The organism is uncultured Methanobrevibacter sp. (genome assembly GCF_902770715.1).
Lineage (GTDB): Archaea > Methanobacteriota > Methanobacteria > Methanobacteriales > Methanobacteriaceae > Methanocatella.
The window spans coordinates 57,672-105,422 of the sequence record NZ_CACXTS010000009.1 but is presented as its reverse complement, the minus strand read 5'-3'; the positions used below and the strand labels follow the sequence as shown (position 1 = coordinate 105,422).

Below are 47,751 nucleotides of genomic sequence, written 5' to 3'. Positions count from 1 at the left end.
TTTAATTTTATTCATCGCAATAGGCGGTATTATGATTGGTGCAGGTGTGCACTTTATTCCTGTAGGAGGAGCTCCTGCAGCTATGGCAACAGCTACTGGTGTAGGTACCGGTACTGCTATGTTAGCTGCTGGTGCTGGTTTAACAGGTCTTATTACTGCTGCAACTATGACAGGTGAACCATTTTATATAGTAGGTATTGGTGGTGCAATCGGTGCTATGATCATGATGGGTATTACCATGCTCATTGCAAACTTAATCTACATCTTCGGTGTAGGTATTGTTCCTGCTGCATCAAAAGTACCTGTTGACTGGATTACCAAACGTAACCAAGAAATTTATAAAACTCCTGGTACCGAAGGTCACGGTGTACCTCTCACTTCATTTGTAAGTGGTCTTATCGGAGGACTTCTTGGTGGTTTCGGTGGTGGATTAGTCTACTACGGTATTTATGACTCAGTACAAGCTTCTTTTGAACCTGCTATTGCTATCGGTTTAGCTGCTATTTTAGGTGTAGGTGTGTTCTTTATTAACTCTGTAATTGCTTCTTATAACATTGGTGGTACCATTGAAGGTATGCACGATCCAAAATTCAAAAGAATTGGAACTGGAGCTCTTGCATGTGCAATCGCATCTATCGTTGTTGGAATCTTTTGTATTATTTTAACTGGAGGTATCTAAATGTCTGCTGGTGGAAGTGCTGACGGTGCAGCTGCAGGTGCAGTAAACTCAATGCACTTATTAATTTTAGGTATTGTCGGTGGATTACTCGGTATCTATTTATCTGCTTTCTTAGGAGACGTCATCGGACCATTATTTGCAGCTCTTGGTGCTGTTTGTGCAATCGTTTGGGGTGCTGACGCAATTCGTAGAGTAGCAAGTTACGGTTTAGGTACTGGTGTACCATCTATAGGTTATATGTCTTTATCTGTTGGTGTTATTTCAGCATTAGCAGGTCTCAGTTTAGCAGTAATGTTAAAAATGACAATATTAGGACCAATTGCAGCTTTAGTTATTGCATGTATTATTGGTGCTGTTATTGCACTCGTTGCAACTAAAATCGTAGGTATGAAAATCCCTATTATGCTTCAATGTACTGTTGAAATTGCAGGTGCAGCTGCTTTATCAATTTTAGGATTCGCTGTTGCAATTTCCGGTAGTATTGAAATGACATCTGTCTTAGAACATGTTGTTGCAACCGGTTTCATTGCTGTATTATTTATTATGTGTACTATGGCTATCCAACACCCATTCAACGCATGTTTAGGACCTAACGAAGATCAAGTAAGAACTCTCAAATGTGCAGCATCCACTGCATTCTTAGCTATGACTATTACTGGTCTTATGTCTGTCACTACTGGTGGATTAGGTTGGTTTGTTGTATTCATCGTTGGTTTAATCGGTTGGGTTATTTCATTCAGAGCATTTGTTGTAGCTTCCATGAATGACGCAGCATCAACCAAATGGGCTGGATTATGGCCTAAAGTGGAGCAATAGAATAGGAGGAATTAAATATGGCTCAAATGTTACCTATGATTCAGGTTATTCCTGAAATGAATTTCGCATTAGATCCTGCAACCGGGATTATCGGATCATCTTTAGGTTCAGGAGTTGTACTCTTATCTATGGATGAAGTGAATGAACAAGTGGCAAAAGTCGAATTGGCTGCTGATGAATTAATGGCTTCATTAGACCCATACACAAGTCCTGTTGGTTCTTACCCTGGAAGGGAAGGTTCATATGTTGCCGCAGGTATGTTAACAAACATGGTATATGGTTTCTTATTAGCATCATTCATTATATTTGCTGCATTACCAATTTTACAAGCGATGGGGGTTTTATAGATGGCTGATAAAAAAGCTCCTGCAGATGGCTGGCCGGTTATTAGTGGGGATTACATTGTAGGTGATCCTGAAAGCCCTGTTGCAGTAACAACTTTAGCTTCTCACATTGAAGCTGAACTTTCTGGAGCAGCTATTGCAGGTCCATGTAAAACAGAAAACTTAGGAATAGAAAAAGTTGTCGCAAACATTATCTCAAACCCTAATATTCGTTTCTTAATATTAGCAGGTGCTGAAGTACAAGGACACATTACCGGTCAAAGTATTCAAGCATTATACGATAATGGTGCAGACCCTGATAAAAAGAAAATTATCGGTGCTACCGGTGCTATTCCTTTCGTAGAGAATGTTCCTCTCGACGGTATTGAAAGATTCCAACAACAATTAGAAATTGTTGACTTAATTGATACTGAAGATATTGGGGCAATTCAATCAAAAATTAATGAATGTGTAGAAAAAGATCCAGGTGCTTTTGAAGAAGAAGCTATGGTTATTTCTGTTGACGACGACGACGGAGATGAAGACACTGGAGAAGCAATCAAAGTTATTTCTCCTGAAACTGGTCTCATCGAAGCAAGAATTAGGGACATAAACACTAAAATTGATATGGTCGGAGCTGTTCAAAGAAATATGGCTGGTAATTATGCTGGTAAAGTTCAAGGTATAATGATCGGATTAGCTTTCACTTTAATAGTTGGAGTTTTATTCTTGATGTTCTAAGGAGGATTAATTATGGTAGAAATTTCAAATAAACCAAATATTGGCGGAATGAGAGCTGCAGCTGATGATGCTGAATACAGTTCAAAACTCCTTGCAAGAGAAGGTAAATTATTCGCTGGTTTACTCGCAACCAGGTTTAAAGGATTCGCTATCGGTGCTTGCATAGCAACACTTTTAATCGTAATTATTCCTTTCATTGCAAAAGCAGCAGGATTATAGAGGTGTTATTATGAGTGAAGATTCAGTACCTTCAGTAATGGTTTCCCCAGATGATTTCAACGCTATTGTTGCTAAATTAGATGATGCAGAAGAAAAAGTTGATTTTACTGTTGGGGAATACTATCAACGTTTAGGCCAACAAACTGGTAGAGATGTTGGTATATTGTATGGTATTATACTTGGATTAATTATATTAGTTATAGCTATTAAATTTGGAGTAGCTACAATGTTATCTACCTTATTATAGGAGGTTTATACTTATGTTTAGATTTGATAAAGAACAAATCGTCGTAGATATGAATGGGGTAAAAATGGGAGGCCAACCTGGTGAATATCCTACCGTTTTAGCAGGAACTATCTTTTACGGCGGACACAAAATTATTAGTGATGAAAAAGCAGGGGACTTTGATAAAGACGCTGCTGATGGATTAATTAAAACAATGGAAGAAATGTCTGATGTAACCGGAAACCCTTGTGTTATACAAAACTTCGGTGCTACTGCAGAAGCTATGGTAAAATACTTAGAATTTGTAGGAGACGTCAGTGACAAACCTTTCCTTATAGACTCAACTGCAGCTGCTGCAAAAATCGCAGGTGTAGAATATGTTCAAGAAGTCGGATTAGCTGAAAGAGCTGTTTACAACTCAATCAGTATGGCTGCAGAACCTGGCGAAATTGAAGCTCTCAAAAACTCTGACATCGATGCATCTATCTTATTAGGTTTCAACCCAATGACTCCTGGTGTAGAAGGTAAAATCGAAATCTGGGAAACTGGTGGAGCTGTAATCGACCAAGGTATTCTTGAAATGGCTGACGAATGTGGAATTACCAAACCATGGATGGACGTAGCAGTTACTCCTTTAGGTCAAGGTGCAGGACCTGCTGTAAGAACCGCTTACGCAGTAAAAGCTAAATGGGGATACCCAGTAGGATCAGGTATTCACAACGTACCTTCCGCATGGGACTGGTTAAGAGCATACAAAAAAGAACACAAAGAAGCATGGCCTGTTTGTGATATCGGTTCAAACATCGTACAGCAAATGGCTGGTGGAGACTTCGTTCTTTTCGGACCTATCGAAAACTCCAGACTTGCATTCCCTGCATGTGGTATGGCTGATATCATGATTGCTGAAGCAGCAAAAGATATCGGTACCGAACCTATTGAAGAACACCCAATTAACAAATTATTATAGATATAAGGGTCCCGATTAGATGATTCTATTCATCTAATCATTTTTTTCTATTTTTTACTTTTTTTTAAATAATTTTTCAGTTCTTTTTTTCAAGATTTTTTAATAAAATTTATATTATCATAAAAAGATATTTATAATCAAGTTTTAATTGAGGTTATAAAATGTCTTTTCTAAGTAAAATTTTTAATAGAGGTCCTAAACCTATTATTGCTCATTCTAAAACAGGTAATTTAGGTACTTTAAGAGCTCAAAAGGCGGGTCCTGCAAGTCCTGGCGCTGTTCAAAAGCCAGATACTTTTTATGTAACTGCTTCTGTTGAATTAGGTAACACTACTACAAAGTCTATTGTAATGGCTACAAATTTAAACACTAGTGAGTCTTATTTATTAAATAAAACAGTTAAAATGACACGTGATATACGTCCACCTAAACCTAACGAAGAGGTATTCGGTAAAACTGTTTGGGGTATTGAGCTTTCTAAAGAATCTGTAACTGAGCTTATCAGAGATACTGTTTTAGAATCTTTAAGGAAATGTAATGTTGATAAAGATGAGGATTTGGATTTTGTTGTAAGATCTACTGGGGTAACAGCAGGTTTTGCAACTGCTGAAGAAGCAGGCCAACTCATTATTGCTTTAGCTGACGGTTGTCTTGAAGCAGATATTCCTCCAAGGAAAATGTCTCCGGCAATGACCATTTCCCAGCTTCCGGAAAGATTGCAAAAACATTCTCTTTTGGAAAATATCATGTTTGATGGGGCTGTTGTAAGTGTAGTTCCTCCTCAAGGTAAGGAAACTGTTGCAAATGAAATGGAAGGGGAGCTTGTAACTGCAGGTATTAAATTAGGTGCAAAATGGACTGATGTGGATTATAGAAACCCTTGTGTTTCCCTTGACTTTGGTTCAACATTGGCAGGACGTATTGTAAATGACAATGAACCTTATGCAAATACTGTAGGTAACTTTTTAGGTCTTGCAGGTGTTGTAAGCGATTCTATAGCTAGAGGTTCCGGTCAAATCGATAAGAAAAATGGTGCTGCTTTAGATATTTATTCAGATAAGGCAATGAAAAAGGCTGATCATAAAAAGGCTGAAGCCAATGCATTGGAAGCTCATAAATTAGTCAATATTCGTAAAGTTCCAATGGATGTTGAAAGATTTGGTACTGTTCCGGTTAATCCAGTGGCTGCTGAAAATGCAGGTACAACTTTAATTGGTTGTGATGTCGGTTTTAATGGTGATAAACTTGATGAATTAATGGAATTGGGTGCTCAGTTCTATGATGCTGATGGCCTTCCAACATTGCTTTCAACTTTGGATTATGTAAGTACAAATATCGTTAAAAGAGTTTTGGATGTGGCATTTGAAGAAAATGTTATTGTTCCGGGCTCTGCCTTAGGTATTACTGGAAGAGCAGGTATTACAGGACGTAAACCTGAGCTCATCTTAGAGGCTGTTCAAGACAAGTTTGAAAATGTTGTTTTTGTTGAAGATGGTCTTGCTTTAGGTTCTGCGATCATGGCACGTTGTATGAATTCAATGGGTACTCCTAAAGTTCCTATTGGAGGTAAACAAGGTGGAAGATGTATCCTTAAAGATCGTATGAAAATGATGGGCGGCAAATTCGCTTAAACAATTGTGGTTTATCATGATTTATGCAATTTTGATGGCAGGAGGTAAGGGAACTAGACTTAAAGTTCCCCAAGAAAAGCCTCTTTTCAAATTACGTGATAAACCTTTAATTAATTTTGTACTTGAAAATTTAAAGGCGTCTAAATTAATCGATGAAATAGTTATTACTGTTAGTCCTAATACTGTGGAAACTACTAGGTATCTGAAGGATTTCGACGGAGATTATACAATTTTAGATACTTCCGGTGAGGATTATTTAACTGATTTGTCTTTCATTTTGGATTATTTTGAGAACAAGTCTAAAGAGGATATTTTACTGTTTATTAATGCAGATTTACCTTTTATATCCACTGAAACAATTGATTATGTTTTAAATTATTACTTAGAATCGCCTAAAGATGCATTATCAGTATTGGTTCCTGTTGAAATATTTGATAAGTTGGGTTTGGATTATTCCTATGAGTTTGAGGGTAATGTCCCGTCAGGACTAAATGTCTTAAGAAGCGTTAACATTGTTCAGGATGAAGATCAGTTAGTTATTCCAAAAGTTGAATTAGCCCTTAATATCAATACTATTCCGGATAGCAAAGTTGCTGAAAGATTGTATAATGAATATTATGTTTAAATATGATGAAGTTTAATAATTATATAAGTAGATTTAATTTTTATCAGGTGATTTAATGGAAAATAAGCAAATTCCTAGAAGAGAAGAAAAATTATGGAGTGAAATCAAAAACTATCAAGTAGCTACCAATAATGCACGTATTCTTGGTGTGCTTGATGAATTAATTATCAACGAAAAAACTGGTAAAATCGTGGATATTGCTATTAGAGTTGAAAGTGACCGTAATATTCATGTTAAAGGTGCTAAAAGAAACGGTGACTTATTATTAGTTCCTTTCGCTAAAGTTGAAAAAGTCGGCGAATTCATTATTGTAACTGAATAATTTCAGTTATTCTCTTTTTTTTATTTTACTTTTTGTTAACTATTTATAGTTAGTAGTGCTATAATTAGTATAGTATATAACAAATTCATATTTATTTATAAAGGTGATTATATGTTGCTCGAAATAGAAAATTTGGCTGTTGAAGTAGCCGGAAAAAGAGTTTTAAAAAATATTAACCTTTCTATTGCTGAGGGTGAAACTCATGTTCTTTTAGGGCCAAACGGTGCTGGTAAAAGTACTTTATTCTTAACTATATTAGGTTTTCCAAATTATGATGTAGTTCAAGGTTCAATCAAATTCAAAGGTCAAGATATTACTGAGTTATCCACTGCGGAAAGAGTTAAGTTAGGTATTGGAGTAAGTTTCCAAAATCCTCCTTCAATCAGAGGAGTATCTGTTGGAGATTTATTGAAAATTGAGTCTCATCAAGATGTTAATGATGAATTAAATCCTAGAATGCAAGAATTGGCTAAAAAACTTAAATTCAGTGATGAATTCTTAAATAGGGATGTTAATCTTGGATTTTCTGGTGGGGAAGTGAAACGTTCTGAAATTTTACAGTTGCTTGCTCAAATGCCGGATTTCACCATGTTTGACGAGCCTGATTCTGGTGTGGATATTGAAAATGTGGAGTTATTGGCTTCAGAAATCGGAACTTTATTGGATAAAGATAAAAAGCATGGGGACAGAAAAAGAAGCGGTCTTTTAATTACTCATTTAGGTTATATCTTAAACTTTGTTAACGCTGATAAAGCTCATGTTTTGATGAATGGTGTTATTTCCTGTTCTGGAAACCCAAATGAAATTCTCGAAGATATTAGGAAAAATGGTTTTAATGGATGTGTTGAGTGTGCGCAATGTTTATGAGGCTGCTGAAAAGGCAATAAATAAAAAGGCTGCAATTGGTGCAGACGTTACAATTGAAAACTTTACTGATGAGACAGTTAACGCTTTAGACATGATTGATGATTTGGATGATTTAAACAAACAGACCAAAACAGATCTTTTAAAAGTTGGTGTTGATACTGAAGAAACTAACAGGTCTGGATCATTTTTACAAATGGATCAAAGTAATATTTTTACAAATAATTCCATCTCAGATTCTATTGAAGTAATGAATATGCAAATAGCATTGGAAAAATATAGCTGGTTGGATGATTATCTATGGAATGTTGTCAAACCTGATGCAGATAAATATACTGCAAAAACTGCTTTAAGAGAAAAAGAAACCGGATTTTTAAGCGGTTATTTTGTAAGGTCCCTTCCGGGAACTAAAGAGGTCATGCCTGTACAGGCTTGTATGTTTATCAGTGATGAGGATGTAATGCAAACCGCTCACAATGTTATTATTGCTGAAGAAAACTCTGAATTGCATTTGATTACCGGTTGTGCAACAGGTGATGATGTGGGCTCTGCAATGCATGTTGGTGTATCTGAAATGTATTTAAAGCCAGGCTCTAAAATCACTTTCACTATGGTTCACAATTGGGCTGAACAGGTTGAAGTGCGTCCAAGAACCGGTGTTAAATTGATGGATGATTCAACTTATATTAACAATTATATTTTAACTAGTCCTGTCAGCACTATTCAATCCTTCCCAACTGCTTATTGTGATGGTAAAAACTCAAGAGCTATTTTCCAAAGTATTCAAGGTGGTAAAAAAGATTCAATTATTGATGTTGGATCCAGAGTTTTATTGAATGCTGAAGGTGCCAGAGGTGAAGTCATTTCAAGGGCTGTTGCTCAGGATGAATCAAAAATTTATGCAAGAGGACATTTAGCAGGTACAGTGCCTTCTGTAAAAGGACACTTGGAATGCCATGGATTGGTATTGTCCGATGATAGTTTTATTTATGCTGTGCCTGAACTTGAAGCTAGTTCTTCTAACTTAGAAATGTCTCACGAAGCAGCTGTTGGTAAAATTTCTGAAGAAGAAATTAATTATCTAACATCTAGGGGTATTGAAGAAGAGGATGCGGAATCCATGATTGTTAGAGGATTTTTAAACATGGATATTACTGGTCTTCCTGATGAATTAGCTGAGCAAACTCAAAGAATGATTGATATGAGTCTTGATGGAATGTAATTCCATCTATTTTTTCCTTTTTTCCTGTTTTAGATGTAAAATTTACTTTTCAAAAATCTTGTTTTATAGTATATAAACTTTTTGGCTTTAGTTTCTAAGTAACCTTTATATTAATTATAAATAAAATATATTAATCAGTACATAATGTATTGCTGAGCTAGCTCATTACGTACAGAAATTGTGTTTTTAAGGCATACCTAAACAGTATTCCTTAAAAAAGAGATTTTAAAATTTTTTAAAAAACTTTAAAATTGAATTTAGAAGGACGCAAGTTTTTCTAAAGTCGGAAAAATATTATAGAGGAGGAGAAACTCTATGGCTGATGATGTAAAAATTGTAATGTTTTGTTGCAACTGGTGTTCCTATGGAGGAGCAGACACAGCTGGTACTGCAAGGATGCAATACCCACCGAATATTAGAGTTATTCGTGTAATGTGTTCTGGAAGAATTGACCCACAATTTATTTTAAAAGCATTTAAAGAAGGTGCTGATGGGGTATTTGTAGCTGGATGTCACATGGGCGACTGCCACTATGACGCTGGTAACTACAAATTAGATCGTAGAATGAGATTAATTTATAAATTAGTTGAAGATATGGGAATTGGAAAAGAAAGAGTTCACCACGATTGGATTTCCGCATCCGAAGGTGAAAAATTCTCTGAATCTGTTAAAATGATGGTTAACAGAATCAAAGAATTAGGTCCAGCTCCATTAAAAGCTCAATTAGATGCTGAGGAATAGATTGGAGGAATGAATATGGCAGATAAAGTAAAAATAGGAACTATGTGGTTCAGTGGATGTTCCGGTTGCCACTTATCCATTGCGGATTTCCACGAATCTTTAATTGATGTAATGGAATTTGCAGATTTTGAATTTTCCCCTGTACTCATGGATACTAAATATGATGAAGTACCTGAATTAGACATTATTATTGTCGAAGGTGGAGTAAGGAACGACGAAAACAGAGAATTAGCAGAAATGTTAAATGAAAAAGCTAATATGGTTATTGCTTACGGTACTTGTGCTTGCTACGGCGGTATTCCAGGTCTCGGAAACTTATGGACTGTTGAAGAGTTAGAAGAAGAAGGATACATTAACTCCGTATCAACCGTTAACCCTGAAGGAATTATTCCTCACGAAGATGTACCTCATCTCGAAAGCAGAGTAAGACCTATTGGCGAAGTCATGGACATTGACTTAATGATTCCAGGATGCCCACCTCGTTCAGATGTTGTAGCAGAAGCTGTTTTAGCATTATTAAGAGGAGACACTATTGAGTTACCTGCTACCAACCTTTGTGAAGTATGTCCTAGAGAAAAACCACCTGCAGGTTTAGCTATGGACTTCATTAAAAGACAATTCGAATTAGGTCTTCCTGAACCTGATTTATGTTTAATTAGCCAAGGTTTAGTATGTATGGGTCCTGCTACTGTATCATTATGTGGTGCAGAATGTCCTTCCATTGGTATCCAATGTAGAGGATGTTACGGTCCTACTGCAAAAGTATTAGACCAAGGAGCAAAAATGATCAGTGCGATTGCATCTGACTACGGTGTTCAAGAAGATAAAACCGTTGACCCTGAAACTGTAGCTGATCAATTAGATGATATTGTAGGTACTTTCTACACTTACACATTACCTGCAGCTTTAGTACCTGTAAAAATGTTACTCGTATTGAAGGACACGCTAAAATTACCGTGCATCTCGACGATGCTGGAAACGTAGAAGAAACAAGATTACACGTTATGGAATTCAGAGGTTTCGAAAAATTCTTAACTGGTCGTCCTGTAGAAGAATTACCTAGACTTGTACCTAGGATTTGTGGTATTTGTGATGTACAACACCACTTAGCAGCTGCTAAAGCTGTTGACCAAATTTTCGGATATGATGATTATGAAATCTTACCTACTGCATACAGAATGAGAGAAATTATGAACTGGGGTTCATACATGCACTCCCACGCACTTCATTTCTACTTCTTAGCAGCACCAGATTTAATCATTCCTAACGGAACTAGAAAAACAAGAAATGTTTTCCAAGTTATTAAAGACATGCCTGAAATTGCTCTTCAAGCAATTAACATCAGAAGAAACGGTTTAGAAATGGTTAGAAAAATAGGTGGTCGTCCTATTCACCCTACTTCATCCACTCCTGGTGGTATTTCAACCGAATTAGATGCTGATACTCAAAAAGACTTACTCGAAAGAGCTAAACAAAACGTAGAATTAGCACAAGCTACTCTCGATTTAGCTATTCCTGTATTTGAAGAAAACATTGATTTAATCGCATCATTAGGTAACTTCGGTGACACCAGACACTGTGGTACTGTAAAACCTGATGGAACTTGGGATGTATATAACGGTAACATCAGATTCAGAGACAAAGATGGTAGTGACATGTTCGAATACAGAAACGAAGAGTACACCGACTATGTTGCTGAACACGTAAAACCTTACTCCTGGTTAAAATTCCCATACATTAAAGAAATGGGCTACCCAGAAGGTATTTACAGAGTTGCACCATTATCTAGGATCAACGTTTGTGACCAAATGCCTAAAGAAGCACCTCTTGCTCAAGAAGCACTTAACGCTTTCCGTGACGCATTTGGATACGCTCAAGCACCATTATTATTCAACTATGCTAGACTCATCGAATTGTTAGCATCCGCTGAATGTGCTGCAGCTGCATTAGAAGAAGATTTATCCGGTAAAAAATTCCCTGATGAATTAGAAAGAACTGAAGGTGAAGGTGTCGGTATTGTAGAAGCTCCTCGTGGTACTTTAATCCACCACTACAAATCTGATGACAATGGTCAATGTAGTTATGCTAACATTGTTGTAGCTACAATCCAAAACAACCCTGCAATGGAAATGGGTATTCACCAAGTTGCTAAAGACTACATCAAACCTGGTGTAGAAGTAGATGATACAATGGATAGTCAAATGAGATTAGCTGAAGTAGATATTGTAGACAGTGAAGGAAACCTCATTAAAAAATTCTAAATTTAAGGGGGTTTTTATAAATGATTGTATTTAATGAAGATGGCTGTATTAAATGTGGTGCTTGTGAAGGTACCTGTCCTACATCAGCTATTAATGTAACACCTGAATCTATTATTCACTGTGACACTTGTGGTGAAGAACCTAAATGTGCTGACGTTTGTCCTAATGGAGCATTAAAAGTAGAAGATTACGAAATTACTGAAGGTATAACCCAAGCAAGATTAGTATTCAACTCTTTATTATGTGACTCCTGTGGTAAATGTGAAGAAGTTTGTCCACAAGAAACTATTAAAGTCACTGGTGAAAAATTAAAAGAAGTTGAAGGTTTCTGTGTAATGTGTCAAAAATGTGTTGACATTTGTCCTGTAGATGTAATCGGTATTCCAGGTGTTAAAGAACCTGCTGAATATGAATTAGATCTTAAAGGCAAAGGACCTGTTTACATTAAAGACTGTGTTGGATGTGGAACTTGTGTAGAACCTTGTCCTGTAAGTGCTATCACACTCGAAGAAGTTGGAAGCCCAGTTACTGTAAATGATGACTGTATCAGATGTGGTTTATGTTCTCAAACCTGTCCTTGGAATGCAATTTTCATTTCAGAAAAAATACCTGTCAAACGTTCTAAAGAAATTACATCATTCACTTTTGACGCAGCAAAATGTATTGGTTGTAACACTTGTGTAGAAGCATGTCCTGGTGATTTCATTTCTGCAAACAGTTCCAGTTTAACTGTTGCTATTCCTAGTGTCTGTGCTGCATGTGGTTTATGTGTAAATCTCTGTCCTGTTGATGCATTAGCAATTGATGTAGAATGGGGTGAAGGTTCACCTGTAGATGCAGAAGGTATCGGAAGAGATGTAGAAAAATGTGACTTTATCGGTGCATGTGCTAACAAATGTCCTACTGAAGCTATTCGTGTAATTACCAAAACTGGTATGTGCTGCCCTGCTTTAGTAGAAACTGATGATGAACCATCCTTTGTAAGCTGTATTAGATGTGGAGCATGTGCTTCAATGTGTTCTAACGATGCATTAAAAGTAGAACAATATGAAGTAACTATTGATGGCGAACCTGTTATCAGAGACAGAATTGCATTCAACCCATCTAAATGTGATCAATGTGGTGACTGTATCGAGGCTTGTCCTTACGACATGATTCACGAAACAGAAAATCCTAAATTACCAATTGCAGGATTCTGTACATTATGTGGTCAATGTATTGAGGCATGTCCAGAAGACGCATTATGTTACAAATAGGTGTGTAAACACACCTTTCTTTTTTCTTTTTTTTAAAAAATTAGTTATAATTTATCCATTACTATTTTTCCATTAACAATTGTCATTATGGCAGTTCCAGTATAATTCCAACCGTCAAATGGTGAGTATTCGGCTTTTGTTTCAAATTCATCAATATTAAATTTACCTTCTCGTTTTAAATCGATTACTGTAAAATCAGCGTCTTTTCCAATGGCTATTTCTCCTTTATTTTCAAGTCCATAGACTTTAGCAGCATTTTCGGAAAAGATTTTTGGGATTATGCTTAAATCAATGTTTCCTTTGTTCACTTCTGTCAACATTAATGGGACTACAGTTTCTAAATTAGGAATTCCTGGTGATGAGCTCCAGACGCCTTTTGTTTTATCTTCAAGGGTATGCGGTGCATGGTCTGTTCCAATAATTGAATTTTCATCCAAATCTTTCACGCTAACACTTTCATTTTTTGGCCTTAGTGGAGGATTTGTTTTTATAAAAGTACCATATACATTGTACGCGCTATTATCGAGCAATAAGTGATGTGGTGTAAATTCCCAGGATACAGGCATGCTTTTGCTTGCATCTTTTGCAAGGTTTAGTGATTTAGCAGAGCTTAAATGGCAAATATGTAATTTCAGATTATTTGCTCTTGCAAGTTCAATTGCTTGTTTGACAGATTCGTCCTCACTTATTGTTGGGCGACCATATGTATAATCAATTGCCTTATTTTCTTTCTTTGCTTTTAATTTGGCGGTTTCACTTTCAACGATGCTCTTTTTTTCGCAGTGTGTTGCTACAAGTCCATTATAATCAGTTGTATCTTTTAATGTGGATAAGTCTTCAAATATTCTCTCTAAATTTTCATCACTTTCCAAATCCATAAATATCTTAAATGATATTGGATTTAATGTAACCATCTTTTCCATCTCTTCAAGTGTATTATGTCCTGCTTGAAGTTCAAAATTAACAACAGACTTATTTTTGGCTATTTGAATCTTTTCCTTAAGTGCTTTATAGGTATTTGTTTTAGGTACTGTATTGGGCATGTCTATTACAGTTGTAAATCCGCCATTTGCAGCACTTAAGCTCCCTGTTTTAAAATCTTCCTTTTGAGTCAGTCCAGGATCTCTAAAATGGATGTGCGGATCGATGAAACCGGGCATTATATAGTTGTTTTTTATATCTATCACGTCATCTCCTTTGATGTGTGTTTTTGAGATGTCGGCTATTTTGCCATCCTCTACTTTAATGTTGTATTCGCCAAGTCTGTCAACCAATCTACAATTTTTTATTACCAAATCCATTGTTAATCTCCGAAGTTTATATTTTCATATTTGTTTTTTGACATTTTTAAATCATAAGTTTTTTTAAATTTAAGGATTATATTTAATCTTATGTCTCAAGTTCCTGAAATTTTAAAGAGAGATATGGAATTATTTTTCAATGATTTGGATGTCGAAAGAAATGTCTCAGATGAGACTTCAGATACAAATTTGATAGCTGATTTTACAGAGTATAATCCTTTACATAATGGTCATTTTCATTGCATGAAAACTGCACAACATATGTTTCCTGAGTCATTATTTGTAGCTGTTGTACCGGGCTTATTTGAAAGAAGTGGTAGGGGTATTCCATATATATTGCCAAGGGAACTTAGGGCAGAAATTGCAATTTCTGTTGGTGCAGACATTGTGGTTGAAGGACCTCCAATGGGAATAATGGGTTCAGGACAATATTCATTATGCCTTTGTAAAATGTTTCAGGCATTGAATACCGATCACATACCTCGAGGCTACAAGCCTATGGAAGGTTATGACGAAATCTTAAAAAGGATCAACATGGGCCATCATATTGCACCAAAACCTTATAAAATCGTTGATAAAACCACTAATGAGATTATTTTAAAGGATAAGCTTGAAGAGGATAATTATGTTATTACCTCATTTTCTAATTCTTTAAGCAAAATAGGCTTTGATTATAAGGATAAGTTTCTCTTTGTTGAGCGTATTGAGGGAGTCAGCGGAACTTTAATTCGAGACAGCATTATGAAAAATAATTTTGATGATGTTTTAGATATGATGCCGCCTATGACTATTGAAGTTTTAAAAAGGGAAATAGAAAACGACTCTATCATTTATGGAATTCGAGATATAGAATCCATATTGGATACTGCAAATAATTTTACTTTTGAAGAATTATCTAATTTAAATCTGTTTAATGATAAATTAGCCAAAAATATTGTGGATAATAGGCCTTACAATACAATTGACAATCTGGAGAAAGCTATTTTGCACGGATTTTCATCACATTTCCACCAAAGGGTGTTAAGCATCTTAGAAAATCCAATTCCTAAAAAAACAATTTCCAGATATATTGATGGGTATCCCTCAAATATTAGAATCTTAGGCTATAAAAATAAAGAGGTTCTGGAAAAATTTATAAAAAAAGTAAATAATGAAAATATTTCATTATTTAATGAGTTAAAATTGCGTTAATAACATTTTGTGGATTTTTAAGAGCAAATAATGCATCCACGAATGTTGGATAGGTTGAGTTTAGTAAGAATATATATACTAAATAGTATAAGACAATTAAAATTACAATAATCAAGATTATTGATAATAATATGTCTAAAATACCCATTGGCTCTTTTTCATCATAATTCAAGTTATGGATACTTTTATCTTCATCCTCTTTATCAGTCATCAATCCCTGTTCTTTCATTATTTCTGCTCTTATTCTAGCTTCCATTTCTTCAGGAGTTTCAATTTTAGGAACTTCTTCCTTGAGTAGTTTTTCTTTAGGAGCTTCTTTTTTAGGAGCTTTTTTCTGAACAGGTGGTTCTTGTTCCACAACTTCTTCTGGTCTAGGAGGGTATTCTCTCCTTGTCAATGAACCGTATTGAGCTTCATCTTTTGCTAATTGCTCTCCTAATGGCACATCAGTTTCATCAAAGTACAAATCATCAAGATATTTTTCATATTTGTCTTCCAATTCTAATCTTGCGCTTGTTGGCTGTGGTTCATAGTCGTGGTCAGGATATATGAAATCATCATTATCAGCTTTTGGTGTTAAAACTTGTTTTTGAAGAACATCCATTTCATTTTGAGCAATTTGCGGATCTTCTTGAGGTTTTTGATATGTCTCAACATCATCCAAATAAGATGATTCAAGACCTCCGGAATATTCTATATTATCTCTGATATTATATGGGGAGTCATCGCTGATTCCTTTTGATTCTTGAGGTGGAACTTCTTGTTGTGCATAAGGTACTTCAAAGTCAATATCCTCATCTTGTGGTTGGTAGATTGTATCTTCTGCAGTTTGCGCATCTAATTTAGCAGGTTCTGTTAATATTGGGGTTTCTTCAATAATCTCTTCTTTTTGAGGGTTATCTTCAATTCCTAAACCTACAATTTTTTCTAAACACTCTTTACAATAAATTTTTCCTGCAATTTCTAAACCACATTCTTTACAAACAGATTTTCCACAAATAGCACAGATGTCTGTACCTTCTCTTTCAGGATGATAATAACATTCCATAAATAACACGCTCTAATGATTTAATTAAACATATTATTTTAATATATCTTTCTATATTTATATAAAACTTGTTATTATTATAAAGTATTTTCAAGTATCTTTTCGACAACAATCTCTGATGCAATTAAGTCATCGGCAGTAGATAAAAAGCTACCTAATGAGTCACTGGTGATTTCATAAATTATCTTATTTTCATTCAATTGGGAGTTAAGATAATTTTTATTATCTATTTCCAGTGAATCATATACTAATTTTGCCGATTTTTGATCTTTATAATTTAAACATATGTTTCCTTTAATTTTCATTGTTTCCCTATTTTTTTATAAATTTTTTTATAAGATATTTTTTCTTAAATTATGGTAACATTTATTAATAACTTAATTAATATATTTAAGTATTCTATCTATTACGATATATAATTTTTATATAGCTATTGTGGAACTTGATTAAATTATAGCTATTTTTAATTAAAACATGTTTATCATGTTATTTTTATTTCGGAGGAATTATTATGGTTCGTGCTTATACAAGAAAAGAGTATATTAGAAAAAACCCAAATTCAAGAGTAGTACAATATGATATGGGTAACTTAAGAGATGAATTCCCAGTATCTGTAAGTTTAGCTGTTAAAAAACCAACCCAAATTAGACACAATTCTTTAGAAGCTGCAAGGATTGCTTCTAACAGATTAATGCAAAGAGCTGCAGGTAGGATGGGTTACCACTTAAAATTAAGAGTATATCCTCACCAAATTGTAAGAGAAAATCCAATGGCAACCGGTGCAGGTGCGGATAGGGTTCAAAGCGGAATGAGAAACGCATTCGGTAAACCTATCAGTGTTGAAGCTGTTGTTAAAAAGAATCAAAGAATTATCACTATCGATTGTCAAGAAAGACACTTTGAACAAGCTAAAATTGCATTGAAAAGAGCAGGCATGAAAATGCCAGTTCCATGTAAAGTTGTCGTTGACAAAGGCGCAGAATTAATTAAATAGATTTTTTAATTAATTTTTACTCTTTTTTTTATATTTTCTATTTTTTTTTATCAAATTCTTTTTTTTATAATTAAATATTTAAACTTTAAAATTCATATTAAAATATAATATTGACTGTAATTTTTCTATTATTAAGTCAATGAATTTATACTTTCAAACCAAGAGGTTATATTTCATGTATGTCGTAAAATTTGAGGATTTAAATAAATCCGATATTGGAATTGCAGGTGGAAAAGGTGCTAATTTGGGTGAATTAACTCAAGCAGGCATTCCAGTACCGCCTGGTTTTGTAGTAACTGCACAAGCTTATGAATATTTTATGGATGAAGCAGGAATTAACGATAAAGTCATGAGCATCCTTGATGCAATTGACATTAACGATACTAAAGCTCTTCAAGCTGCTGCCGAAGAGATTAAAAAAATGATTGTTGAAGCTCCTATTCCAGAAAGTTTAGTTTTATTCATCCGTGAATTTTATAATGAACTTTGTCAAAGAGTTGGCGAAGATGACACTGATGTTGCTATCAGATCATCTGCTACAGCAGAAGACTTGCCTGAAGCATCATTTGCAGGCCAACAAGATACTTTCTTACATGTATCCGGAGATGATGAAGTAATTGAATATATCAGAAAATGTTGGGCTTCCTTATTTGAAGCAAGAGCAATCTTCTACAGGGAAGAAAACAATTTCGAACATTCAAAAGTTTATATTGCAGTAGTTGTACAAAAAATGGCAAATGCTGATAAAGCTGGTGTAATGTTTACTGTAAACCCATCAACTGGTGAAGAAATTGCTTTGATTGAAGGTTCCTGGGGACTTGGTGAAGCAGTTGTATCCGGTGATGTAACTCCAGATAACTATCAAGTTGATAAAAAGAATAATGAAATCGTCAATGTAACAATTAGTGATAAAAAAGTAATGTACACTAATGATGAAAACGGTACTAGTGTAAAAGTCGATGTCCCTGAAGACAAAAGAAATGCAAGAGTATTGTCTGATGAAGAACTCATTGAATTAACTGAAATGGGTAAAAGGGTTCAAGCTCATTATGGCGAACCTATGGATACTGAATGGGCATTTGAAAAAGACATGTTATTCTTATTACAAGCAAGACCAATCACTACCTTAGGAGATGTTGTGGAAGAATCTGAAGGAGAAGCATCTGATTTAGGTGATGTTCTTGTAAGGGGACTTGGTGCAAGTCCTGGAATGGCATCCGGTAAAGTTAAAATCGTTTTAGATATTGATGAGTTAGATAAAATTGAAGATGGTGACATCATGGTTACTACCATGACCACTCCGGACATGGTGCCTGCTATGAGAAGAGCAAGCGGTATCGTGACTGATGAAGGTGGTGTAACTTGCCATGCATCAATTATTTCTCGTGAACTAGGAATTCCTTGTGTTGTAGGTACTGGTGATGCTACAACCACCTTAAAAGAAAATTCCGGTGTTACCTTAGACGGTAAAAAAGGATTGGTATTTGAAGGAATTTCCGAAACTAAAGAAGAAGCTCCTGTCGCTGTTGCAGGTGCAGCAGCTCCAATTATCACTGTTACTGAAGTTAAAGCTAATGTGAGTATGCCTGAAGCAGCAGAAAAAGCTGCAGCAACAGGCGCAGATGGTGTTGGACTTTTAAGAACTGAACATTTAATGTTAACATCTGGTGTTCACCCATACAAATTTATCATGGATGGCAGAGAAGATGAATTAATTGATACAATTGCAGACAATGTTCAAATTGTAGCAGACGCATTCTATCCAAAACCTGTATGGTACAGAACTTTAGATGCTCCAACTGATGAGTTTATTACTTTGGAAGGTGGAGAAAACGAACCTAGAGAACACAATCCAATGCTTGGTTGGAGAGGTATCAGAAGAGAACTTGACCAACCTGAAATCCTTAAATGTGAATTTAAAGCTATTAAAAAATTACATGAAAAAGGATACACTAACATTGGTATTATGATTCCATTATCACAAAGTCCAGAAGAGCTTAAACAAGCAAAAGCACTTTGTTCCGAAATCGGCTTTGAACCACATAAAGATGTCGACTTCGGTATGATGGTTGAAATTCCGGCAGCTGCAATAATGATTGATGAATATATCAAAGTTGGAATAGACTTTGTAAGTTTAGGAACCAACGACCTAACCCAATACACACTTGCAGTTGACAGAAACAATGAGTTTGTAGCAAAACACTACACAGAAGAACACCCTGCAGTAATGAAATTAATTGAAAGAACAATTAGAAAATGTGCTGAAGCTGGTGTTAAATGTAGTATTTGTGGTCAAGCAGGTAGTGTACCTCACATTGTTGAAAAACTTGTTGCATTTGGAATTTCAAGTGTTTCTTCAAATACAGATGCTATTGCTGACGTTAGAAAAACTGTCGCTAGAGCTGAACAAAAAATTATTCTTGACGCTGCCCGTAAACGTTTAGAATAATCTTTTTATTTCTTTTTTTTATTTTTATTTTAAAAATCATGTTAATTAGGTTATTTTATGGACGAAAAACCAATAGATAAAGATATTATTTTAAATGAATTGTTAGAATTTCATAAATTAGATTATGATTATGCTGATGGTAGAATTTTAGGTTCAATGTGTACCGAAGCACACCCATTTGCAAAAGAGGTTTTTTGCAGATTTTTAGACACTAATTTAGGTGATCCTGGGCTCTTTAAAGGTACAAAGCAAATTGAAAATGAAGTCATTAAATCTATTGGGGAATTGCTGTCTATTGATGAGCCTTATGGTCATATTGTAACTGGGGGTACTGAAGCTAATTTAATGGCCATCAGAGCCGCCAGAAATCATGCAAGAAAATATAAAGGAATCGTTGATGGCGAAATTATTATTCCTGCTTCCGCTCATTTTTCATTTAAAAAAGCTGCAGACATGCTGAATTTAAACATTGTCGAAGCGGGACTTGACGATAATTATAAAATTGATGTAGATTCTGTCAAAAGTTTAATTTCCGATAAGACTGTTGCTATTGTGGCTATAGCAGGAACAACTGAATTGGGTTTAATTGATCCGATTGAAGAAATTTCTAAAATAGCTTTTGAAAATAATATTTATTTCCATGTTGATGCTGCTTTTGGAGGATTTTCAATTCCTTTCTTAAGGGATTTAGGTTATGATTTGCCTGTTTTTGATTTTTCCCTGCCGGGAGTATGTTCCATAACTGTCGACCCTCATAAAATGGGTTTGGCGCCGATACCTGCAGGTGGAATTCTTTTTAGAGAGGAAGAATATTTGGAAGTCATGGCTGTGGATTCCCCCTATTTGACTGTCAAAACTCAGTCAACAATTGTTGGAACTCGTTTAGGTGCATCTTCTGCCGCTACTTATGCCGTCATGAAATATTTTGGAAAAGAAGGCTATTCTAAATTAGCAAATGAAATGATGGAAAATACTCAGTTTTTAAAAGAAGGTTTGAAAGAATTGGGATATGATGTGGTTTGTGAACCTGAATTGAATATTGTTGCATTCAATCATCCAGATGTCGAAACAAATTTGATTGCTCAAAAATTAGAAAAATTGGGATGGAAAGTTTCTGTTGCTAAGTGTCCTGTAGCAATCAGAATAGTTTTAATGAATCATATTAAAAAAAATCATTTAAAAGAATTGTTAGAAGATTTAAAAGAAATATATTAACTTTTAATCTTCTATGATATCTTCAACATACATTAAAGGATAATTGAGTTCTTCTATGAATTCAATTCTTATTATCGCTTTAACATTGTCTACTTTTGTATGAATTTTAACATCCAACATGTCTCCACTAAGGGAAGTATAGTCGAATTCAGTCATTGATTCCTCAAGTTTGTCAAATCTAATTTCGACTTCCACGTCCTCAATTGCAGGCTGTAATTTTAGGGATTCCTCCATGCTTGTCTCTAAGCTTTTTTTAGTATCCTTATTTACAGGTGTACCTACAAATTGATGGAATAAGGCACCCATACTGATAGCACCTTCAAATATGGCTCTTTCTCTAGTTGTTATGTTAGAAAAGTATTCTTTATCCACGTCCATCATAGTCCCCCATTTAAAAAGTTTATTTTGTCATATATCAATTCGGACGGAATCGGATTTATGCAGAAATAGAATAGAACAGCTGAAACGATTAACACGGTAGCGATTATGTATATCCTATCATCTTTTGGGAATAGGAAACTGGCTCCAAGTCCCAATATTAGGAATGCTGCGGATATTATTAAAGCAAATGATTCTTGAGGATTGTCTTTAATGATTTCGTTATTAATTGCGCTTTGATTTTTTATTTCACCTTGCACAATTAGCCTGTTTGCAGTTGATCCAATTGGGTCGCAAGTAACCAGATACAAAGTGTCGTCACCCTTAAAGTTTTCAGGAGAATATGTTGCCGGAACGATGCTTGAATTTGTAACAGTATAGTTTATCTCACCAATTCCAGGCCATTCTAATAATAAGAAATCTCCTTTGGATAGTTCATTTAACCTTAAGAATGGTGAACCCTGCAGTGTTCTATGGCCATATAAAACAATCGGGTCTTTGGTCGGAATATTTTCTCCAGGATCACTTAAAACACCTTGGTTTAATGATACATTGTTAATTTTTTCATTAACTCCAATGCTAGGTATGACAATTGCCGGAGATTCAATATTTCTCTCTACAACAATTTTGGATGAGAAATAATTAACCTCCCCCATTGCATATAAACCGATTATTAATATACAAATAATAATAATTATTGTTGAAATGCTTGGTTTATTCATAATATCACTTTTGTCAAACATCATATAATACTTTTCTTAATTGTTGTAAGTCGAACTTATTTCCGCCACCATCCACTCAGGAGCTTGTGAAGTGGGTATGGTCAACATTATATTGTCCATATTATTTATGACATAATTCACTTTATCCTGTGGTGTTTCAATCAAAAGCATATATTGTGCGTTTAAATCGCCTAAATTTATTTGCCTTTCATAATTTGATAATTTGATTCCATAATCTTTAAGCATTTCAAGTGTTTCTTTCTCATCATAACCCTTCACGATGGATCCTTTCAATAATTCCAAAACGTCTGATGAAAATGTTTTTGTATTTTCATGGGGATTCGTATTGTTGCCCTTAACAATCATATTTGATTTGGAATATTCTGAATCGATTTCACCGTTATCCTCATATCTCATTATTGCTAAAACGGTGCATCCGCTTATATCAGGGGTTGTCTTATTTTGAACGTAACTTTCATTTGCATAGGTGTTATTTGTATAGATGTCCACAACGCTGCCAACATTTACAAGTCCCGCGCCGGCCTGAAGCCTTGAAATTAGAATAGGCACTGATACAGTATTCGGCTCTTCAAATTTGATTTGGGATAAAACATCTGCGGAATTTTCATTAACTATTTTCATAGCGTCATACATGGGCAAAATCACATTTTTGCTTTCATTCGAATAGACGGCCATTGTTCTATTGTACTTGTCACAGTTGGCATTGATAGTTTTTTTATGGTATGATTTCCAGTCTTTTGTTGCAGGAGTCATGATATTTATCTGCTCGACCTGTTCGGGACTTCCAGCATCTTTAATCTGATTTTCTAATAAAAAAGCGTTTGGGGAAGTTGTTAGTGCGCCACAGTATAAATCATGTAATTCATTTAATTTTGTTGTCTTTGCAAGTTCCAACTCTTCTTGAGAAGGTTCATAAATTATGAAGTAGTAAGCCGAGATGATTAGTGTGGCCAATATTAGGGTTGTAATTATCATGCCGATTTTTTTCTTTTTTTCACTATCAGTTATTTCAACGGAATTCGGTGTTAAGTAAACTCCAATCTTATGATTAAGTTTTTTCAGTGGTGTTAATTCGTCATCTTTTTCATTTGGTTTTGGATAATTATTCGGGATCTGCTTTTTTAACTCCCTTGCCTCCTCAAAACCTTTAGGATATAATGGATCTCTTGGTTTTTTATTATTCATTATTATACTCCTATATTTTTATATTTTAGATGGATAATTTAATTAATAGGAGTAATAACTTCTCATTTCTTAATTAAATTAATTATTAGGTAGTATAAGCAGAATAATAGCAATAGCATTGCCGGAATGTTGATGCTGAATAATGCGATTTTTATAGGCAGCATTAATAAAATGATTAATACGCATGATATGGCAATTAATGGAATGTTGTCGAATTTCGGATATCTGATATTACTTATCATTATTAATGAAACAATGGTAGCCAATATTAATGCGATATACGGGTGGAATAATCCGCTAAGATAATATGAAGCAATAATCAATGAGATTCCAGGAATTGGAAATCCAATGAAATCTTGGGTTTTGATTTTTCCTGCAATTACATTGTATCTTGTTAATCTTAAGACTCCACATGCAACGATTAATAAGCTTACAAGTATTACTATTATTTGAAAAATGCCTGGGGTGGTGTTAATGCAACAATAAAGGAATGTTGCCGGTGCAACTCCAAATGAAACAATGTCTGATAATGAATCAATATTTTTCCCAAAACCTAATTCATCTTGCCTATTTGTTTTACGTGCTACCCAACCATCTGATGAGTCGAACATGATTGCAATCATCATAAAGATTGCAGCTATCCTAAATTCTTGGTTAATTGAGAATATGACGGATAGGAATCCTGATGCCATATTTAATAGGGATATGATATCTGATATTGCAATGAAATTTTTCATGTTTGTTTCTTCAATTTCCATATTCAAACTCCAGTAATACTTTTCATTTCATCTTTTATTAATTTTATCTTGTATTTCGCTTTATTTTTATGTATATATCTATTTAATAGTTAATAAGTGTTATTTTTATTTAATCTAATAAATTATTTTATTTTTCAAGTATTTACTTATATTGTATTTTATGTTTTTTGAATGGATAATTGTTTTGCTTTAATATTCATTTTTAATTATTTTTTTAGCATATTTTTAAAATTATGACTCTAAAAGATAAAATATATATAATAATATTTTAAATAAATATTAATTGTTAGACTCTAAATGAGGCTTTAAATTTCTTAATTTAAAAAGGTTGAACGGACTATTCATTTGGTTAAAGTCAATTTTTTTTAAAAAGAAAAATTTCCTTGTTTGAGTTAATAAGTTTAAATTAATATTGATGCGAGTAGTTAAATGATAGAGGATAATATACGTGTTCTTAGACAGGCTGCAAAGGTTTCATCAAATTCAGGTTATAAGATTGAAAAAACTTGGTGTGTTATTGCAGGAAATGCTGATTTAGTTGATGAAATGGCATATAAGGCTATTGCATCCAATCATAGCGTTAAAATCTTGTTTAGGGAACATGTAATATTGAATGATGGAAACATCGATAAGAAATTCGATTTCATTATGCTTTATGGCAATTCTATCATCATTGATGAATATAAAAGAATTGTTGGTCAATGTGGTGGAGCTTATGTTAGGATTTCACGCAAATACCTGTCAGAGGAGCCAAATTTAATGGTTTTGATAGCTCCGCAAGATACAATTAAAGACACAGTATCCATCATTGAAAAGTCAAAGATTCCATTTGCAATTTTACAGGATTCTCAGACTACTGGTTTCATCGATGTTGATTTTAGCAGTGAAGTCAAACTTCCGAATTTTATCAAGTCTGCATTAAAACCATTTTACAATGCAAATGAAGTTGTTTTATCAACTATTTTGATTTCAGTTGATGATGATGACAACGTTGAAAAAGTTCAGAGTATAGCTACATCTAACAGAATTTTCGTTATAGATTTTAAAGATATTGTAACGGAGGACTAATCATGAATATTTTTGGAAAAGAAGAGGAAGAACCACAAGTTAATGACACCAAAGTTATTAGCAATAGTTTAGGAATTGATTTAGGAACTTTAAACACTGTAATTGCAAAACCTTCAGGTGATAAATTTGATTTATACCAAATTCCATCTGTTGTTGCAGTTAAAAAAGATGACCCTTCAGAAGTTTTAGCTGTAGGTGAAGAAGCTAAAAGAATGCTTGGAAGAACTCCGGAAGATATTCTTGCAGTAAGACCTTTGAAAAAAGGGGTTATTGAAAATGTTGTTCAAGCACAAGCTCTTTTAATTAAGGCAATGCAAATTGGTATTAATGAAGGGGAAAGTGTTGGAAGAATCGTTATCGGCATTCCTGGTGATGCTTCTGAAGTAGAAAAAAATGCTGCTGAAGAGATTGGCAGGAAAGCAGGTGCTCAAAATATTTTAGTTATCAGTGAAGGACTGGCAGCTGCTATAGGTGCAGGTTTGCCTATTGCTGAACCGAATGGAACTATGGTTGTGGATATTGGTGCTGGATCAACTGATATTGTAATTATTTCTCTTGGAGGCATTAACGATATTGAAACTGTTAGATGTGGTGGAGACGATATAGATAATAAAATCGTTGAACTTGTAGCTGAGAGATATGATGTAGCTATTGGTATTCATGATGCTGAATCCGCAAAAATTGAAGTGGGTATGGTCCATTGTTCTGAACAAATTGAAAATTTAAGTGTCGAAGTAATCGGTAAATCTTTAGAAACTAATAGGCCTAAAAAAGTTGTAATTGATTCAATGCTCGTTGCAGATGCTGTTGAACCATTCATGCAACAAATCGTTGGTGGATTAAATGTAATCTTAGAAAGATTATCTCCAGAATTAATGATGGGTGTTTACAATAATTCCGTTGCTGTTGGTGGAAGTTCAAGACTTCGTGGTGTAAAAGAAAGAATATTTGACGAAATTTCTATTCCTATTGAAATTTCTGATGATCCTATGACTGTTGTTGCAAAAGGAACTGCAATTGTTGCAGCTGAACCTCTTGCATTAGAACCTGAAGTTCGTCTTAGAGCTATGAAATAAATATTTTTATTTATTTCTTTTTTTACTTTTTTTTAACTGATTTTTATGGATATATTAGGTATTGATGAAGCGGGTAGAGGGTCTGTTTTAGGACCTATGGTTATTGCAGGTGTTGTTGTTCCTGAAAAGATGGAAAAAGTTCTCGAAAGAATGGGTGTTAAGGATTCTAAAAGACTTGTTCCGAATAGACGTACTATTTTATCTAGAAAATTGAAAAAGATGTTTCCACATGAAATGGTTGTGATATCAGCTCGTGAAATTGACGATTTAAGAGCCAGTGGCGTAAATCTTAATGAAATAGAAAAAAATGCTATGGAAAGCATTCTTTTAAAATTGGAATTCGATAAAGCGATTGTTGACGCAGTGGATGTTAAAGCTGAACGTTTTCAAGAGAATTTGCGTATTGATACTGGTCTTAATGTATTTGCCGAACATAAGGCTGATGATAAGTATATTGAAGTCAGTGCAGCTTCTATAATTGCTAAAGCAGCTAGGGATGAATACATTAAGGATATTAATAAAGATTACATAAAATCTGGGGGTATTGGTTCAGGTTATCCTTCAGATCCAAAAACTAAAGATTTTTTATCAAAGTATACTTATGATGAGATGCCGGAGTTTGTTAGAAAATCTTGGGCTACAGTTGCTAAAATGAAATAATGCCTCTTTTATTTTAAATAATATTTAAGTATAGGAATTAATAAAGTATTTTTATAAATAATTTTCAATTTAATTTTTTATAGAGGATGAAAATGATTATTGAGTATATTATGCCTTTTATTGATGGGATGATGGATATTTTCACACAAGGTGGAATTATTACCTACATAATTCTTTTTGTTGGAATTTATGGTCTCATTATTGCATTGAGAAAGATTGCATATCTTAAAAAAATTAGTAAAGTAGATACAACTGAAATTTTTGGAGTTGTAACTGCCTCTATGGAAAGAGGTGGAGCTGTAGAAGCTTTAAAACAAATTAATGGTTTTAAAAATCCTATTTCCAGAATTATTTCTGAAACTTTAAAAATTGGTTATAAAAACAAAACTGAAGTTGAAGAAAGTATGGAGCAAATTTTCATTGTTGAAGTTGGAAAAATGACCAAAGGGTTAAGTACAATCAAAACACTTACAGAATTGGCTCCATTTTTGGGTTTGATAGGTACAGTTATTGGTATTTGGATGACATTCAAATCATTAGGCGTTCATCCTGATTCTGCTGCAATGGCAGAAGGTATTTATGTAGCTTTAACCACTACAATTATGGGTCTTTTGGTAGCTATTGTGCTATTGCCTCTTCATACTTATATTCAGGGGTTAATTGAAGCAGAAATGGATAAAATTGAATTAGCTACAAAAATGACAAACTGGGGATACGCCGTTGTTAAAGTCAGAGTCGATTCTAATGTTGAATGTGCACTTGAAGCTTTACAAGAAGCGGAAGGTGTTGTTAATACAAGATTGATTTCTGATCCATATGCTAATATCAAGGTTTCCTTTAAACCTAGTATGTTGGATAAGAGTATTTCCAATATCATATTGGAAAAATGTAATGTTAATGCTGAAATTACTGAAAGTAAGCTAAAACAATAGGTGAAATTATGGCTATTGATGTTGGACGACATAAAAAGAGGATTTCGGACAGTAAACCGAGTATTAATTTAGTCCCGTTCATTGATATTCTTTTCACTATTATGATATTTTTGGTTGTAACTAGTAATTTTTCAGCTACTGATGTTCAAACGGATGATGCTGATGTTGTAGAAGATGCGAGTGGAAAACCTAATGTCACTGATGTTTCTGGTGATGCCGAATATTATGTTATGCCTGTAGCTAATTTGCATAAAGTTACAGTTAATGGTCAGGACCGCTCGGATGCAATAGCGGGAAGCGCAGTTGGAGTTCAGGCAAGAGTAATTGATGAAGGTCAAGTTACAATCAAGCCTGGTGAAATCGTTATTACAACTCCTCCTGGAATTTCTGTTGATATGGCTGTTCAACGTCCGGAACTTTAAAATTTGGGGAATGAAAATGTATACTGGGAGAATTTTATCAGCAGGTATGAATGATGACGGCAAACCTTTTGTGGCATACAGAGTATCAAGCAGGTCATTTCCAAATAGGAAATGTTTGAAATATGATGACCGTGCAGCTGTTGTTCCAATCGAAGGTTTTGAAAAAGATATCTATAAGAACGCTTATATTTCCTACAATTCCATTAAAATTGTAGATGATAAAATCGTTGTTTCCAATGGTTCTCAAACAGATGTTATAGCAGATAAAATCGGTGTTGGGATGAATATGAGGGATGCACTTGCATATTCATTGCTTACTATGGATTACGAAAAGGATGATTATAATACTCCAAGAATTGCCGCTGCTGTTACATCAACAGACAAAGAGGATGAATATGAGTGTTATATAGGCATTGTTAATGATAACAAGATATTGGTCGAGAAAGTTCCATATGGTGAAGCAGCATTCATTTCAACATATGGCAGTCAAGTACCTGACAAAGTTGATTTTGAAGCTAAAACTTCTGAAGGTGCTGCAAAATATATTTTTGATGAAGGTACTTTTGCAAATTATGAAAAACCGGTCACATCATGTGCTGCGATTTTTGATGGAGAATGGACTATTGATGTCTATAATCCATAACTTTTCTTTTTTTTTAATTTTTTTAGATGATTATTATGAGTATTGAATTATTTGGTTTAGAGGATATTCCTATTGTTGATGGCAATAGTGACATTTCAAAAATTATTAAAGATGCAATTGTAAAACAAGGCTGCGGACTCAATCACGGAGATATAATATTAATTGCAGAGACTTTAATTTCAAAAGCTGAAGAAAATTTCATAAGGTTGGATGAGTTGACACCATCCGAACAGGCTATTGAATTAGCAAAGCAATCAAAAAAGGATCCTAAATTGGTTGAAGCAATCATCCAGCAATCCAATGAAATTGTTGAGGTTGGTCCGAATTTCATAATAACTGAAACAATTCACGGCTTTGTTTGTGCTAATGCAGGTATTGATGAATCAAATGTTGGTGAAGGTTTGGCCACTCCAATGCCGGAAAATGCTGATAAGTCTGCTTTTGAGGTTCGCAAGTTCTTAGAAAATGAATTTGACCAAGAAATTGCAGTAATTATAACAGATACTCAGGGCAGGGCTTTTAGATTTGGTGCTATAGGCACTGCAATTGGATGCTCTGGAATTTCACCAATCTGGAGAAGAGTTGGTGAAAAGGATTTATATGGCAGAGAACTTGAAACTACTGAAATTGCTACTTGTGATGAATTGGCTTCAGCAGCATCTCTTATAATGGGTCAGGCTGATGAAGGACTTCCTGTTGTCATCATACGCGGTTTTGACAGTTTTGACAAGTTAAGGAATGAAGATTCAAATATTAAACCTGTTCTCATGCCAAGGGAATTTGATGTATTTAGAAAATAAGTGATTTTTATGATTACCGTTTTATCTGGTGGTACTGGCACTCCAAAATTACTGCAGGGATTGAAGGAAGTTGTAGATCCAAGTGATTTGACAATTATAGTCAACACTTTGGAAAATGACTATTTTTCAGGTGTCTATGTTTCAGCGGATATTGATACTGTACTGTATACAATGTCAGACATGATTAATGATGAATTGTGGTATGGAGTTAAGAATGATACTTTCATTACTCATGAGAGGCTTGAAGAAATAGGATGTGGCGAATTACTTAGAATAGGCGACATTGACCGTGCTACTAAAATACAAAAAACTCAATTGATGGAAAAATACGGTCTGTGTAAGGCTTGCGAAATTCAAGCGAAGAATATGGGCATTTCCTCTCGCATTATTCCGATGAGTGAGGAGGATTCTGAAATAAAAATAATCACTGACATTGGCGAGTTGGAATTCCATGATTTCTTAATCAAACATCAATCCGCTCCTGAAGTTTTGGATTTAAAGTTTTCCAAAGTGAATCCTGCGGAAGGCATTATTGATTCCATTAAAAATTCTCAGGCAGTAATTATCGGCCCATCAAATCCAATAACTTCAATTTCACCAATATTATCATTAGATGGTGTTCGTGATGCTTTAAAAGATGCTTATGTGATTGCAGTATCTCCTATTATTGGTTCTGACTCTGTTTCAGGTCCGGCCAGTAAATTCATGAAAGCATTAGATATTGAAGTTTCATCTGTTGGAGTTGCATCATTATATGATGACTTTTTAGATGTGATGGTAATCGACAATAAAGATGAAGACAAAAAAATTAAGGTAAACCAAATAATTAATAAGGTAATAGTTACAAATACAATAATGAATAATTTAGATGCTAAAATAAATTTGGCTGAAATTATTATTGATAGTATTCCTTAATAAGGAAAAGGCGGTTATTCAATGATACAAATGACTTTAATACAAATTGACAATTATGGTCCTTGGACTGTTACTCCGAGGCCAAGAACTGAATCTGATTTACAAATGCTTCAAGCAAATTTATTTGCTGATTTAAATAATCATTTTGGTAATAAAAAAGGTTTAGTTTTCTTTACTAGATTTGACAATTTACTCGCAATTTCAAATGGTCTTGATGAAGAAGATCATTTACGAATTCAAAGATCAATTAGAAACAGATATCCAATTACAATAAGTATGGGTGTCGGCGCTGCTGAAACTCCACATGAAGCTCAAAAATTGGCCACTATTGCACTCCAAAAAGCAGGCAGTGCACAGTCTGGTGAAAGAAAAGAAATTTTAGCTATCGACAGTTTAGTTAGTGAAGAAGATAGCTTTGTTCAAGCAGCTCACATTGATATTAATAGTGTTACTGAAACTTTAACAGACATAGAATCAGCTTTTGATACCAGTTTTATGGTAAACAAAGCTCAACATTATTTAATGACCAAATTAATCAAGAAAGGAGCATTATTGTTCTTCATTGGAGGAGATAACTTCATGTCTCCGTGTAACGGTTTGTCTGAACAAGAAATTGAAGACATAATGGTTGAAATTGATGAAGAAATAGGCATTAAACTCAAGGCCGGTATCGGTAGAGGTAAAAATGCTGAAGATGCAGCTTACATGGCTGATATTGGTCTCGAAGAGATTCGTGCTAATAATAATGAAATGTGGACATGGGTTATTGAGAAAGAATACTGAGGCTTGTTCATGCTTAAAGTAGTTGCGCCTATGGCTGGGATAACAAATGCTGATTTTCTAAATAAAGTTATCCCTTATGGTTTTAATGTGGCTACTTTAGGAGGATACAGTTTAGATGGCTCCACAATAGAGGCAAGCAAAAGAATTATTGAAAGGGGCAGAAAAGAATTTGATTTCCCTCTGGACGTGATTTTTAACCATATTGAAAATGAAGTTGCTTCTATTAAAAATGTTCATAGCGATGTAAAAGTTTCTGCCAATGTTCGCGCAACAACTCCACAACCGATTATTGAAGCGGGAAATATAAAAGATTTAGATATTATTGAGATTAACTGTCATTGTCGTCAAAATGAGATTTTAGCTATTGGTTGTGGACAAAATATGTTAAATCGTCCAGATTTGTCTGATTTTATATCCCAAGTTGTTGATAATGTTAAAAGTGAGGTGTCAGTAAAAATAAGGGCAAACGTAGAGGGTGTTGATACTTTTGAAATTGCCGATTTAATTGAGAATGCTGGTGCTGATTATTTACATGTTGATGCAATGAAAAAAGGCGTTTTTGAAGCTGATTGGGAACTTTTGGAGAAAATTTGCAATAATGTTGATATTAAGGTTATTGGGAACAACTCTGTTAACTCACAGGAAAATCTTAAAAAAATGATTTCTACTGGCGTTGACGGATTTTCAATAGCTCGTTCAGTTATTTCTGGGAATTTGGATTTTAACATTACTAATTTTTAATATTATTTAAAACAATTGTTATTAGAAACTTATATTAATAGTTGAAAATAAAGATTATTTCAATAGGTGATTTCATGGATTTTATAATGGTGTTGATGTTCTTAAAGATATTAATTTAAAGATTAGTGAAGGAGAGACTTTAGGTATTTTGGGACGTAGTGGAAGTGGAAAATCTGTTTTAATCAACATGCTAAGAGGAACTTTAGATTATAAACCGGATGCTGGTCAAATCATTATGAATGTAGCTGTTTGTCCGGAATGTTTGGCAGTTGATTCTCCATCTCATGCTGGTGAAAAATGTAGTTGTGGAGCAACTTTTGAAGCTAAGGAAGTTGATTTCTTTAATGCTGAAAGGAAATTATTTGCAAGTATTAAAAGAAGAATTTCCATCATGTTACAACGTAACTTCGCATTATACGATGAAGAAACCGTAATTGAAAATGTAATGAGGGCAATGCCTGAAGGTAAAGATTACGAGGAAAGCATATACACTGCTTTAGAATTATTGGAAATGGTTCAAATGAACCATAGGGTTACCCACATTGCTCGTGATTTAAGTGGTGGTGAAAAACAGAGAGTTGTGCTTGCAAGACAATTGGCAAAAAGCCCAATGATGTTTTTAGCTGATGAACCAACAGGTACTTTGGATCCACAAACAGCAGTAAAACTTCACAATACCTTGAAAGAAGGTGTTAAAGATGAAGGAATCACCATGTTAATTACTTCTCACTGGCCTGAAGTAATGATTGAACTTGCTGACAATGTAATCTGGTTAGAGGATGGCCAAATCAAAGAAGAAGGAGAGCCACAAAAAGTAGTTGATGAATTTATGGCTACCGTACCGGTTCCTAAAAAACCGGAAATTCCAGAATTTGGTGAACCTGAAATAGTTCTTGAAGATGTTAAAAAACATTATTATTCCATTGAGCGTGGAGTAGTTAAAGCGGTTGACGGTGTTGATTTAACTATCAATAAAGAAGAAATTTTCGGTATTGTTGGTTTAAGTGGTTCCGGTAAGACAACCACTACCAGAATGTTAATTGGATTGACTGAACCAAGTAGCGGTAATATCCAAATCAAACTTGGTGATGAATGGATTGACATGACCAAAGTAGGTCCTCTCAACCGTGGACGTATCATGCCTTATATAGGTTTATTACATCAAGAATATTCATTATATCCTCACAGAACAATTTTAGGTAATTTGACCGATGCTATTAGTTTAAACTTGCCTGCAGAATTTGGTAAAATCAAAGCTATTCATGCATTAACAACTGTAGGATTCAGTGATGATGTTGCAACAACAATTCTTGACAAATATCCTGATCAATTAAGTGTAGGGGAAAAGCATAGGGTTGCTTTAGCACAAGTTTTAATTAAAGAACCTAATATAATTCTTTTAGATGAACCAACTGGTACTATGGATCCGGTTACTCGTGTTATCGTAACTGACTCTATATTAAAAGCCCGTACTGAATTGGAACAAACATTCATCATCGTTTCTCACGATATGGACTTTGTTTTAGATGTTTGTGATAGGGCTGCTTTAATGAGAGGAGGTAAACTCCTAGACATAGGTACTCCTGAAGAGATTGTTGAAAAATTAACTGTAGATGAAAAAGAAGACATGCTTAAAGACAGATAATTCTTCTTATTCATTTAATTCTTTTTTTATTTCTTTCCAATTTGGACAGAATTTGTCCATTAATTTTTTGAATTTTTTTCCATGATTAAATTCTATTAGATGACATAATTCATGGATTAGAACATATTCCAAGCATATTGGCCTCTTTTTTGCCAAATTCAAATTAAGTGTTATCACTCCATTCTGGTTGCAGTTTCCCCAATTTTTCATTTTCCTGACTTTAATGTCTGTCGGTGTTTTTCCAACTATTTTGCAGCATTTATCCAATGCTTCAGGCAAAGCATGTTTAAGTTCTGCCCTATAATGTTCATCCAATATGTTCTTTCTTTTTTCTATTGTGCTTCTTGGCGGAACTGGTAAATAGATTACATTTCTTTCTTCATCAACCAAAACTCTTTTTGTAGTGGTGTTTTTAATTAGTTGCAGAGCGTAGGTTTTGCCCCATATTTCATGTTTTTCTCCATTCTTGTACTTTAATGGAGCACTAATTCCATTTTTTAAAATAAGTTCCTGCTTTTTCAATATCCATTCCTTACGCGATTTAATGAAGTTGGATATGTCTTCATCAGATAAGAAAAGTGGTGCGGATACTTTCACTTCCCCATTTGGGGGCAGAACTCGAAGATACATATTTTTGATATTTTTTCGTTCTAAGGTGATTGCTATATCTTCAATAATTATTTTTTCTCTAATCATATAATCTATATAAAAATAAGTGAATAAGGTTTAAAAACCTTATTGTGCCATTGGGTCGAAACCAAAGACTTTTTTTGCAAGTCTGAATCCTATTGGATATATTGCAATATTAATCAATAAATATGCAGTAACCCATCTTAACGGCCATAGATAGAATAACAAATCTACAGGCAGCCCCATAGGCAAACCGAATATTGCAGCCATGATTAAACTCATCATCAAACTTATGAAGAATGCTGCCGGATTCCACAAACCCATTCCATCCCTGTCGGGATTGAAGTGGAATACTTTTTCTGCAAGTCCAAATCCAATGGGGTAGATTATTATATTAATCAATAGATATGCTGTCACCCACCTTAAAGGCCACATATATAAGCATAAATCCGGTTCAAGACCGGACAAACCCATAAAATGAGGAACAATCATGCCGAATATAATTGCCATAATCATACTCATCATTAAGCTTATGAAAAATGCTGCGGGGTTCCATAATTTCATTTTCACCCTCCTTTTTTTATCTTTTTAATCTTAATGAATTTGAAGTTAATAAACTTTTTTATAAAAAAGATTATATATTCAATGTTCAAATAAATTATATTAATATTTTATAATTATTTAATCATATTAGAAATGAAATTATTTTTGGAGGTTTATCATGACTTGGGAAGATGCACCATCTCATATTTGCAGAGGAGGAGATGTAAGGGGGCTTGCTTTTTGTTGTCCTCCAGTAAAACCATGTCCAGTTTTAAATGCATTACAGGAAGTTAATTTAACTCCTCAGGAGTTCATTAACATCAAGCTTCAATTTGGAAAAGAAACTAGATTAGGTGAAGGAGCAGGAACTTGTTTCGGATCACTGGTATGGTGTTGTAAACCATCTAAACCTTGTCCATTAAGAGATATGACTTTAAGAAATATGGGAATGAGCCATGAGGAATATTTGGATTTGAAAAAAGAATTATCCGAAAGGTTAGTTGGTGTAAACAAACCAAATCCTGATGAAAGAGCCGAAGCATTAGCTGAAACATTCAATGTAACAAAGCTTGAAGCAATGAATGTTTTAACAGAATGCAATAATGATTTAAGAGCTGCTGTAAAAGTTTTACATGCAAAATCTCTTGAAAATTCTGATTAAAATGGATTGGACTTCTCTTTATTTAAAGACTTCAGATTTAAATGTTTTTATTTTGGGCACTGGCGAAGTTGCAACAAGAAGGGCAAATAAATTTTTAGACCATGGAGCTAATGTGAAATTGGCGGGCACACATATATCTGAAGAGTTGGAATGTAAAGGGGCTGTATTATGTTCCACTGATGATGTTGACGATTTGGTTGAGTGGTCTGATTTGGTTGTTGTTGCCAGCGGTGATGAGAAGCTATCTAATCATGTTTGTGAAATTGCTAACGATAAACTTGTTAACAGGGCAGATATCCCACAAAAAGGCGATATAATCGTACCTACAAGCTTTAATATTGGGGAAATTGAAATATCTATTTTTACTAATGGAAAAAGTCCATTAATGGCTCGTCAACTAAGAAAGAAAATTCAATCAATTATTACAGAAGAGGATATTTTGGAAATTGAACTTCAGGATTATGCGCGTTCACTTTTAAAGGATAATGTTAAAAATCAAAAAGAAAGAAGAAAGTATCTTTATGAAATCTTTGAGGATGAAAAGATAAATGATTTGATTGAAAATCGCAAAATTGGCGAAGCAAAAGAGTATATTGACAATATTATAAGGGGATTAAATTGATATTAAATTTGAGAGTTGACCATAAGATAGCAGATATTCAATCTATGGAGGTTATATCAAAGGACATTGATGAATTATTTGCAGAATTGCAAGAAAAATATTCTATTGGTGAATATATTGAGATTTCTACATGCAATAGAAAAGAAATTTATATTCATAATGAAAATATTCCTGAAGATGAGGAATTGTTATCTCATGAAAATCAGAGTATTGTCATTGATTATGGTCAATCCGCTGTTATGCATTTGCTTAGGATGACTTCTGGTTTGGAATCCATGATTGTGGGTGAAGATCAAATTTTGGGCCAGGTCAAAGATGCAAAACATAAAGCCATGAAAAACCATCATTGTGGTAAAGTCCTTGATTTAATTTTTACTAAAGCAATTCATGTGGGTCAAGTTGTTAGAAACAAGACCAATATCAATAAAGGATCAGTATCAATTGGTTCTGCAGCTATTGATTTGGCTGAAAAGCATATTGGATGTTTGGATGACAAATCCGTATTGGTTATCGGTGCTGGAAAAATGGGCCGGTTGGTTGCAAAAGCACTCGCTGAAAAAGATTTAAATGCTATTTTTGTTGCTAACAGAACTTATTATGTTGCTGTTGATTTGGCGAAGGATTTGGGTGGAGAAGCTATTTTATTCAATGATTTGGAAGAGTATTTGGCTACTGCTGATGTTGTTATTAGTGCAACAAGTGCTCCGCACCATATTATTACAAAAGAACGTCTTTTAGGTATTGATATGGATTATGAAAACTTGATGATGGTGGATATTGCAAATCCTCGTGATATTTCTGAAGATGTTTGTGAATTGGGTGTAAAATCATTTAACATTGATGATTTGAGGGAAATTGCAGATGAAAATACTCGCCTTAGAATAAAGGAATTTGGTGAAGCAGAAAACATCATCAATGAAGAGTTCCTTTTACTTAAAGAATCCTTCAAAATAATGGAAGTTGATGAATTACTTGGTAATTTAAGAGCATCTATGGAAGAGATAAGACAACGTGAAACTCAAAAAGCAAGTGTTAAGTTAGCTGATGTAGATGGTAGTGTAAAAATATTGGATAATTTAACAAATTCCATTGTCAATAAAATATTCTATGATATTTCTAAAAAAGTTAAAAAAGCTGCAAAAGAAGATAATGAAGAAATAATTGAGGCTTGTGAGTATCTGTTTAATAAAGATTGATTGAATGTTTGACTATTCAAACATTCCTTTAACATCTGTATTTTTTATTTTACTATTTTTGATAGCATAATCTATATTTTCCATTGTGACTATTTCATAATCATTAGCTATCGCATTGTGAAGAGCTGTTTTTAGAATTTTTTCCTTCAGGTCTCTTCCAGATAATCCTTTAGTTATTTTAACAACTTTCTCTAAGTCAATATCATAATCAAGAGGCATTGTTTTCAGATTATTTTCTAAAATTGTTAATCTTTCTTCATCATCAGGCAACTCAAATTCTATTTCCTCTTCAAATCTACTTCTAACCGCAAAATCAAGGGAAGTTGGATTATTTGTTGCACCAATGGTTATAACGGATTCATTTTCACTGATTCCATCCATTTCAGTTAAAAGTGAATTTACTATTTCGGAAACATCTCCTCTTAAAGTTTGAAAAGACCTATGGAGTGCAATGGCATCCATTTCATCAATGAAAATTATTGACGGCGAATTTTCACTAGCTTTTTTGAATAAATCATGAATTTTAGATGCTCCATCTCCCACATGGTCGCCAATCAATGATGTTGCTTTAATTAAATACAATGGAACTTCAAGTTCGTTGGCGAGCGCTTTTACAAGCATGGTTTTCCCAGTACCTGGAAGTCCGTAGAACAAAATATTTTTCGGAGCCCAAGGTCCGAATTTTTCCGGATTTTCCAAATATCTTGTTATGACCTTAACTTTATTTTTAGCATTTTTTTGCCCGACAATATCTGAAAGGAGTATATTTGATTTAAATTTGGTTTCATCTCTTTTATTTTTTAAATCATCAGTAATAAGTTTGATTTTTGTTGTTTCAGAAATAATGGAGTTATTTGGTTTTGCTTTTATTATCTCAAAACCGTAATCCGGTATGATTTTCTGATCAAATAAATGTGAGTTTTCACTAACAACTAATCCAAGCCATTGTTCACGAGCATATTCTTCGAATAGCTCTTTGTTGGTAATTTCAATATCATCATCCATTAAATTAAACTCAAATGGGTAACCAACAGGCTTTAAAATGATGCATTCTGCATATTCTTTACATTCAGTTTCTTTTAGGGGTTGTTTTTGGTTAGTTGTTTTAATTTCTGCTTTTTTGTTATCACTTTTCAACTACTCACCTCCGATATTTCAGTACAAAATAACATTAGTTTTAATTATTTAAATAGTTGTTGTAATATAATTATTTTAAGAGGTTTTATCATGAGTCGTCGAACACGAAGGGTATTGTTTGTAACGCCATTTTACATGTTATTTGAATTTTTTCTGCTAAAATACATATTTTTATTATTTGGCGGATTGAATGATATTTATTTATTCGTTTTAACAGTTTTAGTGGGTTTATTGCACTGCCTTCCAATGTTTTTTGAAACAAAAAAATCAACTTTTTTTGGCAGGTTATTAACAACGATTAATGGTATTTGGATGTGGGCATCAGTAATGTTTCTAATCGACATTATTGTTATTTATTTAATTGGCAGGTTTGTAGCATTACCATTTGAAGTAGTTTTTGGTTTAATTTTAATTGTACCTATTTTAGGTGTTTATAATTATTATAAGGCTCATAAATTAATTGTAAGTGAAAAAACATTAAATTTAGATAATTTGACTAGAGATATTGACATTGCACATTTGTCAGATGTTCATTTTGGATCTGTACGTCATAAGTCAATAATCTCCATGATAGGAAATAAATTAAAAGAACTTGAAAGTTCTTGTGAATTAACCATTATTTCCGGAGATTTGGCTGATGGCTCATCAGTTGTGGAAGAAAATGACTTAATGGCATTTAAAGAAGTCAATATGCCAATAATATTCACTCCAGGAAATCATGATTTCTATCCTGGAATTGATAATGTTATAAAAGCATGTGAAAATGCAGGAATAATTGTTTTGGATAATCAAAGAAGGGAATTTGGAGAGTTAAGTGTTTTTGGCCTTACTTTCAGTTTTGAAGATAGGGAAGTTCCAAAAGTTGATGAATCATGGATAAATCCGAATATGATTAACATTATTAATTATCATGTTCCTTATCATTGGGATGAATTTTCTGAATTAGGCTTTGATATTCAATTGTCAGGCCATACTCATGGTGGCCAGTTTTATCCGGTTGTTTGGATTGCTAATTTGATGTTTGGATACAATAAGGGATTATTTAAAAATAAGTTCGGCAAGTATCTGCATGTTACAACTGGCGTAGGTTCAATGGACACTCCAATGAGGTGGGGAACTGATTCGGAGATTGTAATTTTGAAATTGAGAAAATCATAGCATTTATTAAATTTGATGTTTAAATAAGTATTATGAATATTTATGATGACCACAATCATTTTTGTATTTATTGTGGGGCCAAACTTGAACCTAATCAAAAGTTCTGCACTCAATGCGGAAAACAAGTTTTTCGCGTTCAAAAGATTAAAAAAGTTGTTCCATCAAAATATGATGAAATTATTAATGATATAGAAAAGGATTATAATTTTAAACAAAAAAGAGCTAAAGAGTTAGTTGAAAAACTATTCGATCCGAATCATATGGCTTATAATAAATTTTCTTCTTCAATAAATAAGTCTAATCAGCTATTTTCAAATCAGTTGGAAGTAACAAGAAAGATGGTGGAACTGGACACAGACAATAATGAACTTGTTGAAAAAGAGATTGATAGTAAAATTAAAACATTAGAGACATTCGTTGACAAAATGGAAGATTTGATTAATGAATTGGTAATTCATTTAAGTTCCAACGAAAAAGATAATGATGATATAAATAATCTTTTCAATGATATGGATGATTTAATTCACTCCGTTAAAGATTATTAAATTGATATTTTTCTATGGCATTTTTGGTCTTTCAACATAAATGATGTTGTCGATTTTGATTTCGTTGTTGGATTCCTTTTCTTTGAATTTGGCTGAAATCTTATATTTTCCTATGTTTAAGTTAATTGGTAGGCTTGCAATACCCTGATTATTGGTTTTGAGATCGTATTCCTTGCCTACAATGTTGATTGTTATTATTTCTCCTGCTAATGTAAGGGGGCGGTTGTCTTCGTTGATTAGCTGGACATTGTATTCTGTTCCGTCTTTGTATGTCATGTGGATGTCTTCAGCGGTAATTGACATTTTTGGTTTTTTAACATGAATTGTGTTGTTGATTTTGATTTCTTTGTCGGGTTCATTTCCTTTGAATTTGGCTGAAATTTCATATTTTCCTATGTTTAAGTTAATTGGTAGGCTTGCAATGCCTTGGGCATTGGTTTCACGATTATATTCCCTGTCTTGAAGATAAATTTTAATAATTTGATGGGATAATTCAAGAGGATTGCCATTTTCATCGGTTAGTTGGACGTTGTATTTTGTTCCGTCTTTGTATGTCATGTGGATGTCTTCAGCGGTAATTGACATTTTTGGTTTTTTAACATGAATTGTGTTGTTGATTTCAATTTCATCAGTGTAGTCTGTTTCTTCGAGTTTAGCAGAAATTGTATGTTTTCCAAGGTTTAGGTTAATTGGTAGGCTTGCAATTCCCAGTTCATCGGTTTTAATGATGTACTCTTTTTCTTCAAGAGTGATTGTTATTATTTCTCCTGCTAATGTAATTGGGCGGTTGTCTTTATCGGTTAGTTGGACATTGTATTTTGTTCCGTCTTTGTATGTCATGTGGATGTCTTCAGCGGTAATTGTCATTTTTGGTTTTTTAACATGAATTGTGTTGCTGATTTCTAATTTGTCGTCGTTGCCATCATTTTCGACTTTAGCCGAAATTTCGTAATTGCCAATATTTAGATTAATTGTTAGACTCACATTACCATTCAAATCCGTTTTAAGGTTATAGATTATATCGCTGAGTGTAATCGTTATAATTTTGTTTGCAATACCCTTGCCGTTAATATCAGTTAAAGTAACATTATAAGCAGATCCATCTTTATAAGTCATAACAACATTGCTTGCAGATAAAATAGCAACATCATTTTTGGCAGTCATCATGTCATTAAATGACTCATCATCTTCGAAATTATTTTTGTTATTCTTTCCAATGCCAGTATCTTCAATCCACATTTTATAAGCTTTTGTTGATTTGAAAAGATTATTTTGTTTATCTAACGCTTCCTTTTCTTTTTTTAGCTTTTCCAATTTATTTTGAAGAATTACTTTTTCATCATAGAATGAATTTAATTTATCTAATGAAAAGTCCTCAACCAATTCATTATTTGCATAAATAACTAAGATTTGTTCTTTTAGCATATAATTGCCTGCAGAAAAGAACATGGGTTCTATTTCTTTATAATAAATTAATCTTTTATTATGGATAGTTAATGGAAATGATTCATATTGGAATGAAAAGCAATGTTCTTTCCACAAATCCTCCTCTCTAAATGGTACGGTAATAATTAAATATTTGCAATTTTGAGATAATTTTTCAACAATCTCAAAAGGGTCATAAAAATGTTCTAGAGTATGGGAGGTAACTATAATGTCAAATTTTTCATCACAATCACGCATATCCCCTTTGAAATAGGTTAGATTTTCATCATTGTATTGCTTATTAGCTTCATCGATGGCGGTTTGTGAAAAATCCATTCCAAATACTTTTGATTTAGGGAAAGTTTTATGTAATTCATTTGTTCCTTCACCCATTCCACAACCCATGTCACATATGGAATACTTATTATTTTCAACCACATCTTTCATCCATTGCGGTAAATGAGTGAGTATTGTTTCGTAATGTATTAAAGTTTGTTCTGCTCCTTTAAGGTCTTTCCAATCGGTTTTAAATCGTTTTTCCCAATAAACTTCAGTATTTAAATGCATTTAAACACATCCATCATATCATGCTTTCGTAAAGTTGTTTCATTTTTAAAGAATCTATGTCTCTGAGTGGAGTTTCACATATGATATTTGCATTCCAACCATTATCGATTAAATTGGATAATAAATCTTTGATATTCGGCCCGTATTCACCGCTTTCATCTAAAGTATGATGCTTTACTTCACCACCCATTCCATATTCAATGGTTGTGAAGTGACAATGTAGGATATCAATATCCAAATGGTCTTCTATAGTTGAAAAAATGCAGTTGTAATCTTCTTTTTTATTTAAGAATCCTCTGCCTCTTGCATGAACATGAGCAAAATCAATTGTCGGTTCAAAATGGTCAAAACTGGCGCAAAGTTCAACAACCTCACCTACATTTCCAAGCTGTGTTCGTTTACCTGTAGTTTCAGGAGCAAAGGTAAATTCTTCAATTCCTTCAGCTTCAAGTTCTTCAAACAAGCGATTGACAGTATTTTTAGATATTTCCATAGCTTTTTCAGGTTTTCTATTTAGATAAGCTCCGGGGTGGAAAACTAATCTGTAAGCACCCATCCATTCTCCGGCACGGGCAGCAGCTATTAGATGTCCAATGCTTTTATCAAGTTTCTCTTCTTCTTTTGCACACAAATTAATGTAATAGGGTGCATGCATGGAAACTAAAATATCATGCTTTTGAGATTCTTCTTTTAAGGTGGTTGCAGCTTTTTCACCAATTCTTACTCCATATGGCGATTGATATTCGTAGGAATCAAGTCCTTCATTCTGAATATATTTTGGGGCTTTATATGCTGCGCCCTTATAATCAACTGGACTTCCTGCAGGTCCAAAAAGTACTTGGTTTTTCATTCAAATCATTAAAAAAATAGTAAAAAAAGGGGAATTTAGAATATTCCCATAGCTTTGTTAGTTTTTGCAATTGACTTTTCGTTGTCACTTTCCATTTCTAAAAGTGCACGAATAGCATCAACGTTTTCAGGCACTACATCAGATTCTTGATGTACTGCTTGCATGTAGAACAATTCATTTCCAACAACATTAATTGACTCTTTCCAAACTGGAATTTCATATAAGTCATTTCTGTTTCTTCCAAGTTCTTTAGCATATTCCATCAGTTCAGCAGTGGATCCTAAGCCTTCTTCAGCAGAAACAATAATTACTCTAGAACGTTTTTCCAAAGCTTCGATAATTTCTTCGGTTTCCACATCATTATTGATTTCAACCATTATGTTGTGTTGGTGCATTAAAGTAGTAGGAACGAGCAATGCCATTGTTGTAACGTCAATTCCTTTCATTACGGTCTGTACATCAGGACCGTGGTGAGAAGGTACTTTTGGAGGATTTGGAACAATTGCATTAATTGGTCCTTTTTTGACTTCAGATGGGTCGGATCCTCTTCTAACCATCACTGCTCTTACTTTTTTAATGTCTGCAATTTTGTCGATTGTATGTAATGTACGGGTTAATCCAGTAGTGTTACATGAAACTACCCTGGTATAATCCGCACCATATGAATCATCATAATTGGAAATAGAATTAAAAGAAAGACCGGTTAATTCGTGGTCTTCTCCACCTTGATAAATTGCTTTGACGCCAGCTTTTTTATACATTTCAAGGTTTTGTGGTCCGATAGTTCCAGGAGTACAGTCAACAACAACATCTGCTTCCTGAATCATTTCTTCAACAGTACCTGCTATTTCAATTCCAGCATCTTTGAACATTTGTTCTCTTTCTGGAATTCCAATATATAATGGATAGCCTTTTTCTTCAACAGCTGTTCTTGCTTCATAGTTTGGTCTAGTTTTACTTACACCAACTACCTTCATGTCATCTTGAGCAGCAACAGCATCAGCCACTCTTTTACCGATGGTTCCATAACCATTAATAGCAACAGTTTTCATTTCAATCCCTTTTTTAGTTATAATTTTATAAAATAATTATATGAATTATGATTTGTTATTTAAGTTATTTAAAATTTGATGATTAATTTTGATGTTAAAGTAATTCTGTAATCTATTTAAAGTATTCATTCCCTAAATTATTAATATGAATTATAAATTGGAAGGCAGCGGTGAAACTTTGGTTTTCATTCATGGACTCTCGGATAATTTACTTTATTGGGAATTTTTGGCAAACCATCTTAAAGGCAATTATCAAATTTTAAGGATTGATTTAAGAGGTCATGGGGGTTCTGAGTTAGGAAATGATGAAATTACAATTGATACTTATGTTCTGGACTTAAAAAATCTTTTGGATGAGTTAAAAATTCAAAATGTTAACTTAATAGGATTTTCATTGGGTGGTATTGTTGCACTTGATTTCAATAGAAAATATCCTAAAATGGTATCATCACTGGTGTTAATGTCCAGTTTTTACAAGTTAAATGGCCATTTAGAGGAGGTATTTGTCCAATTTAAGAATGCTCTTGAAAATAGTTTCAATGACTTTTATGATTTAATTTTGCCGAGGGTATTATGTCCTAATGTCATTAATGATAATAAAGAGGAGCTTGAATTTTTAAAGGGGATTGCTTCAGAAACTGCCAATACAAAAGCATATATTAAAGCGATTGATGCTTTATCGAGTGCGGATTTTGAAGATGATTTGTCACACATCAAGATTCCTACATTAATTTTGGCCGGAAAATATGATGACATTACTCCAGTTGATTTGCAAAAAGAGTTGAAAAGTAAAGTTGATAACTCTGAAATAATCATTTTTGATGATACAAAGCATAACTTGCTTGTTGGGAAAAATCAGTTGGAAATATTAAACATTTTAAAAAATTTTTATAAAAAAAGAAAAGAAGAATAGAATTATTCTACTTTGAAACCTGCTTCTTCAACAGCTTCATTGATGTCTGCATCGCTTACGTCGCCAGACATTGTAATTGTAGTAATTCCTGAATCGAGGTCTGCTTTCGCATCTTCAATTCCGTCAACATCTTTTAAACATAATTCTACAGCATTTACGCATGATGGGCAGTGCATGCCCACAACTTTAATTTCTTTTTCAGCCATAATAAATCACCTTATTATCGATATGTATAGTTATGTCATTGCTTTATTTAAACTTTTAGTTACGCCTAACTTTTTTGATTTTCTACAGTCCTTATTGGAAATCTTGTATCTTGTCAATGATGTTGAATAGATAATTACCATGACTGAACCGATATTGTGGATTAATGCTCCCTCAATTGGGTTTAAAATGCCTAAGATTGCCAATGCCATTGCTATTATGTTCAATGTTAATGCCAATCCAATGTTTATATTAATTGTTCTCACAGTTTTTTTTGCAATTCCAATTAATTGCGGAATGTCCTCTATATTGTCATTTATTAGTGCAATATTCGCCGCCTCAACACTGATGTCGCTTCCGATTTTGCTCATTGCTATTCCAACATTTGCTTTTTTAAGGGATGGTGCGTCATTTACTCCGTCTCCAATCATTGCGACCTTATGTCCAAGAATTTGCTCTCGTGCAATGTAATCTGTTTTATCTTCTGGCAGGCAATCAGATTTGACATTTCGGATTTTAATTTTTTTTGCAATATATCTTGCAGTTTTTTCATTGTCTCCTGTAAGCAGGGTTGTTTTTATTCTTAATCGTTTGAGATTTTTTATTGTTTGCTCTGAACTTTCCCGTAATGTGTCTGCAAGATAAACTTTTCCAATCAGCTCTCCTTCTTTTGCCACGTATATTGTGATTTCACCATTTTGGGATTGACCAGGTGAGTTTAAGGAAATATTTTCTGATTCTAATAATTTTTTATTCCCGGCAATTATTCTTGAACCGCCTATTTTCCCGCTGATGCCTTTTCCAATATGCATTTTAAAGTCATCCACATAAGCAAAATCGTCATTGTCATAATATTCAACTATTGCCTTTGCAAGAGGATGTTCTGATTTGGATTCAAGAGATGCAAGTAGATACATTAACTCTTCTGAATCATTTGAGATAATATTAACAACCTTTGGAGAACCATAGGTTAATGTTCCGGTTTTATCGAATACAAATTCACTTACATGAGCTAGCTCTTCAATAGATTCTCCGTCTTTTACTAAAATTCCATATTTAGTTAAATTTCCAATTGTAGCCATGATTGCTGTTGGTGTAGCTAGAACTAACGCACATGGGCAGAAAACCACTAAAATTGTAACTGACCTTGTTATTTCAAATGTATATAGATATGTTAATATTGCAGATATGAAAGCCAGCACAACAATAATTGTCGCCCATTTGTCTGCAGTTCTTACAATTTTTGAATTTTCTGGTTTTGATGATTCAACCAATCTTATCAATTTTTGGAGAGAACTCTCTTGGCTGATCTTTGTTGTTTTCATGGTAAATGAACCATAAAGATTTATTGTTCCACTATATACTTCATCGTTTTCTGTTTTATCAACTGGAAAAGATTCTCCAGTCAATGTTGATTGGTCAATTGAAGTTTCTCCATAGAGTATAATGCCATCTGTTGGTATGCTTTCACCAGGAAGCACTTTTAAGATATCTCCGACTTGTACATTTTCGACAGATATTTTTTCTTCAATTCCATTTTTAATTCTTGTTGCAACTTGAGGTGACATGTTGACAAGTTCTTTAATTCTTCCTTGTGTTTTTGTTACGGTATATTCTTCTAAGAATCCTCCAATTGCCATGATTGTTGCAATTTCACCTGCTGCAAAGACTTCACCAATTAAGATGGATGAAATGATGGCCAATGAAACAAGCAAATCTGCTTTTAAATCAAATTCCTTTATTAAACTGTCAATACATTCTTTAATTATTGGTATTCCACATAATATTACTGCTATCCATGAAATATAATCTAGAGAGAGTATGAAACTAATGATTATACTCATTACGGATATGATTATACGTAGTATGTCATATTTTTCATTTTTTGTAAAGTTCATATTAAACAGCCCCATTAGTACAGGTATACCCCATAGGGTATAAAGTTATTTTAAAAAAAATTAAAGTCTGGAGTAGTATTCCAAAATTGATGTAAGATCACTTATTGCTTCATCAGAATCGTTATCTTTGATTGCCTGTTTTACACAATGTTCCAAGTGTCCTTCAACAATTATGTGTCCAACTTTATGTAATGCTGATTTTGATGCATTTACTTGCATTAATATTTGTTCACAGGGGATATCTTCATCGATCATTCTGTCAATTGCATTTAATTGGCCAATAATCTTTTTAAGTCTCCTATGTAAATTTTCGCTATCCATACATTGTTTCAAAATAACACATCCTATACCTATAGGGGTATAAGGTTTTTCTAGTATATAAAGGTTATCTTAAAAATATTTTAAAAAAAATAAAAAAAGGAGGAAAATTTCAAGACTATGCTTGATTTTCCATTTCTTCAAATTTAGCTGGGAAGTATTCGTCTACGACATACTCAAGCCCATATTTGG

53 protein-coding genes and 1 pseudogene (1 of these 54 cut by a window edge) are annotated in these 47,751 nt (G+C 33.8%); 37 read left to right on the top strand and 17 right to left on the bottom strand.

The window, feature by feature from the left end; all coding sequences use genetic code 11:
• Nucleotides 1-31 precede the first annotated feature (31 nt).
• The 16 genes from mtrD (at nt 32) to QZU81_RS04050 (ending at nt 12,893) form a co-directional block, all read left to right on the top strand.
• Nucleotides 32-679: a tetrahydromethanopterin S-methyltransferase subunit D gene (gene mtrD / locus QZU81_RS04125; protein WP_295589545.1), complete on the top strand. Its 648-nt coding sequence runs from the start codon at nt 32-34 to the stop codon at nt 677-679.
• Nucleotides 680-1,495 (top strand): tetrahydromethanopterin S-methyltransferase subunit MtrC, encoded by an 816-nt coding sequence (mtrC, locus tag QZU81_RS04120; protein WP_292827829.1) that lies wholly within the window; start codon nt 680-682, stop codon nt 1,493-1,495.
• A 17-nt stretch (nt 1,496-1,512) separates the two neighbouring features.
• Nucleotides 1,513-1,842 carry a tetrahydromethanopterin S-methyltransferase subunit MtrB gene (locus QZU81_RS04115; RefSeq protein WP_292827832.1) on the top strand — a complete coding sequence of 110 codons (330 nt, stop codon included), beginning with the start codon at nt 1,513-1,515 and terminating at the stop codon, nt 1,840-1,842.
• Entirely contained in the window at nt 1,843-2,559 is a 717-nt protein-coding gene (gene mtrA, locus QZU81_RS04110) for a tetrahydromethanopterin S-methyltransferase subunit A (protein ID WP_292827834.1), read from the top strand. It abuts the gene before it with no gap.
• A gap of 12 nt (nt 2,560-2,571) precedes the next feature.
• Nucleotides 2,572-2,778, top strand: coding sequence for a tetrahydromethanopterin S-methyltransferase subunit F (locus tag QZU81_RS04105; RefSeq protein ID WP_292827836.1), 207 nt, complete (start codon nt 2,572-2,574; stop codon nt 2,776-2,778).
• A gap of 10 nt (nt 2,779-2,788) precedes the next feature.
• A complete protein-coding gene (mtrG, locus tag QZU81_RS04100; protein WP_292827839.1) occupies nt 2,789-3,025 on the top strand; it encodes a tetrahydromethanopterin S-methyltransferase subunit MtrG in 237 nt (78 codons plus the stop codon).
• Between the two features lie 13 nt (nt 3,026-3,038).
• On the top strand, nt 3,039-3,971 hold the full coding sequence (mtrH, locus tag QZU81_RS04095; protein ID WP_292827842.1) for a tetrahydromethanopterin S-methyltransferase subunit H: 933 nt from the start codon (nt 3,039-3,041) through the stop codon (nt 3,969-3,971).
• A gap of 161 nt (nt 3,972-4,132) precedes the next feature.
• A complete protein-coding gene (locus QZU81_RS04090; protein ID WP_292827845.1) occupies nt 4,133-5,602 on the top strand; it encodes a methanogenesis marker 14 protein in 1,470 nt (489 codons plus the stop codon).
• 16 nt (nt 5,603-5,618) lie between these two features.
• Nucleotides 5,619-6,227 carry an NTP transferase domain-containing protein gene (locus tag QZU81_RS04085; protein WP_292851967.1) on the top strand — a complete coding sequence of 203 codons (609 nt, stop codon included), beginning with the start codon at nt 5,619-5,621 and terminating at the stop codon, nt 6,225-6,227.
• A gap of 55 nt (nt 6,228-6,282) precedes the next feature.
• Nucleotides 6,283-6,549 carry a PRC-barrel domain-containing protein gene (locus QZU81_RS04080; RefSeq protein ID WP_042692144.1) on the top strand — a complete coding sequence of 89 codons (267 nt, stop codon included), beginning with the start codon at nt 6,283-6,285 and terminating at the stop codon, nt 6,547-6,549.
• Between the two features lie 111 nt (nt 6,550-6,660).
• Nucleotides 6,661-7,416 carry an ABC transporter ATP-binding protein gene (locus QZU81_RS04075; protein WP_292827855.1) on the top strand — a complete coding sequence of 252 codons (756 nt, stop codon included), beginning with the start codon at nt 6,661-6,663 and terminating at the stop codon, nt 7,414-7,416.
• Nucleotides 7,385-8,635, top strand: a complete 1,251-nt coding sequence (locus QZU81_RS04070) for a SufD family Fe-S cluster assembly protein (RefSeq protein ID WP_292827858.1) — start codon at nt 7,385-7,387, stop codon at nt 8,633-8,635. The genes QZU81_RS04075 and QZU81_RS04070 overlap by 32 nt, the downstream gene beginning before the upstream one ends.
• Nucleotides 8,636-8,950: 315 nt before the next feature.
• Nucleotides 8,951-9,376: a hydrogenase iron-sulfur subunit gene (locus tag QZU81_RS04065; protein WP_292827860.1), complete on the top strand. Its 426-nt coding sequence runs from the start codon at nt 8,951-8,953 to the stop codon at nt 9,374-9,376.
• 15 nt (nt 9,377-9,391) lie between these two features.
• A complete protein-coding gene (locus tag QZU81_RS04060) occupies nt 9,392-10,360 on the top strand; it encodes a F420-nonreducing hydrogenase (protein WP_295589535.1) in 969 nt (322 codons plus the stop codon).
• On the top strand, nt 10,270-11,637 hold the full coding sequence (locus tag QZU81_RS04055) for a Ni/Fe hydrogenase subunit alpha (protein WP_295589544.1): 1,368 nt from the start codon (nt 10,270-10,272) through the stop codon (nt 11,635-11,637). Before QZU81_RS04060 ends, QZU81_RS04055 begins: the two co-directional genes overlap by 91 nt.
• Nucleotides 11,638-11,657: 20 nt before the next feature.
• A complete protein-coding gene (locus QZU81_RS04050) occupies nt 11,658-12,893 on the top strand; it encodes a 4Fe-4S binding protein (RefSeq protein WP_292827868.1) in 1,236 nt (411 codons plus the stop codon).
• A gap of 44 nt (nt 12,894-12,937) precedes the next feature.
• Here the strand turns inward: QZU81_RS04050 and QZU81_RS04045 are convergent, their stop codons facing one another.
• Nucleotides 12,938-14,194 (bottom strand): dihydroorotase family protein, encoded by a 1,257-nt coding sequence (locus QZU81_RS04045; protein ID WP_292827870.1) that lies wholly within the window; start codon nt 14,192-14,194, stop codon nt 12,938-12,940.
• Nucleotides 14,195-14,284: 90 nt separating this feature from the next.
• On the opposite strand from QZU81_RS04045, the gene QZU81_RS04040 reads away from it, so the two are divergent.
• Nucleotides 14,285-15,385: a nucleotidyltransferase family protein gene (locus QZU81_RS04040; RefSeq protein ID WP_295589534.1), complete on the top strand. Its 1,101-nt coding sequence runs from the start codon at nt 14,285-14,287 to the stop codon at nt 15,383-15,385.
• Here QZU81_RS04040 and QZU81_RS04035 read toward each other — a convergent pair.
• Both QZU81_RS04035 and QZU81_RS04030 read right to left on the bottom strand, forming a co-directional pair.
• Nucleotides 15,363-16,433 carry a hypothetical protein gene (locus tag QZU81_RS04035; protein WP_295589533.1) on the bottom strand — a complete coding sequence of 357 codons (1,071 nt, stop codon included), beginning with the start codon at nt 16,431-16,433 and terminating at the stop codon, nt 15,363-15,365. The two genes, QZU81_RS04040 and QZU81_RS04035, sit on opposite strands and share 23 nt — an antisense overlap.
• A gap of 77 nt (nt 16,434-16,510) precedes the next feature.
• On the bottom strand, nt 16,511-16,738 hold the full coding sequence (locus QZU81_RS04030) for a KEOPS complex subunit Pcc1 (protein WP_295589531.1): 228 nt from the start codon (nt 16,736-16,738) through the stop codon (nt 16,511-16,513).
• A 206-nt stretch (nt 16,739-16,944) separates the two neighbouring features.
• Between QZU81_RS04030 and rplJ the strand changes: the two genes are divergently transcribed.
• The 3 genes from rplJ (at nt 16,945) to mfnA (ending at nt 21,091) form a co-directional block, all read left to right on the top strand.
• Complete coding sequence (rplJ, locus tag QZU81_RS04025; protein ID WP_295589530.1) at nt 16,945-17,427, top strand: 50S ribosomal protein L16; 483 nt, start codon at nt 16,945-16,947, stop codon at nt 17,425-17,427.
• 175 nt (nt 17,428-17,602) lie between these two features.
• The gene (gene ppsA, locus QZU81_RS04020; protein ID WP_295589529.1) at nt 17,603-19,876 is read left to right on the top strand and encodes a phosphoenolpyruvate synthase; all 2,274 of its coding nucleotides are present in this window, start codon (nt 17,603-17,605) and stop codon (nt 19,874-19,876) included.
• Nucleotides 19,877-19,933: 57 nt separating this feature from the next.
• On the top strand, nt 19,934-21,091 hold the full coding sequence (gene mfnA / locus QZU81_RS04015) for a tyrosine decarboxylase MfnA (RefSeq protein WP_295589527.1): 1,158 nt from the start codon (nt 19,934-19,936) through the stop codon (nt 21,089-21,091).
• A gap of 3 nt (nt 21,092-21,094) precedes the next feature.
• Here mfnA and QZU81_RS04010 read toward each other — a convergent pair whose 3' ends face one another.
• From QZU81_RS04010 to QZU81_RS03995, 4 genes are all read right to left on the bottom strand, one after another.
• Entirely contained in the window at nt 21,095-21,469 is a 375-nt protein-coding gene (locus tag QZU81_RS04010; protein WP_292851952.1) for a dihydroneopterin aldolase family protein, read from the bottom strand.
• Complete coding sequence (locus QZU81_RS04005; protein WP_292827895.1) at nt 21,469-22,191, bottom strand: class E sortase; 723 nt, start codon at nt 22,189-22,191, stop codon at nt 21,469-21,471. Before QZU81_RS04005 ends, QZU81_RS04010 begins: the two co-directional genes overlap by 1 nt.
• Before the next feature lie 36 nt (nt 22,192-22,227).
• Complete coding sequence (locus QZU81_RS04000; protein ID WP_295589526.1) at nt 22,228-23,397, bottom strand: DUF515 domain-containing protein; 1,170 nt, start codon at nt 23,395-23,397, stop codon at nt 22,228-22,230.
• 62 nt (nt 23,398-23,459) lie between these two features.
• The gene (locus tag QZU81_RS03995; protein WP_292827901.1) at nt 23,460-24,155 is read right to left on the bottom strand and encodes an archaetidylserine synthase; all 696 of its coding nucleotides are present in this window, start codon (nt 24,153-24,155) and stop codon (nt 23,460-23,462) included.
• Nucleotides 24,156-24,584: 429 nt separating this feature from the next.
• On the opposite strand from QZU81_RS03995, the gene QZU81_RS03990 reads away from it, so the two are divergent.
• From QZU81_RS03990 to atwA, 11 genes and pseudogenes are all read left to right on the top strand, one after another.
• Nucleotides 24,585-25,223: a hypothetical protein gene (locus QZU81_RS03990; protein WP_292827904.1), complete on the top strand. Its 639-nt coding sequence runs from the start codon at nt 24,585-24,587 to the stop codon at nt 25,221-25,223.
• A gap of 2 nt (nt 25,224-25,225) precedes the next feature.
• Entirely contained in the window at nt 25,226-26,299 is a 1,074-nt protein-coding gene (locus QZU81_RS03985; protein ID WP_292827907.1) for a rod shape-determining protein, read from the top strand.
• 45 nt (nt 26,300-26,344) lie between these two features.
• The gene (gene rnhB, locus QZU81_RS03980) at nt 26,345-26,959 is read left to right on the top strand and encodes a ribonuclease HII (RefSeq protein WP_292827910.1); all 615 of its coding nucleotides are present in this window, start codon (nt 26,345-26,347) and stop codon (nt 26,957-26,959) included.
• Between the two features lie 92 nt (nt 26,960-27,051).
• A complete protein-coding gene (locus tag QZU81_RS03975; RefSeq protein ID WP_292827913.1) occupies nt 27,052-27,891 on the top strand; it encodes a MotA/TolQ/ExbB proton channel family protein in 840 nt (279 codons plus the stop codon).
• An 8-nt stretch (nt 27,892-27,899) separates the two neighbouring features.
• Nucleotides 27,900-28,313, top strand: a complete 414-nt coding sequence (locus QZU81_RS03970) for a biopolymer transporter ExbD (protein WP_292827916.1) — start codon at nt 27,900-27,902, stop codon at nt 28,311-28,313.
• 16 nt (nt 28,314-28,329) lie between these two features.
• A complete protein-coding gene (locus QZU81_RS03965; RefSeq protein WP_292827919.1) occupies nt 28,330-28,956 on the top strand; it encodes an IMP cyclohydrolase in 627 nt (208 codons plus the stop codon).
• Nucleotides 28,957-28,982: 26 nt separating this feature from the next.
• A complete protein-coding gene (locus tag QZU81_RS03960) occupies nt 28,983-29,756 on the top strand; it encodes a coenzyme F420-0:L-glutamate ligase (protein ID WP_292827921.1) in 774 nt (257 codons plus the stop codon).
• A 9-nt stretch (nt 29,757-29,765) separates the two neighbouring features.
• The gene (gene cofD / locus QZU81_RS03955) at nt 29,766-30,671 is read left to right on the top strand and encodes a 2-phospho-L-lactate transferase (RefSeq protein ID WP_292827924.1); all 906 of its coding nucleotides are present in this window, start codon (nt 29,766-29,768) and stop codon (nt 30,669-30,671) included.
• Nucleotides 30,672-30,692: 21 nt separating this feature from the next.
• Entirely contained in the window at nt 30,693-31,454 is a 762-nt protein-coding gene (locus QZU81_RS03950) for a GTP cyclohydrolase III (protein WP_292827927.1), read from the top strand.
• A gap of 30 nt (nt 31,455-31,484) precedes the next feature.
• Nucleotides 31,485-32,195 carry a tRNA-dihydrouridine synthase gene (locus QZU81_RS03945; RefSeq protein ID WP_342764259.1) on the top strand — a complete coding sequence of 237 codons (711 nt, stop codon included), beginning with the start codon at nt 31,485-31,487 and terminating at the stop codon, nt 32,193-32,195.
• Between the two features lie 82 nt (nt 32,196-32,277).
• Nucleotides 32,278-33,840 (top strand): annotated as a pseudogene (atwA, locus tag QZU81_RS03940) (methyl coenzyme M reductase system, component A2); the annotation flags it as partial.
• A gap of 6 nt (nt 33,841-33,846) precedes the next feature.
• Here atwA and QZU81_RS03935 read toward each other — a convergent pair.
• Nucleotides 33,847-34,536 carry a M48 family metallopeptidase gene (locus QZU81_RS03935; protein ID WP_295589523.1) on the bottom strand — a complete coding sequence of 230 codons (690 nt, stop codon included), beginning with the start codon at nt 34,534-34,536 and terminating at the stop codon, nt 33,847-33,849.
• Nucleotides 34,537-34,575: 39 nt separating this feature from the next.
• Nucleotides 34,576-35,034 (bottom strand): hypothetical protein, encoded by a 459-nt coding sequence (locus QZU81_RS03930; protein WP_292851927.1) that lies wholly within the window; start codon nt 35,032-35,034, stop codon nt 34,576-34,578.
• 157 nt (nt 35,035-35,191) lie between these two features.
• On the opposite strand from QZU81_RS03930, the gene QZU81_RS03925 reads away from it, so the two are divergent.
• Genes QZU81_RS03925 through hemA form a run of 3 tightly spaced genes read left to right on the top strand, consistent with a single transcriptional unit; the run spans nt 35,192 to nt 37,492 of the window.
• Nucleotides 35,192-35,674, top strand: a complete 483-nt coding sequence (locus QZU81_RS03925; RefSeq protein WP_292827939.1) for a methanogenesis marker 9 domain-containing protein — start codon at nt 35,192-35,194, stop codon at nt 35,672-35,674.
• 1 nt (nt 35,675) lies between these two features.
• Nucleotides 35,676-36,296 carry a bifunctional precorrin-2 dehydrogenase/sirohydrochlorin ferrochelatase gene (locus tag QZU81_RS03920; RefSeq protein ID WP_292851924.1) on the top strand — a complete coding sequence of 207 codons (621 nt, stop codon included), beginning with the start codon at nt 35,676-35,678 and terminating at the stop codon, nt 36,294-36,296.
• Complete coding sequence (gene hemA, locus QZU81_RS03915) at nt 36,293-37,492, top strand: glutamyl-tRNA reductase (RefSeq protein WP_292851921.1); 1,200 nt, start codon at nt 36,293-36,295, stop codon at nt 37,490-37,492. The genes QZU81_RS03920 and hemA overlap by 4 nt, the downstream gene beginning before the upstream one ends.
• A gap of 12 nt (nt 37,493-37,504) precedes the next feature.
• On the opposite strand, the gene QZU81_RS03910 is transcribed toward hemA, so the two are convergent.
• Entirely contained in the window at nt 37,505-38,629 is a 1,125-nt protein-coding gene (locus tag QZU81_RS03910; protein ID WP_292851918.1) for an AAA family ATPase, read from the bottom strand.
• A 90-nt stretch (nt 38,630-38,719) separates the two neighbouring features.
• On the opposite strand from QZU81_RS03910, the gene QZU81_RS03905 reads away from it, so the two are divergent.
• Entirely contained in the window at nt 38,720-39,787 is a 1,068-nt protein-coding gene (locus QZU81_RS03905) for a metallophosphoesterase (protein ID WP_292851915.1), read from the top strand.
• A gap of 32 nt (nt 39,788-39,819) precedes the next feature.
• Complete coding sequence (locus QZU81_RS03900; RefSeq protein WP_292827954.1) at nt 39,820-40,332, top strand: zinc ribbon domain-containing protein; 513 nt, start codon at nt 39,820-39,822, stop codon at nt 40,330-40,332.
• Between the two features lie 12 nt (nt 40,333-40,344).
• Here the strand turns inward: QZU81_RS03900 and QZU81_RS03895 are convergent, their stop codons facing one another.
• From QZU81_RS03895 to QZU81_RS03885, 3 genes are read right to left on the bottom strand one after another with little or no spacing between them, the layout of a single operon-like run.
• Complete coding sequence (locus tag QZU81_RS03895; protein WP_292851912.1) at nt 40,345-42,324, bottom strand: methyltransferase domain-containing protein; 1,980 nt, start codon at nt 42,322-42,324, stop codon at nt 40,345-40,347.
• 13 nt (nt 42,325-42,337) lie between these two features.
• On the bottom strand, nt 42,338-43,174 hold the full coding sequence (locus tag QZU81_RS03890) for a TIM barrel protein (RefSeq protein WP_292827960.1): 837 nt from the start codon (nt 43,172-43,174) through the stop codon (nt 42,338-42,340).
• A 35-nt stretch (nt 43,175-43,209) separates the two neighbouring features.
• Complete coding sequence (locus QZU81_RS03885) at nt 43,210-44,226, bottom strand: phosphorylating glyceraldehyde-3-phosphate dehydrogenase (protein ID WP_292827964.1); 1,017 nt, start codon at nt 44,224-44,226, stop codon at nt 43,210-43,212.
• Nucleotides 44,227-44,371: 145 nt separating this feature from the next.
• On the opposite strand from QZU81_RS03885, the gene QZU81_RS03880 reads away from it, so the two are divergent.
• On the top strand, nt 44,372-45,139 hold the full coding sequence (locus tag QZU81_RS03880; protein WP_292827967.1) for an alpha/beta fold hydrolase: 768 nt from the start codon (nt 44,372-44,374) through the stop codon (nt 45,137-45,139).
• A gap of 2 nt (nt 45,140-45,141) precedes the next feature.
• On the opposite strand, the gene QZU81_RS03875 is transcribed toward QZU81_RS03880, so the two are convergent.
• From QZU81_RS03875 to QZU81_RS03860, 4 genes are all read right to left on the bottom strand, one after another.
• Nucleotides 45,142-45,345 carry a heavy-metal-associated domain-containing protein gene (locus QZU81_RS03875; protein WP_287411023.1) on the bottom strand — a complete coding sequence of 68 codons (204 nt, stop codon included), beginning with the start codon at nt 45,343-45,345 and terminating at the stop codon, nt 45,142-45,144.
• A 30-nt stretch (nt 45,346-45,375) separates the two neighbouring features.
• Nucleotides 45,376-47,241, bottom strand: a complete 1,866-nt coding sequence (locus QZU81_RS03870; protein ID WP_295589518.1) for a cation-translocating P-type ATPase — start codon at nt 47,239-47,241, stop codon at nt 45,376-45,378.
• 60 nt (nt 47,242-47,301) lie between these two features.
• Entirely contained in the window at nt 47,302-47,574 is a 273-nt protein-coding gene (locus tag QZU81_RS03865) for a metal-sensing transcriptional repressor (protein WP_292827974.1), read from the bottom strand.
• A gap of 103 nt (nt 47,575-47,677) precedes the next feature.
• Nucleotides 47,678-47,751, bottom strand: the 3' end of a protein-coding gene (locus QZU81_RS03860; RefSeq protein ID WP_292827977.1) for a DNA topoisomerase IV subunit A. Its footprint extends 1,024 nt past the window's final position; only the last 74 of its 1,098 coding nucleotides appear in the window; the start codon falls outside the window, past its right edge — the gene reads right to left on this strand; the stop codon is at nt 47,678-47,680.

What these genes read in the sequence shown, in the direction of transcription:
- QZU81_RS04105 (WP_292827836.1), top strand. Translation starts at nt 2,572, where the DNA reads ATGGTAGAAATTTCAAATAAACCAAATATTGGCGGAATGAGAGCTGCA.
- QZU81_RS04030 (WP_295589531.1), bottom strand. Translation starts at nt 16,738, where the DNA reads ATGAAAATTAAAGGAAACATATGTTTAAATTATAAAGATCAAAAATCG.
- QZU81_RS04075 (WP_292827855.1), top strand. Translation starts at nt 6,661, where the DNA reads ATGTTGCTCGAAATAGAAAATTTGGCTGTTGAAGTAGCCGGAAAAAGA.
- QZU81_RS03990 (WP_292827904.1), top strand. Translation starts at nt 24,585, where the DNA reads ATGATAGAGGATAATATACGTGTTCTTAGACAGGCTGCAAAGGTTTCA.
- QZU81_RS03920 (WP_292851924.1), top strand. Translation starts at nt 35,676, where the DNA reads ATGGATTGGACTTCTCTTTATTTAAAGACTTCAGATTTAAATGTTTTT.
- QZU81_RS03930 (WP_292851927.1), bottom strand. Translation starts at nt 35,034, where the DNA reads ATGAAATTATGGAACCCCGCAGCATTTTTCATAAGCTTAATGATGAGT.
- rplJ (WP_295589530.1), top strand. Translation starts at nt 16,945, where the DNA reads ATGGTTCGTGCTTATACAAGAAAAGAGTATATTAGAAAAAACCCAAAT.
- QZU81_RS03965 (WP_292827919.1), top strand. Translation starts at nt 28,330, where the DNA reads ATGTATACTGGGAGAATTTTATCAGCAGGTATGAATGATGACGGCAAA.
- QZU81_RS04035 (WP_295589533.1), bottom strand. Translation starts at nt 16,433, where the DNA reads ATGGAATGTTATTATCATCCTGAAAGAGAAGGTACAGACATCTGTGCT.
- QZU81_RS04115 (WP_292827832.1), top strand. Translation starts at nt 1,513, where the DNA reads ATGGCTCAAATGTTACCTATGATTCAGGTTATTCCTGAAATGAATTTC.
- mtrH (WP_292827842.1), top strand. Translation starts at nt 3,039, where the DNA reads ATGTTTAGATTTGATAAAGAACAAATCGTCGTAGATATGAATGGGGTA.
- QZU81_RS03870 (WP_295589518.1), bottom strand. Translation starts at nt 47,241, where the DNA reads ATGAACTTTACAAAAAATGAAAAATATGACATACTACGTATAATCATA.
- QZU81_RS03905 (WP_292851915.1), top strand. Translation starts at nt 38,720, where the DNA reads ATGAGTCGTCGAACACGAAGGGTATTGTTTGTAACGCCATTTTACATG.
- QZU81_RS03875 (WP_287411023.1), bottom strand. Translation starts at nt 45,345, where the DNA reads ATGGCTGAAAAAGAAATTAAAGTTGTGGGCATGCACTGCCCATCATGC.
- QZU81_RS03985 (WP_292827907.1), top strand. Translation starts at nt 25,226, where the DNA reads ATGAATATTTTTGGAAAAGAAGAGGAAGAACCACAAGTTAATGACACC.
- QZU81_RS03885 (WP_292827964.1), bottom strand. Translation starts at nt 44,226, where the DNA reads ATGAAAACTGTTGCTATTAATGGTTATGGAACCATCGGTAAAAGAGTG.
- QZU81_RS04070 (WP_292827858.1), top strand. Translation starts at nt 7,385, where the DNA reads ATGGATGTGTTGAGTGTGCGCAATGTTTATGAGGCTGCTGAAAAGGCA.
- QZU81_RS04050 (WP_292827868.1), top strand. Translation starts at nt 11,658, where the DNA reads ATGATTGTATTTAATGAAGATGGCTGTATTAAATGTGGTGCTTGTGAA.
- QZU81_RS03945 (WP_342764259.1), top strand. Translation starts at nt 31,485, where the DNA reads ATGGCTGGGATAACAAATGCTGATTTTCTAAATAAAGTTATCCCTTAT.
- cofD (WP_292827924.1), top strand. Translation starts at nt 29,766, where the DNA reads ATGATTACCGTTTTATCTGGTGGTACTGGCACTCCAAAATTACTGCAG.
- QZU81_RS03895 (WP_292851912.1), bottom strand. Translation starts at nt 42,324, where the DNA reads ATGCATTTAAATACTGAAGTTTATTGGGAAAAACGATTTAAAACCGAT.
- QZU81_RS04065 (WP_292827860.1), top strand. Translation starts at nt 8,951, where the DNA reads ATGGCTGATGATGTAAAAATTGTAATGTTTTGTTGCAACTGGTGTTCC.
- mtrG (WP_292827839.1), top strand. Translation starts at nt 2,789, where the DNA reads ATGAGTGAAGATTCAGTACCTTCAGTAATGGTTTCCCCAGATGATTTC.
- QZU81_RS03880 (WP_292827967.1), top strand. Translation starts at nt 44,372, where the DNA reads ATGAATTATAAATTGGAAGGCAGCGGTGAAACTTTGGTTTTCATTCAT.
- mfnA (WP_295589527.1), top strand. Translation starts at nt 19,934, where the DNA reads ATGGACGAAAAACCAATAGATAAAGATATTATTTTAAATGAATTGTTA.
- QZU81_RS03995 (WP_292827901.1), bottom strand. Translation starts at nt 24,155, where the DNA reads ATGGAAATTGAAGAAACAAACATGAAAAATTTCATTGCAATATCAGAT.
- QZU81_RS03935 (WP_295589523.1), bottom strand. Translation starts at nt 34,536, where the DNA reads ATGATTAGAGAAAAAATAATTATTGAAGATATAGCAATCACCTTAGAA.
- QZU81_RS03950 (WP_292827927.1), top strand. Translation starts at nt 30,693, where the DNA reads ATGATACAAATGACTTTAATACAAATTGACAATTATGGTCCTTGGACT.
- ppsA (WP_295589529.1), top strand. Translation starts at nt 17,603, where the DNA reads ATGTATGTCGTAAAATTTGAGGATTTAAATAAATCCGATATTGGAATT.
- QZU81_RS03960 (WP_292827921.1), top strand. Translation starts at nt 28,983, where the DNA reads ATGATTATTATGAGTATTGAATTATTTGGTTTAGAGGATATTCCTATT.
- QZU81_RS04000 (WP_295589526.1), bottom strand. Translation starts at nt 23,397, where the DNA reads ATGAATAATAAAAAACCAAGAGATCCATTATATCCTAAAGGTTTTGAG.
- mtrC (WP_292827829.1), top strand. Translation starts at nt 680, where the DNA reads ATGTCTGCTGGTGGAAGTGCTGACGGTGCAGCTGCAGGTGCAGTAAAC.
- QZU81_RS04045 (WP_292827870.1), bottom strand. Translation starts at nt 14,194, where the DNA reads ATGGATTTGGTAATAAAAAATTGTAGATTGGTTGACAGACTTGGCGAA.
- QZU81_RS04080 (WP_042692144.1), top strand. Translation starts at nt 6,283, where the DNA reads ATGGAAAATAAGCAAATTCCTAGAAGAGAAGAAAAATTATGGAGTGAA.
- QZU81_RS04085 (WP_292851967.1), top strand. Translation starts at nt 5,619, where the DNA reads ATGATTTATGCAATTTTGATGGCAGGAGGTAAGGGAACTAGACTTAAA.
- QZU81_RS03890 (WP_292827960.1), bottom strand. Translation starts at nt 43,174, where the DNA reads ATGAAAAACCAAGTACTTTTTGGACCTGCAGGAAGTCCAGTTGATTAT.
- QZU81_RS03970 (WP_292827916.1), top strand. Translation starts at nt 27,900, where the DNA reads ATGGCTATTGATGTTGGACGACATAAAAAGAGGATTTCGGACAGTAAA.
- QZU81_RS04005 (WP_292827895.1), bottom strand. Translation starts at nt 22,191, where the DNA reads ATGAATAAACCAAGCATTTCAACAATAATTATTATTATTTGTATATTA.
- QZU81_RS03975 (WP_292827913.1), top strand. Translation starts at nt 27,052, where the DNA reads ATGATTATTGAGTATATTATGCCTTTTATTGATGGGATGATGGATATT.
- QZU81_RS03900 (WP_292827954.1), top strand. Translation starts at nt 39,820, where the DNA reads ATGAATATTTATGATGACCACAATCATTTTTGTATTTATTGTGGGGCC.
- QZU81_RS03925 (WP_292827939.1), top strand. Translation starts at nt 35,192, where the DNA reads ATGACTTGGGAAGATGCACCATCTCATATTTGCAGAGGAGGAGATGTA.
- QZU81_RS04090 (WP_292827845.1), top strand. Translation starts at nt 4,133, where the DNA reads ATGTCTTTTCTAAGTAAAATTTTTAATAGAGGTCCTAAACCTATTATT.
- QZU81_RS04010 (WP_292851952.1), bottom strand. Translation starts at nt 21,469, where the DNA reads ATGGACGTGGATAAAGAATACTTTTCTAACATAACAACTAGAGAAAGA.
- rnhB (WP_292827910.1), top strand. Translation starts at nt 26,345, where the DNA reads ATGGATATATTAGGTATTGATGAAGCGGGTAGAGGGTCTGTTTTAGGA.
- QZU81_RS04040 (WP_295589534.1), top strand. Translation starts at nt 14,285, where the DNA reads ATGTCTCAAGTTCCTGAAATTTTAAAGAGAGATATGGAATTATTTTTC.
- mtrD (WP_295589545.1), top strand. Translation starts at nt 32, where the DNA reads ATGATTGGTGCAGGTGTGCACTTTATTCCTGTAGGAGGAGCTCCTGCA.
- mtrA (WP_292827834.1), top strand. Translation starts at nt 1,843, where the DNA reads ATGGCTGATAAAAAAGCTCCTGCAGATGGCTGGCCGGTTATTAGTGGG.
- QZU81_RS04060 (WP_295589535.1), top strand. Translation starts at nt 9,392, where the DNA reads ATGGCAGATAAAGTAAAAATAGGAACTATGTGGTTCAGTGGATGTTCC.